Below are 55,486 nucleotides of genomic sequence, written 5' to 3' on the forward strand. Positions count from 1 at the left end.
CCAAGGCCCTCGAGGAGCTGAACTGACATGAGCAACCTCACTCCCCACACCGGCAAGTCGACCCTCGAGGACTTCGGCGACAGCGTCGGCCGTGCCGAGGCGCTCATCGGAGCCCCCGGTGCCATCGACGGATTCGACGCGAAGGAGGGTGCGGGCGTCCGCGGCGAAGGCCCGCTGCCGCGACGGAAGTTCAAGCGCTACTTCCGCGAGACGGGATGGCGGCACATCGTCGGCGTCGTCGTCGCGGCGTTCGCGATATTCCCGCTGCTGTACGTCTTCTCGGCCTCGCTCAACCCCGGCGGCACGCTGCTGACGGCCAACGGCCTGTTCGGCAACGTCAGCCTCGAGAGCTACCTCGCCCTGTTCCAGTCCGAGACGCACCCCTACGGTGCCTGGTTCGTGAACACCCTGGTGATCGGTCTCGTGACCGCCGCCGGCACGGTCATCCTCGGGGCGCTGGCCGCGTACTCCTTCTCGCGCATGCGCTTCACCGGTCGCCGCTTCGGCCTGACGACCCTGCTCGTGGTGCAGATGTTCCCTCAGATGCTCGCGATGGTCGCGATCTTCCTCCTCATGGTGCAGATCAGCGACATCTTCCCGGCCATCGGCCTGAACACCCAGATCGGTCTGATCATGGTGTACCTCGGCGGAGCCCTCGGAGTGAACACGTACCTCATGTACGGGTTCTTCAACACCATCCCGTCGTCCATCGATGAGGCGGCGAAGATCGACGGTGCCGGTCACGCGCGCATCTTCTTCACGATCATCCTGCGCCTGGTGGCACCGATCCTCGCAGTCGTGGGTCTGCTGTCGTTCATCGGCACCTCGAGCGAGTTCGTGCTGGCGAGCATCATCCTCATCGACCCGGAGAAGCAGACCCTCGCCGTCGGCCTGTACAAGTTCATCTCCGACGAGTTCTCCAAGAACTGGAGCCTGTTCGCCGCGGGGGCGGTACTGGCGGCGATCCTGCCGGTGGCGCTGTTCCTGGCGCTGCAGCGCTACATCGTGGGTGGTCTCACCGCGGGCAGCGTGAAGTAGTCGAATCGGCCGGGCGGCACTGAGGGCGCAGCATCCGTCGACCTCCGTGCCATGATCGGAACGGATACAACTGAACAACAACTCAAGGGCTCTGTCATGGCGTCGTCCGTGCAACCACGCCGCACTTCTCTCGCGGTGCAACGCCGCCTGTCCTGTGAAAGGCAACAGCATGACAACCCTGACTCCGCACCACGACGGCTCGTCCCTGTACGTATCGGACCCCGCGCCACAGCTCGGCGACGTCGTCACCGTACGCCTGCGGGTGCCGGTGGGCTACGGTCCGCTCACCGCGGTGCGCACACGCTCGAACCCCGATCACGAGCCGGAGTGGACGGATGCTCGCCTCCTCGGCACCGTGGACGGCTGGGACTGGTGGGAGGCCCCCGTCACGGTGCGCAACCCGCGTCACGGCTACCGCTGGGTGCTGGTGCACGAGGACCGCCGCGTGGAGTGGCTGAACCAGACGGGGCTGCACACGATCGAGACGCTCGACGCCGAGGACTTCGCACTGGTTTCCAGTCCGGCGCCGCCCGCGTGGCTCGCCGAGGCCGTGATGTACCAGGTGTTCCCCGACCGCTTCGCGCGCTCAGCGCAGGCGGACACCCACCCGACACCGGACTGGGCGATCGCCGCGACCTGGGACACCCCGGTCGACCCTCTGATGCCCGGACGCTCGCAGCAGTTCTACGGCGGCGACCTCGACGGGGTTGTCGAGAAGCTCGACCACCTGGTCTCGCTCGGCGTGAACCTCCTCTACCTCACGCCGATCTTCCCGGCGGCGTCCAACCACCGCTACGACGCGGCGAGCTTCGACCGCGTCGACCCGCTGCTGGGCGGCGATGACGCGTACATCAGGTTGATCGAGGCGGCGCATGCGCGCGGCATCCGTGTCATCGGCGATCTCACGAGCAACCACTCAGGCGATCGGCACGAGTGGTTCCAGGCGGCCCTCGGCAACCCCGGTGCGCCGGAAGAGCAGTACTACTACTTCACCGACGAGGCGAACACCGAATACGTGTCATGGCTCGGCACGCCGACGCTGCCGAAGTTCAACTGGGCGTCGCAGGAGCTGCGCGACCGCTTCATCGAGGGCACGGAGTCGGTGGTCGCGAAGTGGCTGAAGCCTCCGTACTCGACCGATGGCTGGCGCATCGACGTCGCCAACATGACCGGCCGCCTGGGCGACGTCGACCTCAACGCCGAGGTGCGTCAGCTGCTGCGCCAGACGATGATCGAAATCAACCCCGACACGATTCTGCTCGGCGAGTCGACGAACGACGCGGCCAGCGACCTGCAGGGGGACGGCTGGCACGGCGCCATGACGTACCCGTCGTTCACACGGCCGCTGTGGGGGTGGCTGTCTGAGCCGACCGGGACGCCGTTCCTGACGGCGGAGGGCGTGGAGCGCAGCGAGCCCTGGTTCTTCGGCCAGCCGATCGGCGGCATACCCCGCTACACCGCACGCCAGTTCGTCGATGCGATGGTGCGCTTCACCGCGGGCATCCCGTGGCGCGTGCGCCTGGCCAACATGCAGCCGCTCGACACCCACGACACCGGCCGGTTCGCCACGAACGCCGGACCGGGCACCGTCCCCGTCGCCGTCGGGCTCATGGTGACGCTGCCGGGCCTACCGGTGGTGTTCGCGGGCGACGAGTTCGGGCTCACCGGCGCCGAGGGCGAAGACAGCCGCACGCCGATCCCGTGGGGCACCGAAACCCACCCCGCCGTAGCCGAGCGCCTGGCCCTCTACCGCGAGCTCATCGCGCTGCGCCAGGCGCATCCGACCCTCTCGACGGGGGGCCTGCGATGGGTGCACGTCGACGACGACACCGTCGTGTTCGCACGCGAGTCGCAGGACGAGACGCTCCTCGTGCTGGCCTCGAAGGGTGACGCGGATGCCGAGATCGCGGCCGGCCAACTGCCCTGGGCGGCGGGGGCCGAGGCCGTGTTCGGCGACGCGACGCTCGCCGTCGCCTCGGACGGCTCGGTGGTGCTGTCGGCGGACGGCCCGGCGTTCGCGGTGTGGCGCCTCGCCGGCGTCCGGGTGCCCGCCCCGCTGCCGGCCACGTCCGAGCAGGCCGACGAGGTCTCCCGCGGCGTCGCCTCCGCGGAGACGATCACGCCCGCCGAGGAGGTGGCGTCGGCGTGACGGCACCCGACCGCTTCGAGGAACTGAGCGCCGGCCTCGCGACCGGCGTCCGGGAGCGTCAGGGGCTCGTGGGGCTCGTGCTCCTCGGCTCCGCTTCCGATGAGGCCCGCCACCGGCGCGACGAATGGTCGGACCACGACTTCTTCGCCGTCACGGCGGCCGGTCGGGGAGCTGAGATCCGTCCAGACCTGTCATGGCTGCCCGACCAGGATCGTCTCGTCCTCACGGCGCGCGAGGGGGAGATCGGCTTCGTCGCGGTCTATGACGACGCCCACGTGTTCGAGTTCGCCTTCTCCGACGCGGCCGAGCTCGCCGAGGCTCGCGCGGGCGACGCCACGGTGCTCGTCGACGACGAGTCCGGAACGACGGCGATGCTGCTCGCCCAGTCGCGGGCGCGGGCGGCCGAGGGTGACCGGTTCGATCCGGCGAACGACGCGCGGCTCGTGCTCGTGAAGCTGCTGATCGGCGTCGGCCGCGTCCGGCGCGGCGAGGTGCTCAACGGCAACGCCTTCATCCGGCATTGGGCCGTCCACTTGCTCGTCCGGGCGATCCGCGGACGCTTCGCCGCAGCATCCACGGCCCTTCGCGACGCGAACGATCCGATGCGGCGGTTCGAGCGGGACTTCCCCGGTTGGGGGGCGCACATCGCGGCGGCGGTGGACCTGCCGATCGAGGAGACCGCATACGAGCTGTATCGGATGACGCGCGAGATCCTCGAGCCCGGCTGGGACGAGTTCCCGTCCCGCGCGGCCGACGTCGTCGCTACCCGGCTCGGCTGGAGCTGACGCACCGGTTTTTGCGGGGACGACGGATGCTGCCGCCCCGCGCGCCGCGAACGCGCGGGGTGGCGGCATCCGTCGTCCTTCGTAGACTGGGCGGGCGAGGAGGTGCCATGCGCCCACTGACCGAAGACGAGTTGCGTTCCGCGTTCGTGAACGCCTCCGCCGACGAGCTGCGTCTCGTCACCCTGCCTCACGACTTCGTGCTCACCGACTGGGATCATCTCGACTTCCTGGCGTGGCGCGACCCGCGCACGCGCGGCCGGGGCTACCTGGTCGCCGAGATCGACGGGGAGCCCGCCGGTATCGTGCTCCGCGGCGCGGAGGGCTCGTCCCACGCGCGCGCGGCGCTCTGCAACCTGTGCCACACGATGCAGCCGGCCGACCAGGTCACCATGTACACGGCGCGCAAGGCCGGTGAGGCCGGCGTGCACGGCGACAGCGTCGGCACGTACATCTGCGCCGATCTGTCGTGCCACGAGAACGTGCGCCTGGCGCCGCCGCTCGCGCCGAACGAGGTGCGCGCGAGCGTCGACATGAAGATCGACGGCACGCGCCGGCGCACCGAGGCCTTCGTCGGCCGCGTGCTCGAGACCGCCGGAGTAAGGCGATGACCGTCGTCGTCGTGGGCGACGCGCTCATCGACGAGCTGCGCGACGACCACGGCGTGCGGGAGTTCGTCGGCGGGGCGGCGCTCAACGTCGCGGTCGGACTCGCGCGGCTCGGCGTGCCGGCCACCCTCGTCGCGATGCTGGGTGACGATGAGCCCGCATCGCGCGTGCGGCGCTACCTCGCCGACTTCGGTGTGGACCTGCTCGCGACCCCGTCGCTTCTGGGCACTGCGCGCGCCGTGAGCACCCGCTCCGGCGCGGGGGAGCCCGTGTACGAGTTCAACGAGGCGTCAGAGCGCCGCCGGATCCGTTTCGGCCAGGCCGAGCGCCAGGCCTTCGCGGACGCCGACCTCGTTGTCGTGAGCTGCTTCGCCTTCGACGACGCCGAGCAGGCCGCCGAGCTGGCGGAAGCGATCGCCGGGGCAGAGGCATCCGTCGCGGTCGACCCCAACCCGCGCACGGGCATGATGCACGACAAGGACGAGTTCGTGCGAGGCTTCGAGGCTCTTGCGGCCGGTGCCGCGCTCGTGAAGGTCGGCGAGGACGACGCCGCGCTGCTGTACGACCAGCGGCTCGACGCCCTGCGCGCCCGCCTGATCGACCTCGGTGCCCGTGCCGTGCTCGCGACCGAGGGCGCCGCGGGCGCCACGATCGAGGCCGGTGACACCGTGGTGACGCGGCCGATCTCGAACCTTCCGGGCCGCATCGTCGACACGATGGGCGCCGGCGACGCCGCCTTCGCCGCCACGATCGCCGCGCTCGTCGCGGGGAGGCCCGACACCGCGGAGGACTGGGACACGGTGCTGGTCTCGGCGATGGACGCAGCCGCCGCGACGTGCCGGTTCGAGGGGGCGCTGCTGCGCACGCCGAGCGCGCTCGAGAGCCTGGATCTCGACCGCATCGGCACGTGAGCACCCTCGATTTCTGACCTCAGGGATCTACGCGTAAGATGGTGGATCGCGCCTCCGGTCGTCTGGAAAAGTCGGACGGGTGCGCACCTGGCGAGTTACCCAAGCGGCCAAAGGGATCTGACTGTAAATCAGCCGTCTTAGACTTCGGGGGTTCGAATCCCTCACTCGCCACCATCAGAAAGCGCCCCGCACCGCGGGGCGCTTCGTGGTTTGCGGCGCTAGCCTGAGGCGATGATCTGGACGGCCACCGGCACCCTCACCGCGGAGGCCGCGACGCGGCATCCCGAGCTCGTCAGCCCGGTCGTCGCCGGCGGGCTCGCGCAGCTCGATCCCGCCGTTGCGGCGACCGTGGGCGTCGCCGCGATCGACCCGTCGCTCGCCGACACGGCAGCGTTCTGCGAGCGGTACGGCGTCGCGCCCGAGGCGTCGGCGAACTGCGTCGTCGTGAAGGGCAAACGTGGCGGCGCTGTGCGGTTCGCCGCGTGCATGGTGCTCGCGACGACCCGCGCCGATGTGAACGGCGTCGTGCGGCGGCGCCTCGACGTGCGCAGCGCCTCGTTCGCGCCGGCGGACGAAGCCGTCGCGCTCACCGGCATGGAGTACGGCGGTATCACCCCGATCGGGCTTCCCGCGGACTGGCCGATCCTCGTCGACGCCGCCGTCGCAGCGACGCCCGAGGTCGTCATCGGCGGGGGAGTGCGCGGCAGCAAGCTCTTCCTTCCGGGCAGCGCCCTGCTCACCCTCCCGGGTGCCGAGCTCGTCGAGGATCTCGGACGCGCCGTGGGCTGAGGCATCCGTTCGAATCCGGTCGGCCACCCGGGCTGCGATCACCTCCCACGCGCCGCGGGTCGGCGTGTCAGGATGGGCGGTGCAGGCACTCCGCCCGCGTCACGAGAGGAACGCCATGACCGCGCCCGACCCGTATGCGACGCCCGCTCCGAGAGGGGAAGCCGGGCGGACGGATGCCTCGCCCTCGCCGTTGCTGCGCGCCGCCATCTGGGTCGCGATCGGCGCCCTCATCGCCGCCGCGCTGGTCTGCGTCGTCTGGGTGCTGATCGGATCGCAGAACGGGCTCATCGGGCGGGCGTTCCTGACGATCCTGCTGCTCGCGGCGTTCGCCGGAGTGGCCATCCTCGACGCGCACCTGGCGCCCCGTCGGCCGGGCTGGTTCGCCCTGGCGAGCATGGCGTCGTGGATCGTCGCGCTCCTCATCGGCGCCATCATGATCTGGATGCCCGACCGCTTCCCGTGGCTGGGGGTTTCGCGGGTCATCCAGTTCCTGCTGATCGTGCTGATCCTGCAGCTCGTGCTGCTGCACGCGCGCCTGTACCTCAGGGCGTTCCAGCGCCACGACACCCCTTTCACCCGCACGGTGGTCGTCATCACCATCGCGCTGGTCGTAGGACTCGCGGCCCTGCTGATCATCCCGCTGGCGTTCTGGGAGTGGCTGTACTTCGCCGACATCTACTGGCGCATCGTCGTCGCGGTCGCGATCCTCGCCGCCGTGGGCACGGCGCTCGTCCCCCTCGTCAACGTGCTGTTCGCGCCCAAGAGGCCTCGTCCGTACGCCGTGCATCACGCCCCTGCCTCGCCGGCGGCGCCGGCCGCCATCGCGCCGGCGGCGCAGGACCTCCTGCCGTGGCCGACGTACGTCGACGCGGTCACGCCGCTCCCGATGCTCCCGGACGGCTCGCCGGACTGGAACGCGTACTACACGGGCTACCCGTCGCCGGGCGCGCACGTGTTCACGCGGGTCGAGCCGGCGCCCGCGGAGCTCGCCGCGCCGACTCCCGAGCCGGCGGCTTCCGAGTGGACGGGTTCCGAGCCGCCGAGGACGCAGCCCGGGTACGAGGGCTACCCGCCGCCTCCGCCGCTGCCGCCGCGTCCCTGAGCGCGGGACGGTCAGCGGGCGAGCAGCTCGAGCGCGGCCATGGCGGCGTTGTGTCCGCCGAGGCCGCTGACCGCGCCGCCGCGGCGCGCGCCCGAGCCGCACAGCAGCACGTCCGGATGCTCCGTCGCGACGCCCCACCGTCGAGCGGGCGTGTCGAGGGGCTCGTCGTCACCCGCCCATGGCCACGAGAGCGGCCCGTGGAAGATGTCGCCGCCGACCATACCGAGCGACTGCTCGAGATCGGCGGTGGTCCGCGCCTCGACGCACGGCGTGCCGTCAGGAGCCTCGTAGACGCAATGGGCGAGGGGCTCGCCCAGCACCGCGTCGAGTGAGCGCTGGGCCGCGTCGAGGAGCGCGGCGCGCGCAGCATCCGTGTCCCGTCCGTCGAGGAGGCGGTGCGGCACCTGCAGGCCGAAGAGCGTCAGGGTCTGCGCACCCGAGGCGCGCAGCTCGGGGCCGAGGATCGTCGGGTCGGTGAGGGAGTGGCAGTAGATCTCGGCCGGGAGGGGATCAGGGATGCCGCCGCCCGCGGCCGCCCGATACGCGTCGTCGAGCTGGGTCATGGTCTCGTTGACGTGGAACGTGCCGGCGAACGCGGCCTCGGGTGCGACGCGGTCGTCGCGAAGACGGGGGAGTCGCTTCAGCAGCATGTTCACCTTCAGCTGCGCGCCCTCGGGCGCGGGGGCGGCGCCGAGCGAGGCACCGGCGCCGCCCGCCGCGAGCAGCCGCGCGAGCACGGCGGGGCCGACGCCGCCCAGCACCAGTCGAGCATGGACGGCACCGCCGTCGGCGAGGGTGATCTCGCCGTCCGGCGTCACGGCGATCACCTCGGTCTCGGTGCGCACCTCGGCGCCCGCCTGGCTCGCGGCGCGCGACAGTTCTGTCGTCACGCGGCCCATGCCGCCGACGGGCACGTCCCAGTGCCCGGTGCCGCCGCCGATCACGTGGTAGAGGAAGCATCGGTTCTGGAGCAGGCTCTCGTCGTCAGCCGAGGCGAACGTGCCGATGAGCCCGTCGGTGAGGGCGATGCCACGGGCGATGTCCGTGTCGAACGACGACCGCAGCACGTCACCCAGGGGACGCTCGAAGAGGTCGGACCAGAGCCGGTCGTCTCCGAGCTCCGTCCGCACCGCTTGTTCGCGAGCAAGCGGCCGCGTCATCGAGGGGAAGAGGAATCGCGCGACCGGTTCGATCCGGTCGGAGAAGTCTGCGAACCGCTGTGCTTCTGCAGGGCTTCCGGTGACGCGGGTGAACGAGTCGGCGGTGGCCGCAGCATCCGCTGTATCGATCAGGATCCCGCGCGACGGGCTCGCCGGATCCGGCGTGTAGGACGAGTAGCGGCGGCGGAGGAGACGGATCTCGAGGCCGAGATCGTCGATGATGCCCTGCGGCAGCAGGCTGACGAGGTAGGAGTACCGCGAGAGCCGTGCGTCGACGCCGGCCCACGGCCGCTCGGACACCGCGGCGCCGCCGACGTGGTCCAGCCGTTCGAGGACGACGACCGAGCGTCCGGCCCGTGCCAGGTACGCGGCGGCGACGAGGGCGTTGTGACCGCCGCCGACGATGGCGACGTCGAAGCGGGAGGGACGGGCGGCAGCGACCATGCGCACCACGCTACCCAGCCGGTCGCCTGTACTCGCGATGTCGGGTGTCGTTCGCGCACCCGGCCCGTGGCGGGGCGTCGCCGCCGGTTCGTTACCGTGGAGGCATGAGCCTCGAGCACGACCTCGAATCCCTTGCCATCGACATCGCCCGCGAAGCCGGGGAGCTCGCGCGGACGCGCCGCGAAGCCGGCGTCGCGATCGCGGCGACCAAGACCGCCCTCGCCGACATCGTGACGGAGGCCGACCGCGAGGTCGAGGCGCTGATCCGCGCCCGACTGACGGCGGCCCGGCCCGACGACGGGTTCCTCGGCGAGGAGACCGGCGGAGCTCAGGGTGAGAGCGGCGTGACGTGGGTCGTCGACCCGATCGACGGCACCGTCAACTACGCGTACGGCATCCCGTCCTACGCGGTCAGCATCGCGGCCGTGCAGGGCGAGCCGACCCCCGGCGAGTGGGAGGCGCTGGCGGGCGTCGTCTACACCCCGGTGCTCGGCGAGATCTTCCACGCCGCCCGCGGGGAGGGCGCGTGGCTGGGCGTGAACCGGCTCGCCGTCAACCCCGAGGTCGGCGGTGCCGGCGCGCTCCTCGCGACCGGCTTCGGCTACGACCCGGCGACGCGACCCGGCGACATCGAGCTCATCGGCCGCGTCATGCCCGCGGTGCCCGCGCGCGACCTGCGCCGGGGCGGATCGGCGGCGAGCGACCTCGCGTACGTCGCGGCCGGGCGCCTCGACGGCTACTTCGAGCGCGGGCTCGCCCCGTGGGACCTCGCGGCGGGGTCCCTGCTCGTGACCGAGGCGGGTGGCCGGTTCGGCCGCGCGGAGCCCGACGGCGGTCCGCGCGCACCTCTCGTCGTGGCCGCCACTCCGGCTATCTTCGACCGCCTGGCGGAGGCGGCGGGGCTCGCGTGATGACGCCGTTCTCATCGAATCCTCACGAAACGCGCGTGGTGAAATCCAAGCCGTACATGGCATTCCCAGGGCGCCCGGGGTAGGGTTTACCCGATCGTTACCTTCGCCACCCGAACGGCGGAGGGGTCCTTTGCCCGAAGACCGCCTTGTCGCGAACACCCCCCTCGCGGCACGACCTGAGAGCCCGCTTCCGCTTTGCCTTTCGACGCCCCCCAGGCCGGATCTGCGCCCACGCGCCGCTCCAGCCGACCCTCCGCAGCGCCTGCTCAGGCGACGCCGGAGGCTCTCGGGGCAGGCCGTGCGACCGCACGGCGGCAGGCTGCGAGCATCGCTCCCGAGCGTCCCGCGGTCGTGTGGGGTCGTCCGGGCGATTCCAAGCGGACGGATGCTGCCGCCACCCCCGCGGCGAAGCCCGAGGCGACGACGTACCCGACTTCGGCCCCTGAAGCTCCGGCATCGCAGGCGGCCGCTCCGGCTGCCGTGGCTCCTGCGCCGGCGGCGGCGCCCGTTGCGCCGGTGGCCCCCGCCCCGTCGTCGGTCGAGCTCCCGGCCGGGGCCGGCCCGGTCGTCGAGCCCGCCGCGCCCCGCGCCCGCGCCCGTTCCTCGGCGACTGCCGCGTCCTCGGCCGCGCCCGGTGTCGAGCGGGTGAGCCGCCGCTCCCGCCGCACGCAGACAGGTGAGCTGCCCGTCGCGGTCGCGCCGTCGATCGCCCCCGTCGCCCCGGCCCAGCCGGAGCGACCGGCTGCGGCCTTCGAGGCCGAGCTGCCGACCCGCGAAGAGCCGGCGCCGCTGCTCGAGACCGTGCTCGCTCCCGCGGAGCCGTTCGAGCTCCTCGAGCCCGTCGCGGTCGCCGAGTCGCCCGCCTCCACCACTCCCGTCCCCGCCGCCGCTGCGAGTGCGTCGCCCGCCGAGGGAGCCTCCACGTGGATGGCCGACACCTTCGCGAGGCTCCTCGCCGCGGAGGCCGCCGCGACCGTCGCGACGACCGTCCCCGCCGTCGAGGCCGCCGCGCCGCAGCCGACCGCCGCGCCCGTGGAGTCACCGGCGTCGGCCCCGGAGCAGGTCGGGCCGCAGACGACGTCCGCGCCCAGGGCCGCAACACCGTCACAGACCGCCACCACCGCGCAGCCGACGGCGACCGCGGGGTCCGCTGCCGCCTCCGGGGCCTCGCAGCCTTCCGAGGCGCGCGCGTCGCTCCCGCGCACGGAGCGCCCTCGCACGGAGCGGATCGAGCCTCTGACCGGCCCGATCCCCGCGCCCGCAGCATCCGGAGTCGACGAGTTCGAAGCCGCATCCCGCCTGTTCGCCTTCACCGGCGAGACCCCCGTCCAGCAGCCCGCGCCCGAAGCGGAGACGCAGGCAGAGGCTGCGCCGCACGCGGCGCCTCGCCGTGCGCAGACCCGCCGTGGATCCGCCTTCAAGCGCGTCGCCACCGCGTCGTTCTCCGTGGGCGTCTTCGGCATCGTCGGCCTCATGGCCGTCGGCATGACGACTCCGGCCGAGGCGGTCGCGGCCGTCAACGGAACGGATGCCTCGCTCTCGGTGCTCGCGGTGGGCGATGACGCCGCCCCCGTCATCGATGAGGCAGAGATCCAGGCGTATGTCGCGCCAGGCGACGCGCAGAGCGACACGCTGCAGCGCACCGAGAACTACTCGACCACGACGACGGCTCAGCTCGCGTCGGAGGCCGGCATCCGCAACTTCTCGAACCTGTTCCACAACAACCCGAATTCGAACATCCAGTGGCCCTTCGCGGTCGGCGTGACGATGTCGTACGGGTTCGGAATGCGCTCCGGACGCATGCATGAGGGAATCGACTTCACGCCCGGCAACGGCGCACCGGTGCAGGCGATCGCCGACGGCACCGTCCGCGTCGCCTCCGAGGCCGGCGGCGCCTACGGCGTGCACGTCATCATCGACCACATCGTCGACGGGCAGATGGTCTCGAGCCACTACGCGCACATGCAGTACGGCTCGCTGCAGGTCAGCGCCGGTCAGCACGTCACCGTCGGCACCGTCATCGGCCGCACCGGCAACACGGGCCGTTCGTACGGCGCCCACACGCACTTCGAGATCCTGAAGAACGGCACCACCGCCATCGACCCGTGGCCGTGGCTCGAGGAGCACACCGACGGGACCCACACGGTGGGTTGAGTGGTTCGGAAGGATGCCGCCGCTCTGGTATCCTCTTCTAGTTGCCTGCTTGCGGGCAGCACGCCCCGATAGCTCAGTGGCAGAGCACTTCCATGGTAAGGAAGGGGTCGTCAGTTCAATCCTGACTCGGGGCTCGCAGCATCCATTTCGTGACCGTTGGATGTGCGTGGCAGGGTAGCTCAGTTGGTGAGAGCGCACGACTCATAATCGTGAGGTCGCGGGTTCAAGCCCCGCTCCTGCTACCGATCGAACCCCCCTGTAAATCGGGGGTTTTGTCGTTCGTTGGCCAAGTGTCTGAAGCCGTGAATCACAGCCGCGAATCTGCCGCTTGCCCACATCCTGCGCATGCTTGCGCGAGACGAGCACTCCGACCTCCTGATGCAGGGGATCGAGGTCGGGCTCTGGCCAGACCTTGGCGGTGAAGTGTGAGGCCCGCCTCCCGGTCGAGCGCGTCCGACACGGCATTGGGGCCCTCATCGAAGAGATCCGCATAGACGTCGAGGGTCATCGCCGCTGATGCATGCCCCAGCACTCGTTGTACGGGCTTCACGTTTCTGCTGGCCGAGACCGCGAGCTGGCTGCCGTATGGCGAAGATCGGGGGGCGTGACGATCTGGAACGAAGGGTGAATCTCCGTACGGGTGAGACCGAGGGCAGCACTGGTTTGATCCGTCTTGATCTGGCTCTCGTCGGTACACGATGCGGGCCTCGGCGTTCGCGAGCAGTGAAGAGGCGAGCGCGCATGGCGGAACCGGAGTCTGCGACGTTGTCGAGGTCGGACAGTTTGTGGAAGACGAGCATGTTGGCGATGCCGAAGTGGCGTGCCAGGCGCCACTGGGCGTCAATGCGGCGCAGCAGCGAGGGATAGGCCATCAGCCGCCATGCCTCGTCGTGGGACGACATCGGTCAGCGCGAGGTCGATTGCTGTGTGTTCCAGCGGCGTGAGCGAGCGCCCCAGCACCATCCCGTGGTGGCCCAACCTCCCCAACACTTCGGGCAGCGCGCCGCCTGTTCTTGATCCTCGAGATGCTACTGCGGCACCTCAGCCCGCGATGGCCTCGATGCTGAAGCGGGCTCGTAGTTGGGTGCTACCGAGGCTCGACGGCCCGACGCGCAACTCGAACTCGCCGGGCTCGACGTCGCGGCGACCATCGGCGTCGACGATGGTGAACGCCCCGGCCGCCAGCTCGAACTCGAGCTGGGCCTCCTCGCCTGGCGCCAGATCGATCTGTCGAAACGTCTTGAGCTCCTGATCGGCCCAGCTGACCGAGGTCAAGAGGTCGCTCGCGTACACCTGCACGGTCTCGCGCGTCGGCCGCGCGCCAGTGTTCCGTACAGTCACGTAGGCGCGGAGCATGTCGTCCTGCGCCACGCGGTCCTCCGCGATCCACAGGCCGCCGTACTCGACGTTCGTGTACGACAGGCCGTCGCCGAATGCGTAGGCGGGGCGCTGGGTCAAATCGGCGTAGCGGTCGCCGTGCTGCCCGCGGAGCTGGTTATAGTACGTCGGCTGCTGGCCGACGTGCCGGGGGAACGAGATCGGAAGGCGCCCGGACGGCTCGATGAGGCCCAGAAGCAGCTCCGCGATCGCCTGACCGCCGCGCATACCGGGGTTGGCGGCCCACACGACTGCGGCCGCATCGGTCACAGCGGGAGGCAGGACGAGCGGTTTGGAGGCGAGGATCACGACGATGAGCGGAGTGCCCGTCGCGGCGAGAGCTTCGAGCACCGCGCGCTGCGCGCCGACCAGGTTCAGGGTCGCCGTGGAGCGTCCCTCTCCAACGAGCTCGATGCGGTCTCCGACGACCGCGACGACGTAATCCGCGCGACGGGCGTCGGATACAGCGTCCGCGATCATCGCCTCGTCCGGTTGAGCGGGCGTGACGATCGGCGGACGCGGTTGCCCATCGGGGAAGAACTCTCCCTCGGGATCGGGCTGGAGAGCCAGGATGTCGGCTCCGGGCGCGAATGTCACGGTCCAGTCGGCCGGCGTCTGGGTGCGAAGTCCGTCGAGCACGGTTGTGATCATCTGACGGGGTTGCGCGTGGATCCAATCCGCCTGCCCAGATCCGCCGGCCCAGTCGCCCAGCTGCGTCTGCGCGTCGTCGGCGAGGGGGCCGACCACCGCGACGCGCCGGGAACCGGATGCTGCGGCCACCGCCCGCCCGGACTCATCAGCGGTCAGCCCGCCCGCGAGCGGCAGCGTGCCGTCGTTGCGCAGCAGCACCAGCGACCGGCGCGCGACCTCGAGATTCAGGTCGGCGTGCTCGGCGGTCCCGACGACAGCGTCGATGCGCTCGCGGTCGGGGAGGCGGGGATTCTCGAACAGGCCGTACTCGAACTTCAGCCGAAGGATGCGTGCGACGGCCCTGTCGAGGGCGTCCTCGGTCAGGAGTCCCCCCGCGATGGCGTCGAGGGCGCCCTGGAAGGGTCTCACGATGAGTGACGCCGGCCACGTCACCGCGCTCGAGGCGATCGCTCTCGCATCGGCCGTCGCCGCCGGGACGCCCGCACCGGCGCAAGGAACGCATCCCGCCCGGCCGCCCTCCGCGCGCGCATGTGCTCACCGACACCGGACAGCCCGTCTCGACCGTGATCAGCCTGGTCGCTTACGGGCAGGCCGCTCGTCAAGAGCGTGCCCTCGGCATCCACGAACTGAGTTCCTCGTGGCGTAGTCGTATTCCGCCGCGACGCGGGGGAGGGAAAGTGTCAGACGATCTCCCGACCTCGAATTCCAGGTTGCTCGGCTTCCCGACAACCAGCTCACTCGACATCCAGGAAATGCGGCTATCGGCCCGCGCCGTGATTCGAATCGTCTCGTCGTCGAACAGGGTCAACCAAAGCTGTACCCCGATTCTTCGACGATCACTCTGCCGGGTCAGGCGACCCAGGGCGTGCGATCATCAACGCTCCCACGTGCTCGCACCGCTGGATCTCCCCTTCGGACGGGATCAACGTCGGACCGGCGCTCGTCGAAGTGATTTCGATCGGTTCTTCTCTCGTCCCGATCCATGTGCAGTCATGGCCAGACAGCTCGATTTGGCGATTGTCGACGCTCAGTCGCACAGGTGCTTCGGAATGGTTGGCGACGAATCGTCGGCTTCCGCGGAGGACCGTCTCGATGCCCGTGACGGCGTGCTCGAAGGCTGCGGGGATATTGCTGTCGGCGAGCCAAGCGCTGACGAGCTTGTCCACCAGTGCTGTCGACGGTCGGGTGCCGACATACCAAGCTGCCCCGGCGCCGCCGACACCACGTTTGACCGTGATAGCGGGAGAACCCGCCGCGAAGCCGCTCGCAAACGACGACACCACCTCGACCTGCGCGTCGTCAACCCGGATCAGCTCCTGCCAGAAGTCCGACGCGCCCGCGTAGTCGCCCGTGACGTCGAAGGCGGTGCTGTCCGCGACCGGTGCGAACTCCTCCACTCTGACTCCCAGCGCGCTGCGCAGAGCCCCCTCGCCTCCCAGGTACCCTCCGAGCCTGACGTGGAGATTCTCGTCCACGACGCCGCTGAGATAGGTGACCACGAGCGTGCCACCGCGAGCGGGGACAGACGCGAGCGCGTGCACGGCATCGTCAGAAAGTACGTGTGCCGCGGGTGCGACCACGAGCGAGTATGCCGTCGAGTCCGCCTCGGGATGCAGGAAGTCCACCGTGACGCCTCGGCGCAGGAATCCCTCGTAGAACCGCAGAACGGTATCGAGATAGTCGACCGTAGCCGGGGTGCCGTCCTGCTCGATCGCCCGCCACGAATCCCAGTCGAAGCAGAGCGCGACCCTCGCGGGCACTCCTGCGCCGACCAGATCCCCCAGCTCGCGCAGCTCTGCGCCGAGGGCACGCACGCCCCGGTGTACGCGCGTGTCCTCGCCCGCGTGCGGAAGCATCGCGGAATGGAACTTCTCTGCGCCCGCGGCGGACTGACGCCACTGGAAATGGAGGACGCCGTCAGCGCCGCGTGCGACGGCTTGCAGCGAGTTCAGACGGTGCCGACCGTCCGCGAGCGGCACGTTGGGCGGCCGCCAGTTGACGGCGGAAGTCGCCTGCTCCATGAGCAGCCACGACTTTCCGGCGCCCAGCGACCTCATGAGGTCTCGTGTCGCTGCTGACAGCACATAGCTGCGCGGGTCGGCAGGATCCGGGTAGAGGTCGTCGGAGACCACGTCGACGTGCGGCGTCCACGACCAGTAGTCGACGTCCTTGAAGAAGGACATGAAGTTGGTCGTGATCGGGGTGTCCGGGGCGTAGGAGCGGATGATTTCCGCTTCGGCGCGATAGAGCTCGAGCAGCGCGTCGGAACTGAATCGGTCGAAGTCGAGCACCTGCGTCGGGTTGCGGATCATCGGGGCGGCGGAGGGCACACCCACCTCTGCGAAGCTCCGGTATGTCTGCGACCAGAATGCCGTGCCCCATGCTGCGTTCAGCGTGTCGATGTCGCCATAGCGGTTGTGCAGCCAGATGCGAAAAGCCTCCGCCGTCTCCGGGTCATAGCTGCGGGTCACGTGGTTGCCGTACTCGTTGCCGACGTGCCACGCCTCGAGGGCGGGGTGGTCGGCGTACCGGGCGGCGAGCTCGGTCACGAGGCGCAGCGCGTGGTGCCGGTACGCTGCAGAACTCGGGCTGAACTGCTGACGCGACCCGAAGGCGAGCCGCACGCCGTCGATCGTCACAGGCAGAGATTCGGGATGCCGGTGTGCAAGCCAGGCCGGCGGCGATGCCGTGGCGGTCGCCAGGATCACACGGATGCCAGCACGACTCAGACGGTCGAATACATCATCGAGCCAGCCGAAGTCGTACTGGCCAGGCGCCGGTTCGAGCTTCGCCCATGCGAAGACGGCGATGGTCGCCGTGGTGACGTGCGCCTGCTGCATGAGCCGGACGTCCTCGTCCCACACCGTGGTGGGCCATTGCTCCGGGTTGTAGTCGCCGCCGTACCGGATGCGACGAGCGATCTCACTCATCGATCGGTCCGAGGTCGAGCGAGGGGCGGAAGCTCAGCCGCGGCGACCGCGGCGCCTCCTGGGTGAACAGGACGACGGTGTTGCGCCCCGCACGTGTTGCGGGCAGCGGCACGTAGAGCGTCCGCTGCGGGCCGCGGGGCCGGAATCTGCCCAGACCGAACCCATTGATCCAGGCGATTCCCCATCCGATGTCGTCCGCGGCAATTGCCAGATCCCCAGGCTCGTCCAACTCGAAATGGGCGCGGATGAGGCCCGCGCGGAGCGGCAAGGTAGATTCCGGGGAGTCCTCCGCTATCGCCGGCAAGGCCTCCACCGGAACGGGGGCCGCCTCCCAGCCGCGGATCTCCGCTCCGCCGAGCGTGACGGGCCCGATCAGGCCCTTCGGCTCGCCGATTCGCGGCCCGTAGTTGACACGCCCCTCGTCCTCCACCAGGATCTCCAGCCGGCCGCCCCCCCGGGGGACGACGATCGAGCGCTCACCGGCGGAGCGCGAGAGGACGCCCACTGCGGCGCCGTCGAGATACACCCACGCACGGTCGCGCACCTCTGCCAACTGCAGCAGAGTGGGGTCGTCACCGCCCGAGAGGGACGCGCGGTAGCGGAGGAACCCGCCTGACAAGCCGAGGTCGTCCAGCGTCGGCGCACTTTCGAACGCCGACCACTGCCCAGGCAGCACCTCGTCGAGCAGGCCAGCGCCGACCAGGGGCACCGGCTCGGGAACGACGAAATCCGGAATGACGAGACCATCCGAAGGCAGCGACGGAACCGCCTCGTGCCGCGCGATCACCTCGCGGAACCGCCAGAACTTCTTGGTGGGGCGGCCCGCTTCGTCGAGCGGGGCATCGTAGTCGTACGAGGTCACTGTCGGCTGGTAGAGACCTTTGTCATTCGCCCCGTTGGTGAGCCCGAAGTTCGTGCCGCCGTGCAGCATGTAGATGTTCACCGAAGCGCCCGCTTCGAGGAGCTCGTCGAGGCTCCGCGCAGATTCCGCCGCGTCCGTCACGTGATGGAAACCGCCCCAATGGTCGAACCACCCGCACCAGAACTCCGAGCACATGAGCGGACCGCGCGGCTGGTGCGCGCGCAGGGCGGCGAGGCGCTCGGTCACGCGGGAACCGAACGATCCGGTCGCCAACACCTCAGGCAGGCTGCCGCGCTCGAGCATGCCGTCCCGCGGCTGGTCCACCGTCGTGAGCGGAACCGTGATGCCGTTGCATCGGTAGACCTCGGTCAGCGAGCGGAGGTAGTCGGCGTCCTCGCCGTAAGCGCCGTACTCGTTCTCCACTTGGAGCAGGATCACGGGGCCGCCGTTGTCGATCTGCCGCGGGGCTACCACGGCGAGCGCCGCCTCCAGGTACTCGGTGACGGCGGCGAGATAGCGAGGCTCGGAGGAGCGCAGGCCGATTCCAGGGGTTGTGGAAAGCCAGGCTGGAAGGCCGCCTCCGTCCCACTCAGCGCAGATGTAGGGACCGGGCCGGACGATCGCGTGCATTCCTGCCTCACCGACGAGGTCGAGGAATCGTCCCAGGTCGAGACCGCCATCCGTATCGAAGACCCCACGTGTTGGGCTGTGCGCGTTCCACGGGATGTAGGTCTCGATCGTGTTCAACCCCATCAGCCGCCCCATCGCGATTCGGCCGGCCCACTGGTCGGGGTGGATCCGGAAGTAATGGAGGGCGCCGGAGAGGACGCGCAGGGGCTCACCGTCGAGGAGGAACGTCTCGTCGTCGTACGCGAAACGGGAGGCGGTCATGCGTGGATACTCCTTATTAACCGATCAGGGTGCGAGTCGCTCTCGGAGGAACGACCCGCACCCCATCGGGTTCTACTCTCCGACAGTGAAGCCCTGCTCCTGGCCATAGCTGATGTTGGCGTCCTGCCATGCCGTCAGCCCGTCCGCGAGGTCGCCTTGGTCTGCATAGATCGGTCCCATCGCGTCACCGTAGATGCTGTTCGCATAGGCCTGCCACGGCAAGTACTGCCAGCCGGGGAGGACCGACTTGGCCGCCTCGACCAGGACCTGGTTGATCTGCTGGCCGCCGAAGAACCCCGGCTCGGCGTTCAGGAACTCAGACGACTCGAGCTGAGCCGTCGTGGCGGGGAAGCCGCCGGCACCCACGAAGATGTCGATCGACTCGTCGGACGAGTTCAGCCACTTCAGGAAGCCTGCAGCGAGCGCGGGGCTCTTGGACTGCTTCGTGACGGCCATCGTGCTGCCGCCGTTTTCCGCTGTGGCGGGCTCACCGCCGTCGTACGTCGGCATCGGCGCGACGCGCCAGTTGCCGGCGCCGTCCTCCGCGCCGGCCTCCAGGACGCCAGCCATCCAGGCGCCGGCAGGGAGCGTGGCGATCTTGCCGCTGGCGAGGCCCGCGAACCACTCGTCGCTCCAGCCGCCGATGCCGTCGAGCAGACCCTCGTCGACAAGCGTCCCCCACGTCTCGGCGTAACGCTGGGCGCCCTCGTCCTGCAGATCGATGGTGACCTCGTCACCCTCGGTCTGGAAGGCTTTCGAGCCCGCCTGCCAGAGCATTGCGGAGCCGAATCCGCCGTCGAGTCCGGAGTCGTTCGTGATGAAATACTCCGGGTCGGCGGCGTGGAGCTGGCGTGCCGCGTCGATGTACTCGTCCCATGTCGTGGGCACGGTGAGGCCGAACTTGTCGAAGGTGGCTTGGTTGTAGAAAAGAGCCATCGGCCCGGAGTCCTGGGGGAGACCCCAGATGCCGCCCTGACTGATGTTCTGCCACGACGAGGCCGTGTACAGATCCTCAAGGTCCGCGAAGCCGTAGTCGGTGAGATCGATGAATGCGTCGGCGAGCACGAACTGCGGGACCGACATGTATTCAAGCTGGACCACGTCGGGTGCGCCCTTGCCGGCGGCCAGCGCGTTCTGCAGCTTCAGGTTGCTGTCTCCCGCGCCGCCGGAGTTGACGAGATTGACCTTGACCTCCGGGTAGGCCTTCTCGAACGCCGCGACCTGGTCCTCGGATGTCGTGTTCCAGCTCCAGAAGGTGATCTCGCCACCTTCCTTCAACGCGTTCTCGACGGCGTCGGCCCCCTTCTCTCCCGATGACTCAGGCGTGCCGGTGCTGGCGCAAGCGGCGAGGGTGACGCCGACCAGGGCGGCAGCGACGCTCGCGGCGACGCTGCGCACGATCAGACGACGGTTCATGCTGTGTTCCTTTCGTTGGTGGTGATGTATGCCCCGGGCAGGGGATCGAGGTCATCAGCCGAAGCGGTCATGCCTTGACGCTTCCGGCCGCAAGACCGGACTGCCAGTACCGCTGCATGAGCAGGAATGCCCCGACGATCGGAATGATCGTGAGCAGCGCTCCGGTGATGACGAGGTTGTAGATCGGATCGGCGCCGATGCCCTGCCCCTGGACGTTCCAGAGGTTGAGTCCGATCGTCAGAGGGTAGAGTTCCGGGTCGCTGAGCATGATCAGCGGGAGGAAATAGTTGTTCCACGAAGCAACGATGGAGAAGAGTCCCACGGTCGCCACCGCGGGGGCGAGCAGCCGAAGGGAGATGGTGAGGAAGGTGCGGAGTTCTCCTGACCCGTCCACCCGCGCAGCCTCGAGCAGTTCCGTGGGAATCGCGTCTCGTGCGTAGACCCAGATCAGGTAGAGCCCGAACGGGGACACGAGCGATGGGATGATCACGGACCACACCGTGTTCGTGAGGCCCATCTGGCTGAAGAGGAGGAATGTCGGCACGGCAAGGGCTGTTCCCGGGATCGCGATCGCGGCCAGGATGAGGGTGAAGACGCCGCGCTTGCCGGGGAACTCGAACCGCGCCAGACCGTATCCGCCGAGGGTAGCCAGTAGCGTGGCGCCACCTGCACCGGCGATGACGTAGAGGACGGTGTTGCCCAACCATTGAACGAAGATGCCGTTGTCGAAGGTCAGTGTCTGCCAGATGTTGTCGAAAAGGGCGAACGGGCCCGAGAACCATAATCCGAATGACGTGAAGAGTTCCGGTTGCGTCTTGGTGGCGCTGATGATGAGCCACGCCAGTGGCACGAGCGAGTAGAGCACGAAGAAGGCCATGATCACAGTGAGGGTGACCGACTTGCGCGGGGTGGTGGGAAGGCGACGGCGACGCGTCATGGTGTGACTCATTGGATCTCCTGGCGGGTACCGCGAACCTGGACGATGTAGGCGACCACCGCTGTGGCGATGCCCATGATGATGGCCAACGTCGCCGCATAATTGGCCTGCTGCCCGATGAAGCTCAGGTTGTAGGCGTACATGTTCGGGGTGTAGTAGCTCGTGATCACGCCTGGCGCGTTCGGCCGCAGGATGTTCGGTTCGTTGAAGAGCTGGACGCTTCCGATAATCGAGAAGATCGTTGCGATGACGATGGCGCCGCGAAGGGCGGGGAGCTTGATGCTTGTCACGATTCGCCACGACCCCGCGCCGTCGATGGCGGCGGCCTCGTACAGCTCTTCGGGGATGGTTCGCAACGCCGCGTAGAAGATCACCATGTTGTAGCCCAGGAACTCCCACGTGACGATGTTCCCGATGGCGACGAGGATCCATTGCGCTGCGAACGGCGTGATCAGCTCGAAACCGACGAGCGAGTTGATGTTCCCGACCAGCCCGAGACGGCCGGAGTAGAGGAACCCCCACATCAGGACGCTGACGATCCCCGGGACCGCGTACGGCAGAAACATCGTGACGCGGTAGAAGGCTGGTCGCGCGAGACGGCGGGAGTCGATCGCCATGGCGGCGAGGAGCGCCAGCACCAGCATGATCGGCACCTGGATCACCAGGAACGCGCTCACACGTAGGAGGCCCTCGAGGAACTTGGGGTCGGTGAATGCGGCGAGGTAGTTGTCGAAGCCGACGAAGGAATTGCCCCCGATCAGTCGCTGACGGAACAGACTGAGGACGATCGCGTAGACGACCGGTGCGAGGATCGTCACGGCGAACACGCACAGGAAAGGTGCCAGGAATGCCAGCCCAGCCCATCCGTGGCGCGGTCGGCGGCGTGAGGGGTTGGGTGTCAGTGGACGCGCGGTGCGGGCCGCGGGCCGTGCCAAGGTCGACATCGATGTCCAATCCGGATCGTGCAAATGTTTACGTCATCATCTGCGAGGTTCATATTAGGTTGTTGACGTCATCAGTTGTCAAGTTCCCAGCAGAAAAAGGTCCCATGGCTTCGCAGGCTGATCGCGTCCGGTCCGTCTCGATGCGCGACGTCGCAGAGCATGCCGGCGTGTCCGGTCAGACCGTCTCCCGGGTAGCCAACGGCATGGGCAACGTCGCGAAGAAGACACAGGAGCGCGTCGAACAGGCCATGGCAGAGCTCGGCTACCGCCCGAACATCGCCGCCCGAGCCTTGCGATCGGGCGAGTTCCGCTCGATCGCGGTCGTTGCTTTCGACGCTGATTCCTTGGGGAACGTGCGCACGATCAGCGCGATCGGGAACGAGGCGGCTCGACGCAATTACGCCATCGAGCTCATTCAGATCCAATCCGCGGGTGGTGCATCCGGTGCTGCTGACTTCTCCTGGGCCATGCGGCGCCTCTGGCAAGAGGCCGTGGACGGCATCATCCTCATCCTGGAGACGACTGATGCCACAGCGGCAGCCCTACGGATGCCCGACAACGTTCCCGTCGTGATCGTCGACGCAGGCCCGGACCGCCGTTACCCCGCAGTCGACGCCCATCAGGAGCAGGGCGCTCTCCTCGCTGTCGACCACCTGCTTGAGCTCGGGCACCCCACCGTATGGCATGTGGCCGGCCCTGCAATCTCGAATGCGGCGGCGGCACGACGACGTGCGTGGCAGTCGCGCCTCGAGGGGCTGGGGCGAGTAGTGCCCCCGGTCGTTCTCGGCGATTGGACGCCGGAGTCAGGATACCGAGCCGGACTGACGTTGGCCGAGAATCCGGAGGCGACCGCGGTATTCGTCGCCAACGACCAGATGGCATTGGGCGTGCTGCGCGCCTTCCATGAGAAGGGCATTCCGGTCCCTGACAGGGTGAGCATCGTGGGCTTCGACGATATGGCCGAGTCCGCTCAGTTCTGGCCGCCCCTCACGACGGTGCGCCAGCAGTTCGCGCTTGCGGGCGCTACCGCCGTTGCGCTTCTCGTGGACGAGATCGAGGGCCGCGAGGTCGCAGCGGGGATCAGGAGAATAGGCACCGAACTCGTTGTCCGGGACTCCACCCAGCGCTGGAGCCACGACTCGCGCTGATCGAAGGGGCCGCAAACGCCCGTGTGTCGACCGCGTACCAACGATCTCGCCGGATGCGTGTGTTGTCCGCCGGAGTTGTTGACGTGAACAATCCCGGGCCCTACCATCATCCTGTTGACGTCAACAACCTGACGAGTGAGGAAGTTATGACGAAGAAGTCACCTTGGGCCGTTGCCGCGGCGTTGACCGCTGCCCTTCTGCTCGCGCCCTTCATCTCAGCCGCCCCCCCGGCTACCGCCGCAGAGGACGGATCCGTACACGTGTACCGGGACACCCCCGGCGATGTCCGTTCCGATCGGTTCGCGCTCTCGGCGAACGGCACCGACGTGTTCGTGGCGAAGTACGCAAACCGATTCAACAACCGGATGGCCGTCGCCCGATTCGCGTCGGATGACGCCACCCCCGCCCTCACCGTGACGGCGAACGCGCCGATCACCTCGTTCAAGATTTATCCGGAGCGTTACTACCCCAGTTCCGCGGTCACCATCTCCGGCAATACCCTGACCTTCGAGATGTCGGACGCGCTGCGCTACGCGATCGTCGAGGTCAACGGAACCCAGCCCGGCCTCGCCATCGTGAACGACCCCAAGGAGGACCCGGCCCAGATTCCCGACCCGGCGGCAGCGAACGTCGTCAACGTCGCGGACTTCGTCACGGACACCACCGGCGCCACGGATCAGTCGGCCCAGATTGGTGCCGCGATCGACGAGCTCTACTCGAACAGTGCCAAGGACACGCTGTACTTCCCGGATGGGTGGTACACCCACCGCGGTATCGATCTGCACGGCCGCACCAAGCCCGTGACGATCTACACCGAAGAAGGGGCTCTCCTGAAGAACCGCATCCAGCCGACCATGGAGGCGATGGAGCCGACGATCGGCATCTGGGACTCCGCGAACATCACGTTCTCGGGTCGTGGAGTGTACGACGGGAACGGGTTCGCGAATTACGACACCGGCGCGGGCGGATGGCGCCACGATGCCGCGACGTCGCAGCACCAGGGCGGTGTCATGATCGTGCGCTCGCAGAACATCGTCTTCAACGACACCCTCGCCCGCGATGCGAAGCAATGGAACTGGGAAACCCACACCGCGAAGAACGTGACGTTCAACAACATCAAGGGGCTCACGCCGTACGCCAACCCCTGGGTCGACGGGGTCAACCTGGCCAGCGGTCAGAACGTCACCGTCAACGGAGCGCTGACCCTCGGTAACGACGACACGTTCGCCAGCGGCCACTACAACCCCAACGACAAGTTCACGCCCGACCCCGACCGCCTGACGTGGGACACGGCGGACACCTTCGGTATCTCGGTGAAGAACCACCTCGGCTGGACCGTGGGCGCGGGCAACGGCGTCCGGATCGGCGGCGGCGCCGGATATCAGCAGCGCGACTTCACCTTCGAGAACGTCAACTACCTCGGCTTCGCGAACCTGGGCATCACGCACGGGAACTCTACGGAGGTCACGAGCCTGACATTCAAGGACAGTTCCTTCGACACCTCGAAGGTCGGGACGAACTTCGCCCTGTCCGGCAGGGGAAGCGCCACAGCCGATCGTCTTGGCTCGCTCGTCTTCGACAATGTGTGGTTCTCGAACAATCTCCCTTCGAGCGTCTCGAACACGAAGGATCTGCACATCAATGATCTGACGGTGGCCGGAACACCCGTCACGAGGGCGACGCAGATCAAACTCTCGTTGACCAACGTCACCAACGTCGACTTCGACTTCGTGCGGGACGTGGCACCGGTCTTCGGTGCGATCCCGGATTCAGAGGTGCAAGCCGGAACCGAACTCGTCCTCCCGATCCCCGTCAGTGACGGAGACGGAGACACCGTCGTGGTCTCGTCAAGTGCCCTCCCCGCCGGCGCCAGCATCACCGGCAACGTGCTGCGCTGGACGCCGACGGCTGCTCAGGCGGGCCCCCACGTCATCCCTCTCCTGGCTACGGATTCCCGCAGCGCGACGGCCACCGGCTCGGTGCGGGTCACAGTCATCGACCCGAATGCCGAAAGGATCGATATTCCGGTCTCCGCTGACGCGAGCGTGCAGAGCTGGAATACCGAACAGAGCCAGAACTACGGCGACAACGAGCTGCTGCGTCTGCTGAACTTCAACGATGCCACGCTCGGCGGGGTGCTCGGCGAGAAGTACGCGGGCAACCAGTCCAACCGCGACGCCAAGCTCGCACTCCTCTCGTTCGAGCTGGGAGATCTCGCCGAGCGGGTCCGTCAGGGCGAATTGCTCTCGGCCGAACTCACCATGACCTATGCGGGACCTGCGAAGGTCGCCTTGACCGGCAGCAATGCCTTGGTTGCCGCCCGAGCCACCCCTGGATGGATCGAAGGCAACGGCAAGACGACGCCCACGACGCGGACCAACACGGTCGCGGGAGCCGTCACGTGGCTGACGAAGCCGACGATCGACACGTCGGTCAAGGCAACCTCGGCGCCCTTCGACGTCACTTCGGCCAAGGTTGGTAGCGACGGGTCCTACAGCGCGACGCAGAAGCCGGTCGGGGTCAACGCGAAGGTGAACATCCTTCCGCTGCTGAACAACCTCCCGACCAGCACCTCCGTGCTCTCCCTCGCGGTCAACGAGACGAAGAAGCAGGACATCCTCTTCGTGTCGCGCGAAATGGCTGCACGCAACCCGAACGCGGCCGGCATGGCGCCGCGCCTCACGCTGACGTTCAAGGTCACTCCGCCGGTCGATACGGTGGCGCCGGTGGTGTCGGCGAGCACGACCCCGGCGACTGCGGATGGTCAGAATGGATGGTTCGTGTCGCCGGTGTCGGTGAGCGTGTCGGCGTCGGATGAGGGCTCGGGTGTGGCGAGTGTGGAGTATCGGCTGGGTGAGGGGGCGTGGAGTGGGTACTCCTCGCCGGTGTCGATCCCGGAGGGTACAACGACGTTCAGTTATCGTGCGACCGATGAGGCGGGCAATGTGTCGGAGGTCAAGCAGCTGCCGGTGAAGGTCGATGGCGTCGCGCCGGTGACTTCGGCGGTGGTGTCGCCCGGTTCGGGTGTGGTGCTGGCGGGGTCGACGGTTTCGGCGACGTTCGCCGCGTCGGATGAGACCTCGGGTGTCGCCGGCACGGAGTATTCGACCGATGGCGGGGCGACCTGGGTTGCGGCGACGGCGGCGGGTGTGTCGTTCACCGAAGTGGGCGCGCACGTTGTGACGTACCGGTCGGTGGACGCGGCGGGCAATGTCGAGGCGGCCAAGAAGGTCACCCTCACTGTCGTTCAGCCACGGACCTTCACGGGCTTCTACGCCCCGGTGGATATGGCGGGTGTGGTGAACGTGGTCAAGAGCGGTTCGACGGTTCCGTTGAAGTTCGAGTTGTTCTTCGGCGAGGAGGAGCTGACGTCGACGACCGCGATCGAGTCGTTGCGGACGGTGCAGCATTCGTGCGATCCGGCCGCCCCGACCGATGAGGTCGAGACGGTTGTCACGGGTGGTACGTCGTTGGTCTACGACGAGGAGGCGGGGCAGTTCCAGTACAACTGGAAGACCTCGAAGGGCACCACGGGGTGCGTCGACGTGATCGTGCGCAGCACGGACGGGGTCGAGCTGAAAGCCCAGTTCCGTCTGAAGTAGACCGCACCGGCACCGGGCGCGGGCCGGCCGGGACACCACCCCGGCCGGCCCGTCAACCAGCAAGGAGAATGAATAACTGACGCACGAATCGTGCTCGACCCCGCTCCCCTGTCGGACCCTCGACCGGAGGATGCTCGGCTCATTCGTGGAGCACCTCGGACGGTGCGTCTACGACGGGATCTACGAACCGGACATGCCGAAGCGGATGTGCAGGGCTTCCGTCGGGACGTGCTTGACCTGGTGAAGGAGCTCGGCGTGACGTTCGCGCGATACCCCGGAGGCAACTTCGTCCCAGAGGCTACAAGTGGGAGGGCGGCGTCGGTCCTCGAGAGGGTCGGCCGTGTCGCCCCGACGTGGCGTGGCATTCCCACGAGATGAACGAGTTGGGACCGCCACCGCGGGTCACATGAAGTCGGTGCTGCGCAGCGACAAGACCATCGACATTTCCCTCGACGAGTGGAACATCTGGTACGCAGAGTGCTGGGAGAAGCACGAGCGCATCACGGACATCGAGACGTGGCCGATTGCCCGTCGGCTGCTCGAGGACGTGTATTCGGTGACTGACGCCGTCGTCTTCGGCTGCCTGCTGATCTCGCTGCTCAAGCACGCCGACCGCGCGAACCGAGCCGGGCGGCGCGGCATGGCGGCACACCACTTTCGACCACGTCGCGCTCACGGCACGCGGGCCCAAAGGACCGTCCTCCGCCTCGAGATCGAGGCTGGGACGGGGTCGCCACGGCGGTGTACGGCGATGTCCCCGTGATCGACGCCGTCGCGACGCCGATCGTCGACGGCAGTGGGGCGCTGTTGGTCACTGACCGCCATCTGACGAACGTGACAGAGGTGAGCGCTGATCTCGGCCTTCTCGGCGATGTCGTCGTGACGGAATGCCTCACGCCCGGCGACGAGGATCAAGATGCCGCCGATACTCGTGAAGACCCCGATCGCGTCACCACGCACGCCAACGCTACCGCGTCCCTGAAGGACGGCGTGCTCACCGTGACCCTGCCTGTGGTCTCGTGGACGGCGATCTCGCTCACCCGCGTGACCCGCGGCTGAACCGCGCCGCGCACGGCGGATGAGCAGGCTCATCCGGCCGCTCATCCGCCGCAGGGGTTCACCGTGTTCGGGTGAGAGCACCTTGCGTGGCTCAGCCGTGAAGGAAGTCCTGTCGCGGGGCAACGACGGCGTCCTCGAGGAACAGTTTGATGACCGGTCCTCCGGCGAGAGGAGAGCGCGCCGGCAGAGTCACGATTAGTTCAGGAGACGTCTGCTCCCACGCCACGGGGCCGGCGGCCCCGAGCACGCTGACCTCGCGTATGCCGCGGTCGAGCAGGCCGGCGCCTGTGCCGAGGGCGCGGACGCGCGCGACCCCGTCCTCGGGCTCTGCGAGGAGGATCGCGTACAGATAGTCGCCCGTGACGTCGTGTCTCGTGGTGAAGCGGATGTCCGAAGACTCATAGGCGGGGGAGTCGGCGTCCACGAAGGAGCCGACGACCGGCTGTGTCGGACCCTCCTGCGCGACTCGCCAGGGCCGCGTGCCGTAGATCGCCTCGCCATTGCGGACCAGCCAGTCTCCGAGGCCCTCGAGGACCCGCTGCTCGGCATCCGGGATCGTCCCATCAGGCTTGGGGCCGACGTTGAGCAGGAGCAGGCCGTTCTTCGACACCGTGTCTGCGAGCTCGGCGACGAGGGTGTCGACCGTCTTGTACTCGTGGTCCTCGATCCAGCTCCACGACGTCTTCGAGACGGCGGTGTCGTTCTGCCACACAGCCGGTCGGATCCCGCCCATGGTCCCGCGCTCGATGTCGTAAACGGCGCTGCCCTCGGCGAAGGCGTCCCACTTGTAGTTGATCACGACCTCACGCCCCCACTCGACCGCGCGGTTGTAATAGTACGCAGCGAGCATGAGCCGGTACGGCTCGAACGCGGGCTGCTCGAGCCACCAGTCGAACCACAGCACCTGCGGTCGATACTTGTCGACGATCTCCACGGTGCGCAGCAACCAGTCCTCGAGGAAGCGCTCGTTGGGCGCCACCTCTTCACGCTGGGCGGGACCGTAGAAGTCTGCGTAGGCCGGGTCGCGTACGTCCGAGTCGAACCGCGAGCCTCCGTTCATGAAGAACCAGTGCTCCGCCCTGTGCGATGAGGCGCCGGGCACCATCCAAGCCTGGTCGACAGCGTCCGTGAGATCGCCGAAGACATCACGGCGGGGGCCGATCGCCGCGGCGTTCCATCGCGAGCGCTGAGTCTCGTACATCGCGAAGCCGTCGTGATGCTCAGCGACGGGAACGACGAACTGCGCCCCGGCGCGCTTGAACAGGGCCGCCCATTCGTGCGGATCGAAGTCATGCATGGTGAAGTGAGGGATGAAGTCCTTGTACCCGAAGTCGCGGTGCTCGCCGAACGTCTCGCGGTGGTGCGCGAAGTCGGGGGAGGCCTCGAGGTACATGTTGCGCGAGTACCACTCGTTGTGGAACGCGGGTACCGAGTAGACGCCCCAGTGGATGAAGATGCCGAGTTTGGCATCGACGTACCAGCGCGGCGGCTCGTAGTTGCGAAGGGACTCCCAGGTGGCGGAGTATGGGCCCGCTTCGATCACCGCACGTACTTCCGCTAACGCCGCCGAGTTGTCCGACACGTCGACGGGGGCGGGCAACGAGTTCGGGTCGAGCGGCGAGAAGGGTCCGGTCATTTGGAATCTTTCTCCTTGTTATCGTGGAACACTTTGCGGGGTCGCGGGCTGGCTGATCATGTGACGAGGACCGAATAGCGGCCGGGTTCGCCGCGCCAGGTCAGCCGTCGGCGATCCCTGAGGTCGAGCGTCTCCTTCACCACATCCACGAGGCCCTGAGGGCCGATCACGCGCGTCTTGAGGTGCGCGGCGAGTTCGATCGTCGTCTCGATGCCCGGTTGGTGGATCGTGGCCGATTCGAGCGTGTGGTCTGTCCACGTGATCCCGACGGTGTAGCCGCCGCGAGCACGCAGCCCTCGAACGGACCCTGCGGACCAACTCGGAGGCAGGGTCGGCAGAAGGCTGATGGCCCCGTCGTGGCTCTGCAGGAGCAGTTCCGCCATGCCGGCGCTACCACCGAGGTTCCCATCGATCTGGAACACTGGTGCGCGTGCTTCCAGGGGGTGCATATCGAGGAGTGATTCAGAACTGAGCTTTTCAACGAGCCCACGGATCGACTCCTCAGCGAGCGCGGCATCGCCCAAGCGGGCAGCAAGACACAGCGCCCATGCGGTGCTCCAGCCGGTGTGGCCTCCGCCGTTCGCGAGCCGGACCCGCAGCGCCCGTGCAGCAGCCTCGAGTAGCTCTGGATTGCGCCTCCGCGTGATGCGGGAGCCCGGAAACACCCCGTATAGATGGGACACATGACGATGACCGAGCTCCATGGGGATGCGCTCGGAGGCCCATTCGAGCAGGTCGCCGGCCTCGCCGACGAGCGGTGGGCGAACCCGAGCAAGGGCAGTGGCCACCTCGTCGATCAGGCCGGCGTTCGCGTCGCCCGCGATACGGCCCGCCACCAGGTAATTGTTGAATGCCTCGAGGACGAGCTCCTGATCCATTGCGGCGCCGCGGGAGACGGCGTGATAGGCGCCGTCGAGTTCGAAGGCGTGCTCCGGAGATGTCGAGGGGCTGAAGACGAGCCATCCGTCCTCGTCCTCTTCCAACATGTCGAGCGCGAAGCTGATCGCCGCCTCGAATACCGGCACCGCCTTTGCGGCCAGAGATACCGCGTCAGCAGGATCGGCGAAAGCAATGTGCTCGGCAAGATGCGCCGACAGCCAGAGCAGACCCGACGGCCAGTTCGCCCACTCTGGCTTGCCGCTGACGGCGGGCGTGAATCGCCACAGATCAGTGTTGTGATGGACCGTCGAACCGCGCGCGGCATAGACCGTTCGAGCGGTCTGGCGGCCAGCGACAGCAAGGTCGGAGAGCAGGTCCAGCAGCGGGAGATGCAGCTCGGCAAGGCCCGTCACCTCCGCCGGCCAGTAGTTCATCTGCGCGTTGATGTTCGTGGTGTAGTTGCAACTCCAGGATGGGCGGCGGGTGGTGTTCCAGATGCCCTGTAGATTCGCAGGCTGCGTGCCTTCTCGCGAACTCGCGATCAGCAAGTACCGCCCCAGAGCGAAGTAGCTCTCCGCTACAGCGGCGGATTCATTCTTGGACGGGGAGAGATCAAGCTCGACGCGGTCGAAAAGCGCTCTGTGATCAGAGACGTGCTCCCGCAGAAGCTGGTCGGTCGTGTGGTCAAGGGCCGCAGCCACGACAGAGCGCGCCTCCTCCGCGAGCGCCGGAAGGTCAGCCACCGGGCTTCTGCCCCATCCACGGAATCCGGTGACGGCGGAAGCGATCAAGCGTCGGCTCCCGCCCCGCTCCTCGCACGCGATCGCGATCGCCCAGCCCATCCCCGCGGCTACGGTGCCCTCGGGGCCAGGCGTCGATTCGTCGTAGATCAGATCCTGGCCAGCCGCCATCACGTACTCTGGCAGGGCGTGGCTCGGCGCGCGGCCCGTCGCCACCACCCAGCTCGTGCCTCCCACGACCCGCTCGATGACGCTGTGGGGGTGTTGGCTTTCGAACGTCACCGTGCCATCGCCGGCTTCTCCCGTCGCCTCGGCAACCAGGACGCCGTGTGGTGAAGTGACGAATGTGCTCAGCTCGGCTGGACCCGACTCACTCAGATAGCGGACCGCGGCCACGGCCGACGCAAGGTCCAGCTCCCGCGAGTAGGCGGCCGCATCTGCCTGCGCATCACTCAGCGCGGCTCCATACCGCCACGTGATCCGTCCCAGGGGCTGGTACGACTGTGTCCACCCATCGCTTTGGAGGCCAGTGGCGAGCCGGTCCGCGTCGGCGTAGCGGTGATGGCGGATCGCGGCGCGCACGTCCTCGATCGCGGTCGAGGGGGACACCGGGGCGACACCCTGCGGTCCGCCCGACCACAGGGTGTCGACGTTGACGTCGAAAGACTCTGCGACCGTCTGCCCTCCGACGGCTGCTCCGAGTGACCCGTTGCCGAGCAGGAAGCAGTCCAGGAACTGGCGGGCGGGGCTATCGAGCGTGATTCGCTTTGTCATCGGGGTTCCAAGTTCCGGGGGGGGGGGGGGGGGGGGGGGGGGGGGGGAAGCGCTCTGCCGCGGCGCCCCGGCTGATTCTGAAATGCGGAGGCGTCGCAGGGTTCTGCCAGATCTACACGTACCGGGTCGCCTTGACGGCTCTCGAGGCCGGTGAGAATCTGCGGATTCTGAAGCGCAACTTCGCCCTCAAGAGAGTTCGACCTGCCAGTCACCCGCCCAGCGGACACTGCTGGTGAATCGCTCGACGAGTTCGCCCGACTTTCATCGTGTTGCGCCAGCTTTGGGCGCCAGATGTGCTGTTCGGGGACATCTTCGTCTTTCGTGCTCGAGGTGCGTCAGGCTTCGGTCGCAACGCAAATGTTTACGTAATCATCCGATGTTTAGATTATGCTTTGAAGGTCAGCAAGTGTCAAGCTTCCGGAGCGGGAAGTCCACGTGGTGTCCCGGCGCATGACCGCGTCAGATGCCCCCGCTCGTCGCCCTCGACCCCGCACTACTTGAAGCGAATGGTCATCAGACCTAAGCTGGGCGCTCGCCGAAGGGGCCGGTCGATGCTCGGAGGATGAACTCCGTGTCGATCAAGCGTCTTCCAGCTGGGACCTCGCGCCGCTCGATCTGGTCCACGAGCAGCGTCACAGCGGTTGCGCCTGCGATCTCGAAATGCTGGCGTACCGTCGTGAGCGGGGGCCAGAATTGCGCCGACTCGGCCATGTCGTCGAACCCGACGACGCTGACGGCTGCGGGAACGGCGACTCCACGCTCGTGAAACGCGCGAAGCGCGCCGAGCGCCATCTGGTCATTTGCGGCGAAGACCGCGCTCACCCCGCCGCGAGCCACGAGTTCGAGACCGGCCGCGTAGCCCGAATCCGGTGTCCAATCGCCGATCACCGGGTCGGGGATGAGGCGATCAGCGTCCTCGAGGAGAGAACGCCACGCTCTGGCACGTGCAGCCGCGGCGTTCGACTCAGGTGGTCCAGCGATATGCCAGACCGTTGGGTGGCCGAGGGACAGGAGATGGTCGACGGCGAGTCGGGCCCCTTGCTCCTGATTCGCGTCCACCGACGGGTGGTCGAAGGCAGCCCCAGCATCGACGATCACCGCGGGGACCCCCGAGGGCAGCTCGAGCGCGGCAGTGGCGGACTTGCTCGTCTCCAGGATGAGGATGATGCCGTCGACGGCGTCCTGTCCGAGCCTCCGCATAGCCCAGGAGAAGTCGGCGGTGCCCGGTTCGTCGGGGGCGTGTTGTATTGAGATCAGTTCGACCGCGTAGCTCCTCCGCGCGGCTTCGTCGGCGATCGCGCTCACGGTTCGAATGTTGCCGAGGGTCTCGAGTCCGAATGCGACAACGGCGATAGAGCGGAACTCGCCGCTCCGAAGGGCCCTGGCAGCGATGTTCGGACGGTAGCCGAGTTCCTCCATCGCCAGTTCAACACGTCGGCGGGTTCGCTCGGCGACGTTCCCGATGTTGTTGGCGACCCGCGAGACGGTCTGACCGGACACGCCTGCGAGCTCGGCCACGTCGCGCATGGACACTGACCGAGAGCGCTCTGACGGCATCGGCACCCTTTCCAACCGGCTTGCTATCCGTTGACGTGAACAGGGTACCCGTCGGTACGTACATGTGGACTCTCCGTTCGGTTTTCGAAGAACTCCTCTAAGCGGATGAGCGGGCACGGAGCCACTCTGATCAATGCAGCTTGCAGTTCGGATCCTGTGGGCTCTGAATCGGCGCGACACGGGATCGCTGTGCGGCTCGTCCGTCACGCCTTCGATCGGGAAGCCTTCCCAATCGCCTAGATGTTCACTCGATGACGCCACTCATCTCGTCGCCGAACACGAGGGGCGAGACGCGAGCATGACATCTCCGCAAGTCGTCAGATGTATCGTATCGAACCGCCCAGGATGGGCGGGAAGTCAGGCGAACCAGAGGCCTATTGATATGATCTACTCCGTACACCGGGCCGGTTCGCGGGCCGGGGCTGTCTGCTGTGAGGAGGTTCGGATGTCTGTCGTGCATTCGCCTGGGTCGGTGAAGTCATTGGGTCCACTCGGATTCGGGGCGGCCCAGCTTGGCAATCTGGGGCGGGAGACCACGAATGAGGACGCGCGGGCCGCCGTTGATGCTGCGTGGGACGAGGGCATCCGATATTTCGACACTGCCCCGCACTATGGTCTCGGGCTTTCCGAGTGCCGTCTCGGCGCGGCGCTTGCGGATCGTCCGCGAGACCAATTCGTCCTGTCCACCAAAGTCGGCAGGCTCGTCGTGGACGACCCGGCAGGCGTCGTGCGTCCGGACGATGAAGGGTTTGTCGTGTCCGGCGTGCGAAGGCGTCGCTGGGATCTGAGCCGCGACGGCATCCGCCGCTCGATCGAGGAGAGCCTCACGCGCCTTTCTCTCGACACGGTGGACATCGCATACCTGCATGACCCGGATGCCTTGCGGACGCAGGCCCTCGATGAAGCGCTGCCCGCCCTTATCGAGCTTCGCGAGGAAGGAGTGGTGCGCGCCGTCGGCGCCGGAATGAATCAATCCGCGATGCTCGCCGAATTCGTTCGCGAGCTGCCGATCGACGTGGTGATGCTCGCGGGTCGCTTCACCTTGTTCGAGCAGACTGCGCTCGACGATCTCTTGCCGCTCGCCCTCCAGCGCGGAACAAGTGTCGTCGCGGCCGGCGTTTACAACTCCGGACTGCTCAGCAGAGCGGTCGTTCCCGACGACGCGTCCTACGACTACGGCCCCGCGCCCCGTCTGATCATCGAGCGAGTGCGCGAGATCGCTGCGATTTGTGCACGTTACGGTGCAGACCTGCCGACGGTCGCCGCCCAGTTCCCGCTTCGGCATCCGGCGATCTCCTCCGTCGTGATCGGAATGAGGACGGCATCCCACGTGCGCAGCAATATCCAGCGGCTCCACACTGCGATCGACCCGGAACTCTGGTCGGCGCTCGCCGACGCCGACGTGATCCCGGTCGATCTCGCCACACAGCCCATCGCGCCTTCGACCGAAGAGGCATCGCTATGACGACCATCACCTCCGTGCGCGTCCACGACGTTCGCTTCCCGACGTCCCTCAGCATGGACGGCTCCGACGCGATGAACAAAGACGGCGACTACTCAGCCGCGTACGTCGTCCTGGAGACGGACGAGCCGGGACTGGCCGGCTACGGCTTCACCTTCACGATCGGTCGCGGCAACGACCTCGCGGTGGAGGCCGCGCGCCAGCGTGCCCTCCCTCTCATCGGGCTCGACGTCGACGAAGCGGTCGGCGACCTCGGCGGGGTGTATCGCGGTCTCGCGAGTGACTCGCAGTTGCGCTGGCTGGGTCCGGAGAAGGGCGTGGTGCATCTCGGGATGGCGGCCGCGATGAACGCCATGTGGGATCTCGCTGCTCGTCGAGCCGGCAAGCCTTTGTGGCGCCTCCTCGTCGACATGACTCCCGCGCAGCTGGTCGACGCCGCGGATCTGCGTTATCTCTCCGACGCCCTGACGCGGGACGAGGCCATCGCGATCCTCTCCGAGATGGCCACGACGCGGGCCGAGCGGATCGCCGCGCTTGAGACACGCGGCGGTTATCCGTGCTATACGACGAGCGCTGGCTGGCTGGGCTACAGCGACGACAAGCTCCGCCGCTTGCTGCAGGAAGCGGTCGACGCGGGCTATCGGCACCTCAAGCTCAAGGTGGGCGCCGACCTGCAGGACGACATCCGTCGCCTTCGCATCGCGCGCGAGGTCATCGGGTGGGACACGCACCTGATGATCGATGCGAATCAGGTATGGGATGTGCCGGAGGCGATCGAATGGATCAGCGCTCTGGCGGAGTTCAAGCCGCTATGGATCGAGGAGCCGACGAGCCCCGATGACGTGCTCGGCCACGCTGCAGTCCGTAGGGCGGTGGCGCCGATCGGCGTCGCGACCGGAGAGCACGGCATGAATCGAGTGCTGTTCAAGCAGATGTTCCAGGCGGAGGCCATCGACTTCTGTCAGCTCGACTCCGCCCGCCTGGCAAGCGTAAACGAGATCCTCGCCGTGTATCTCATGGCGAAGAAGTTCGACGTACCGGTGTGCCCGCACGCAGGAGGAGTGGGGCTCTGCGAGCTCGTCCAGCATTTGTCGATCTTCGACTATGTGGCCATCTCCGGCTCGCTGGAGAATCGAGTCACCGAGTTCGTCGATCACCTGCATGAGCACTTCGTCGATCCGTGCATCGTCGAGAACGGGCACTATGTCCTGCCCTCCCGACCCGGATACAGCGCCCAGATGTTCGAGTCATCGGTGGCGGAGTGGGGCTTCCCCTCCGGCGGCTACTGGGCGTCAACGCGTGACGAGGAGTTGTCGGTCGCATGATCGACCGCGAATAGTTCGACTCCGAGGATGTGGGCCGCCATCCTGATGCGGGCGCCGTCGGGACTTCCCGCACGCAACTGATCGACGATGGCACGGTGCTCGGCCTGCGTCGCGGCAATGGAGCCCCCCTCACGCACAGCGCGCCCGATCCGGATGCGCATGGTGCGTCCGACCAGCGAGTCTATGAACGCGGCGAGTGTGGGGTTCTCAGCCGCTTGTGCGATGCGGGCGTGGAATTCCGAGTCGCCGTCAATGAACGCCTCGACGTCCATCGCGTCGAGATCGGCGGCCAATGCGTCCATCCGGTCGAGGATGGCCTCGAGCTCGGACAATCCAGACTCGTCGATGCACGTCGCCGCCAGGGCAGCGCTCTCGACCTCGAGAAATCGGCGCACCTGCAGCAACTGGCCGCTCGTGGAGGGATCTCGCAGGTCGGCCAGGAACGCCAGCGAACTCATGAGCACAGAGGGGTCCAACGAGGTCACGTACGTTCCGTCGCCCTGGCGTGTCTCAAGGACCCCAAGGATCACGAGCGCGCGCACACCTTCACGGAGCGGTCCGCGCGATACGCCGAGCGCTGCGGCGAGTTCCTTCTCGATGGGAAGGCGCGAGCCGGCCGAAAGGCTGCCGTCAACAATCATCGCCTTGATGCCATGGATGACAACGTCTGTCTGCGACCGGATCGGGTCGGGGGTGGTCATTTCCCCAGTGTACGAACGGAGTAGACGGGCACGCCGAGCGATTCGGCGAACACGGGGAGGGGAGAGAGCTTTCCGCGAGTCCCGTATCACCGCCCCGATCATCATCGTCTCGGCAGACGTCAAGGACAGCCAGCGAGGAGACCAGGTGCGCGGTCTCGATCATCTGGGTGCGGCTGGCGTGGATGCGGGATCAGGACCGTGTCTTCGCCGGAAGGGGGTGAGCGTGGAGCGGATCTGCTCGGCTGCACCCCGGTCGTCGTCGAACTGCGCGATGACGGCCAGGTGCTGACGCAGCTGAAGAATCGGCATCCGCTTTCGCCACTGGCCGTCGAGGTGGGTCAGTTCCGCGTAGCGGTCGAAGAAGGCCCGCGCCTCGGGCGGCGGCGCCGTCGTCCACAGATGCGCCAGATCTACCTCGGCCCACGTGTAGGAGACCGCGGGATCGATCAAGGCGGGCTGACCGTCGGCCGTGCTCAGGATGTTCTGCGCCCACAGATCGCCGTGCGTCAGACAGGGCGGCTTGTCGGGAAGTAACTCGGGCAGCCGGCTGCACAGGCGCTCGAGTGCCAGGCGATCTGCGTGGTCCAATGCGGCCAGGACGCGAGGCTCATCGAGCCACCGCAGCAGCCGATGCTCGGCGAAGAATTCGAATCCGTCGTCCTCCCACGTGTTCACCTGCCTGCGGCGACCCAGCCAGTTGTCGCGGTGCCAGCCGAACCGCGGGTGGGCCGTGCCCGTGTGCAATCGGGCGAGGACATGCGCAAGCTGTTCCCAGAATGCCGTGCAGTTCGGACGCGGGCGCATTACCGAGAGGATGAGCACGTCCTCGTCGGCCAGGATCACGTCAGGAGTCGCGACGCCGCCGAGTCTTCGCAGGGCTCCGAGACCCTCCACCTCGGTGACGAAGGCGTCGTCCGAAGGCGGCTCTGCGAATGCCTTGACGAAGATGACCTGACCGTCGCTGAGGTGTGCGAGCCCGGCCGTGGCCGCCAGCCCGCCCGTCACCGGTTCGATCGAGACGAGGTCGGTGACCCCTGCGGAGTGCAGCCGTTCGACGAGCAAGGACCTCGGGTCGAGCATCGCATGGTTCCTCTCAGTAGCCCCGTGCTTGACGCGCTGTAGTTGGCGGAAGAATCGGGGTCTTCTCGTGCTGGCGCTCCTCGGCGCGGCCACCGTTGTGAGCCAGGCGTCGACCGAGTTGCCCGGCCGCGACGCGATCTACGGGATCACCGCCTGGAATCTGCTGCACCTCGAGGCACTGGCATCCAGAGAAGACCCAGTTGTTCTGGCTCTGGAATCGTGACCACGTTTTCCACCATTTGACCCGTCATCAGCGTACCGACGCTCGTCTACCGGCCGTACTGCCTCTTCGATATCGCCAGCCCCTCCGGAGCGTTCCACGACAGCATGCCGCCGAACACGATGGTGCTCGCGTGGCGGCTCCTCATCGCCTGGCCGATGTAGGGAAGCGCCGCCACCGAGATTTCGAGGGTTGCGGCATTCGGTGCCATGATGCCGCACGTCACATTGCCCCCTGGTCGGTTCACGCTATCTATGTGGTGCGTCGACGACCGCTGCCGTGTGAACTTGGGGGATCATTCCGCAGCTTGTTCGCGAAGGTGGGAGACCGGCGTTGGATGGATTTGAGCTTCTCCGGCGGTTCTGCATCGGCGACCCCGCCCTCGCAGATGATTCCGGCGAGCTCTGGTCGCGATGTCTCGATCACCGCACGCGAGACCTCATCCGGATCGGTGCACTGATCGCGATGTCCGCACCGGACGTGTCGTTGCGGACCGCCATCGACGATGCGCTCTCGGCGGGGGTCGCGGCGGAGGAGGTCATCGCCGTGATGGATGGACTGGTGACCGTGGTCGGCCTGCCGAGGGCGGTTGCGGCGGCCCCGCGGATCGCCTCCGCGCTGGGCTACGACGAAGACCTGCAGGACTACCCCTGAGGCCGGCGCTATCGCCTGGGCCGCTATCCGCCGAGGAGGCCGATGGCGACGGCTCGCTCGACCGCGCCCCCTCGAGTCGTCACTGCGAGCTTGCGGTAGATCGAGCTGAGCTGAGAGCTGACGGTGTTGCGCGAGACATACAGACGCTGGCCGATCTCGGCGATCGTCAGGTGCGTCTGCAGATACGGCAACAGGCGCAGTTCGGCAGGCGTCAGCGGGACCGTTCCTTCGGCGTGGGGTTCGACCGCGAGCCCGGCCCGGAATCCCTCGATCTGCGTGGCGATGCCGCCGACATCGGGCCGCTTCTCGAGCAGGCGGTCGCACTCCGCGAGGAGATGGAACGCTGCCGAGCGGTCGCCGAGCATGACGTGCGCCTTGGCGAGCTGCAGGCGCACGCGGAGCGACAGCCAGGGGAGCAGATAAGTGCAGCCGATCCGAGCCCGCATGCCGCGAGCGAGCAGGCGCTCGCCGCGCTCGCGGTCGCCGCCGTGCACGGCGACGCGGGCGGCGACTGCGAGGGCGAGCGCCGTCGTCGGGTAACCCTCCATGTGGCTCGCGTCGATCGCGTCCACACCGCGCTGGGCGTGGACCGCGGCGCCGACCCAGTGGCCGTCGTCGATCGCGATCAGCGCCAGCTCGGGCTCGCTCAGGATGACGGTGTCGGGGTTCTGCATGACTGTCGCCATCTCGACCGCCTGTGCGAAGACGCCGCGCGCGGTGCCGGGATCCCCCGACAACAGGAGCGCTGAGCCCCAGAGGTGAAGGGCCTGATCCCGCCACGGGCTTTCCACGGGCTCATGCTCGAGGGCGTACGCGGCGTCGACGATCACCTGTTCGTACCCGTGGACGCACATCGCGGCGCGCACCATGGCACGTGCGGATTCGAACAGCACGCGGTCCTCGTCGGGGAAGCCGCTCGCGTCGACCTCGTCCAGCAGTCGCGCCCACTTCTCCCCTTCCCGCATCTCGCCGAGCAGGACTGCGGTCCACGTCCTCGATACCACGAGCGCGGGATTGGCGATGAGCACGTGGTCGCCGAGGTCGTCCAGCCACCGCCGTGTCGTCATGACCTGGCCCTGTCCGTACATGGCGAGGCCCAGGTCCGCGACGAGTGCGGCAGCGCGCGCGGACTCCTTCGCCTGGAGGAGGTGCTCGACCGCGAGCGCGGGCGCGCCTCGTTCCTCGTGCCAGGTCGCTGCGCGTCGATGCAGACCGGCTGCAGCCTCGGAGCCTTCGGACCGTTCCAGTTCCGCGAGGAGATACTCGCGGAACAGGGCGTGGAAGCGGAACCAGCTGCGTCTCCTGTCCATCGGGACGAGGAACAGGTTCGCCTCTTCGAGTTCGTAGAGCCGGTTGCGCGCGTCTTCGATCTGCAGCACGGCGTTGCAGGCCTCCGGTGAGACCTGTTCGAGCACGGCGCTGCGGCGCAGGAACCGCTGGGTCGGCTCGGGGAGCCGCGAGATGCACTCGCGGTAGAGGTAGTCGGCGACGTACCGTTCCTCGCCCGTGACGGTCGTGGCGTCGCCGCCTGCACGCGCGACGAGCGCGCACAGGTACAGGCCGGTGGGCCAGCCTTCGCACTTCTCGACGATGCCGGCGAGGTCGCTCGCGGCGACACCGGAGGCTCCGGCCTCGTCGAACAGCGTTCGGGCGTCGTCGACGTCGAGCGACAGATCCTCGGCCGAGATCTCCCAGACGACGCCCTGTGCCCGCAGCCGCGCGAGAAGCAGAGGTGCCTGCCGGCCCGCCAGGACCACCTGGGAACCGGGGGGCACCCGCGCCAGGATCACTTCGAGGGCGTCCTGGCACGCGGTCGAGGCGACCAGGTGCAGATCATCGATGAACAGGACGAAGTCGTCGGGTGCGGAGGCCACCGCTGCGGCGAGCAGCGGAGCGGAACGCCCGAGCGCCGTCGCCCCGATGCCGCGCATCTCGTCGACGACGGCCGCTGCGACCGTCGAGAAGGTCGAGCACGCGGATGCGAGGATCGGCAGCAGGGTCGCGGGGTCGTCGTCGGTGCGCTCGAGCGAGGCCCAGGCTGCCGCGCGAGTCTCGGACGCGGCCCACTCGGCGAGCATCGTGGACTTGCCGTATCCGGCGGGCGCGGCGATCGAGACGACGCGGGCGCTGCTCGCCCGGGCACGATCGATCTGACGACGTCTGCTGACAGCGTTGGTTCGCCAGGGTGGAACCCGGGTCTTGCTCTCGAGCAGCACCGCCTGCAGATCGCGTCCCCCCAGGAGCGAATCTCGGAGCATGTCCGGCACGGTCCGCATCCTATGGGGCCAGGTGAAACCACCACAAACCGGTCGACGACGGACGGTGGGGGGAACGTCAGTCCCGTGGCATGGCGAAGGGCCGCGCGCACGTCGAACGTGCGCGCGGCCCTTCGTTTCGTTGTGGGTCAGCGTCGGTCGTGACGATCGTCACGGCGGTCCTGCCGGCGATCCTGACGCCGGTCCACGCCGTTCGATACGACCTTCGCCGTGCCGACCACTGCCGCTGTGCGCGCGACGGGGGCGCCGATCACTCCGCGCCGTCCCACGCGTCCGATCCCGATGGGCATCGTCACTCTCCTTCACTCGTCAGTGCGGCGATCAGGGCCTGTGTCGGGATGCGTCCCGACGCGATCAGCTGACCGCCGTTGCGCCGGATCGCGGCGGCGAACGGCGCCGCCCACGCGTTCTCCCACACCAGGATCGCGGCGCTGCTGCCCGGCCCCATCGCGGCCGCGACGTCGAGGAGGTCCTGCTCGGCGAGCACCTCCGCAAAGCCGGCGGCCAGAGTGCCGAGGTCGCCCAGGTCGTCGTGATCCTCGATCTCGTCCACCTCGATCGATCCGTCCTCGCCCTTGTGGACGATGACCAGATCGAGGACCCGGATCGTGCCGTCGGCGGCGAGTGCCGCGAGCTCCGCCAGTGCGTCGCCGGTGATCCTGCGCGCGCCGGCCGGGAACTCCACGACGATGTAGTCGATCGGCCCCAGCTCGTCGTCGGCGTCGTACTCCACGCCGGTCGGGGTCGTATCGGTCATTCTTCGCTCTCCTGTCTGTGACGAATGCTCTTCACGGATGCCGCGGCTAGGCCGCGATCGCCTTGGCCTTCAGCGCGTCGAACTCGGCTTGCGAGATGGTGCCTGCGGCGAGAAGCTGCTGCGCCTTCTCGATCTCCGCGGTCGGCGACGCCGCACCGGCGACGTCACGGATGTACGCGGCATCCGCGGCCTGAGCCGCGCGCGTCTGCGCGACGCTGCGCTCGGCCATCCCCCGGCCGCGCGCGATGAGGTAGATGATCGCGGCGAGGAACGGCAGGAAGATCAGGAAGATCACCCAGAGCGCCTTGCCCCACCCGCCCAGCGAGTGGTCGCGGAACAGGTCCACCACGATAGAGATGAAGATCCAGACGCACGCGATCAGGACGTACACCCAGAACAGCCACACGAGAAAATCCCAGAAGGACAATGTCCGCACCTTTCCTTCGGAGGGACATGACGGCCGACACGGCCCCCTCCGTCGCAAGGACGATACGGCGGGCGCCGCCCGCGCCACATCATGCGAATCGCATGACATCTCCCGGCCCGGCCGTGGCGCGCGGACGACCTTCGACGCCGGGGTGCTCGCGATCTGGCGTGACAGCGACCACTGGGCGAAGCTCTGCTTCGAGTACTCGCCGCAGGGCGAGGCGATGGTGGTCAGCGTGGTCACGCGCGGTTCGTCGGATGACGTGAACTCCGCAGTGGTCACGCACCGCGCGGTGTGGCTGCGGATCGCTTTCCTGGGCGGGGACGCCTGGGCGTTCCACGCCTCACACGACGGCGTGCGATGGGATTTCGTGCGGCTGTTCTCGCTCGCCGAGGGCGGCTCGCCCGCCCGCGTGGGCTTCATGGCGCAGGCCCCGCTCGGCCAGGCGTGCACGGCGCGGTTCGACGAGATCGTCTTGCGGGAGGCCCTGGTCTCGAACCTCCGCGACGGATCGTAGACGGATGCTGCGCCTATGAGTGGGCGCGCGAGCCACCGCGTCGCGCGGCCAGGTACTCGGCGGGCATGCCGGGCCCGATCTCGATCGCGACCTCTTCCGCCGGCACCGCGCCGCACACGTCGCACGTCGCGGTGGCGTGGACGGGGTTGTCGCACACCGAGTGGCGGTAGAGGATCGGGGGATCGATCGGTGACGCCCAGTCGTCGCCCCACTCCGTGAGTGCGATCAGCGAAACAGCCAACGCTCGGCCCTTCGGCGTCAGCACGTAGTCGGCCGCGCCGTCCCGCTCCATGATGCCGGCGGCGACGAACGACTCCAGTCGCGAGGCGAGGACGTTCGTCGCGATGCCGAGGTTGTGCTGGAAGTCGCCGAACCGCGTCACCCGAGCGAACAGGGCGTCGCGGACGATGAGCAGGCTCCAGCGCTCCCCGACCATCTCGAGGGAGCGCGCGATCGAGCACACCTGTGTGTCGTACGTCTTGCCGAGCATGCGTCGAATCTATCACTTGCGTGATGCAAGCACCGAGGCTAGGGTCACTTGCATCACGCAAGTCATCGGCCCCCAACGGGTCGCCAACAAAGGAGCTGGATCCATGACCGCGAGCTTCACCACGACGATCACCGTGAACGCCTCGGCGCAGGACGCCTTCGACGCGATCAACGACGTCGCAGGCTGGTGGGGACGGACCACCGGATCGACCACGGAGGTGGGCGGCGAGTTCGTCTACGTCGTTCCGGGCCTGCACTACAGCGGATTCCGGGTCACGGAGCTGGAGCCCGGCCGCCGGGTGACGTGGCTGGTCACCGGCAGCCATCTCGACTTCGTCGCCGACAAGCAGGAGTGGAACGGCACGACCGTCCGGTTCGACATCCTCGAGGAGGACGACGGCACGCGCGTCGTCTTCACGCACGACGGGCTCACGACCGACGATGACTGCTACGACATCTGCACCAACGCGTGGGGCATGTTCGTCAACGGCAGCCTCAAGACGCGCATCGAGACCGGCGAGGGCGCGCCGTACGTGTTCCGCGGCGACGAGGAGCTGACCGCCGCGGACCACGATGAGCTCCACGACCAGGTAGCCGCTGCAGCCGAGGCGCGCGATCGCCGTTAGCCGTGGCGGGCCGTGTCGGGGGTGCGGTTTAGAGTGCGCCCATGCCGGAGCGGGTGGAACTGTGGTGGGCGAGGCGCCAGTTCTCGAAAGGCGTCGATGTGCCATATCCGGTGGGCACCTACCGGGAGCAGTGGGCGGCGTATCCCGCGCTCATCAGGCAGTACCACCCGGATCGGAACGCCGGCATCACCCTCACTCAGGTGCCTCCGGCCGCCGATGTTCTGCTGCTGTGGCAGTGCGAGGCAGGGCACACGTTCGCCGCCACTCCGTCGGAGCAGCGCGAGCGCCCCGGTGGCAAGCGGCGCCGGTCGGCCTGGTGTCCGGAGTGCGCGGCGCTGGCGAACCCACCCCGCATCGCGACGCGGCCGTCCGGCGCCGAGCGCATGCCGCGCCGCAAACCGACGCGCACGCTGTGCGCCAAGACCCCGGAACTGCCGGTGGGGGAGCCGTTCGTGAGCGTGTGCGCGCCGAAGCCGGCGTCGGCGGTCGAGGCGCGGATGCGCGCAGACGTGTTCGCGACCCTGGCGGTCACACCGGGCTTCACGGCGATCCGCACCTCGCGGCCGTTCTTCGACCACCTCGAGGTGTGGCCCGACATTCTCCTGCCGGAGCTCCGGATCGCGCTCGAGTACGACACCGTCGGCAAACACGGGCTGGAGCATGTCGGCAAGCGCGAGGAGGCGGATCGCCGCAAAGACCGCGTCATCCGCGCAGCCGGATGGGAGGTGGTCCGCGTGCGGACGGGGAGACTCGAGCCGATCGGTCCGCACGACATCGTGATGTCGTCCTGGACCACGCGCAGCAGTGGACTCGTCGTCGAGGCACTGCGCGGCATCCGTGGCGCGCTCTTCGTCGATGCGTACCTGAGGTGACTCCGCGCGTGCAGCGCGCGCGTGTCCGAGGTCGTCGTTACGGTGGTGGGTGGAGGGGACATGAAGACGAAGAGACTCGCCCGCACCGCGTCGCGCCTGCCACGCCGGGGCCATGTTCTGGTGACCGTGTCGGTTGTCGACGAGAACGGGTTCACGTCCCAGTACGAGACCGTCGAGGTGCCGGTCGGGGCCCTGCGCGACGGTGTCGCCGCGATCCATCTCGCGGCGGTGGATGCCGCGGCCGACGCAGACAGCCGAACCGCCTAGTCCGCCGCACTCGCTGTTGCGCGGGGGACTGTCGCGTCCTACTATCGAACATAGATTCGATGGAGGGGGCATCATGCGAATGGTTGCACGTGAGGATGTTCAGGTCTGGTGCGAGCAGGGGCGGCCGGTACGCCTCGTCGTCGACCATGAGCGGTGGCGCATCATCGACACGCCGACTCGAAGCGACGGCGGCCGGTTGTTCCAGAACTGGCGGTTCACCGCACGCAGCGACATCGACCACCGCACGCGCGTGATGGACGTCGAAGAGGTCGACGGTCACTGGATGCTCGTGGCCGCGTGGGACTGACAAGGGCCGCCGGTCAGGCGGCCCTCTGCCGAAACCGAGAAGATCTGCCGAATTTCACCTGCCTCGACCGCGTCAACCCCTTGAAACCTGAATCGTGCGTCAGGTAACGTCCCGCAGGGCGGTTCTCCCCGAGCCGCCACCGCGCTCTACAAGGAGGTACCAGCGCATGGCATCACCCCAGACACCCCCGGTCTCGATGAAGCAGTCGAGCCTGCGGCGGGTCGTCACGGCCTCGATGGCGGGCACCGTCGTCGAGTGGTATGAGTTCTTCCTCTACGCCACGGCCGCGACGCTCGTCTTCAACAAGATCATGTTCCCGCCGTCGGACGACCCGTACGCCCCCATCATCGCGGCGTTCGTCACTTACGCGGTCGGCTTCATCGCCCGGCCGCTCGGCGGTATCGTCTTCGGACATTTCGGCGACAAGTACGGGCGCAAGAAGCTGCTGCAGTTCGCGATCATCCTGGTGGGCGTGGCGACCTTCCTGATGGGATGCCTCCCCACGTTCGACATGATCGGCTACTGGGCTCCTGCCCTTCTGGTGGCACTGCGCTTCGCGCAGGGGTTCGCCGTCGGCGGTGAGTGGGGCGGCGCGGTCCTGCTCGTCGCGGAGCACTCGCCGAACAAGACGCGCGGCTTCTGGGCATCGTGGCCGCAAGCCGCCGTGCCCATCGGCAACCTGGTGGCGACGGTCGTCCTGCTCGTGCTCAGCCGCACGCTCACCGAGGAGCAGTTCCTCTCGTGGGGCTGGCGGATCGGCTTCTGGCTGTCGGTCGTCATCGTCGCGATCGGCTACTACGTCCGCACGCGCGTCACCGACGCACCGATCTTCCTCGAGGTGCAGAAGGAGGTCGAGCAGTCGAAGGCGCTGCGTTTCGGTGTGCTCGAGGTGCTCAAGCGCTACCCGCGCGGCGTGCTCACGGCGATGGGCCTCCGGTTCGCGGAGAACATCATGTACTACCTCGTCGTGACGTTCTCGATCACCTACCTGGCGGTCGCGCTCGAGGTCGACACCGCCGAGATCCTGGGTCTCCTCGTCATCGCGCACATCGTCCACATGATCGTCATCCCGCTCATCGGCGGCCTGACCGACAAGATCGGCCGCAAGCCCGTGTACCTGATCGGCACGCTCGGGGCGGCCGCCTGGGGCTTCATCGCCTTCCCGATGTTCGACACGCGCAACCCGGCGATCATCGTGGCCGCGATCAGCCTGGGTCTGTTCATCCACGCCTTCATGTACGCGCCGCAGCCGGCGATCATGTCCGAGATGTTCCCGACGCGCATGCGCTATTCGGGCGTCTCTCTCGGCTACCAGGTGACGTCGATCGTCGCGGGCTCGCTCGCGCCGATCATCGCGACGGCGCTCCTGGCCAGCACCGGCTCGTATATCCCGGTCGCCGTCTACCTCGCGATCGCCGCGGCGATCACGCTCATCGCGGTCATCTCCATGCGCGAGACGAAGGGGTCGTCGCTGCACGAGCTCGACCGTCTCGACGAGGAGAAGCTCGCGGCTGAGGAGGTGCCTGCCGGCGCCTGAGCCGCACCGGACCGCCCCGCCACCCGGTGGCGGGGCGGTCCGCGGTCGCGCGACCCGGCCGGTCGTCCGCTAAACGCCCGTGGCGTGCCGGTGTATGCCCGGCACCGGCTGCGGACGCAGCACCATGGCCGTCGTGATCCCGAGGACCACGATGCCGATCGACTCGACGATCACGGTCTGGGGTACGAGCGTGAAGTTCCACGTCTGGTGGATGCCGAACAGCCCCACGGTGAGTGCCAGGACGAGCGCACCGAGCGTCGCGATGAGGAACAGAAGGCTCAGCACCGTCACGAGCTGCAGGAGGCGACCGCGCAGGAGCAGCATCCCCGCCGCCAGGACGAGCCCCGCCACGCCGTTGAGGATGAACATCACCCCCAGGAAGCCGCCGACGCCGTTCAGCGCCAGATAGAAGTGGATGCCGCCTGCGGCGAGGAGGGCGATCGCGCTGAGGATGCGCATGGTCCAGAGCGCCCGCCCACTGGATTCGGTCATGGTCTACCTGCTCTCTTCCGGAGGTGAGGTGGTTGACGCCTTCTGGAGGGAAACGAGCCGGGCGCCCGCGAGGTTCACACGGATGAGCCACAGGACGTCGCGTCCGAAGGACTCGAGCACCAGCAGGAGCGCCGCCACAGCGACGAGAGCATTCACCGCGGCGGGCAGCAACTGGGACGCGACGATGGCCAGGGCGACGCCGCAGGCGGCCGTGACGACCTTGCGCCAATAGCGCGGCGGCAGCGTCCGCCTCATCCACGGCAGCCCCAGGCCCGCGATGACGAACGCGTACCTCAGGAGTCCGATCGTGAGCACCCACCAACCGACGTACCGTGCGTCATGCACGCACAGCACGAGCAGCAGGAAGGCGTCGACCTCCATGTCGAAACGCCCGCCCAGCTCGCTCTCGCTGCCGGTCCGGCGGGCGACGTACCCGTCGACGCCGTCCAGCGCGAGCGCCACGGCGACGAGCGTGACCAGCAGCGTCGTCGACACCGGGTCCGCGAAGGACGCCACGACCAGAGCTGTCACGAGCCCCACGAGCATCGATCGCGTCGCGGTGACCGCGTTCGCGGGTCCGAAGCGTTCGACCCGCCCGCGGCGGATCCCCCGGCTCAGCAGTGCCGTCGACACCACGAGGTACCCGATGCCCGCCGTCCACGCCGCCGCCGTCAGTGGCGTCACCATGGCGATCGCGACCATCCCGGCAGATCCGGCCGCGACCCACCACCAGGGCACCCACTGAACTTTTCCCATGCGCGCTCCGTGTACTCCTCATGGCGGTCACGGGGAACACGACGCAGGGACCCGCTGAGGTTCACCACGAGATTCCGGATGCCGCGACCGCTTGGTGGTCGATCGCCCCGGGGCGGGGCGAATACCGCAGTGAGCCGATGCCCCTTGTCTCCGACGGTGAGGCGTCGGTGCAGACGCTCTACACCGGCGTCAGCCGGGGCACCGAGTCGCTGGTCGCCCGCGGCGAGGTGCCGGAGTCGGAGCGCGAGCGCATGCGCGCGCCGTTCCAGGCGGGCGAGTTCCCGTTCCCGGTGAAGTACGGGTACCTCAACGTCGGAACGGTCGAACACGGACCCGCCGCGCTCCGCGGCCGCACCGTGTTCGCCCTGTTCCCGCACCAGTCCCGTTTCGTCGTGCCCGCCGACGCCCTTCATCCGGTGCCGGATGGTGTTCCCCCGCGCCGGGCGGTGCTCGCCGGGGCGGTCGAGACCGCGGTCAATGTGCTCTGGGATGCCGCCCCGGTCATCGGCGACCAGGTGGTCGTCGTCGGCGCGGGCATGATCGGGTGCGCGATCGCGCGCGTGGCGCGCGGCATCCCGGGTTCCGACGTCACTCTCGTCGATGTCGATCCCGCGCGCGCGATCATCGCCGAGGCGCTCGGGGTCGGCTTCGCCCTCGCGTCCGACGATGTCCCGCAGGCCGACGTCGTGATCGAGGCCAGCGGCGCCGGTGCCGGTCTGCAACTGGCGCTCGGCATCGCGCCCACCGACGGCGAGGTGATCGTCGCCAGCTGGTACGGCAGCCGCCCGGTCTCGCTCGAGCTCGGCGCGGACTTCCACTCTCGCCGCATCGCCCTGCGGCCGAATCAGGTCGGCGCGGTCGCCGCACGCCGGAGAGGCTCCCGCACGACGCGCAACCGTCTTGCGCTCGCCCTGCGACTGCTCGAGGATCCCGCATACGACGCGCTGCTCAGCGGCACCTCGTCGTGGCGGCAGCTGTCGGAGGTCACCGCCGCGCTCGCCGAGGGCACGGCCGGCGAACTGTGCCACACGATCGATTGGACTGCCGAATGAGCTTCAGCCTCACCGTCCGCGACCACCTCATGATCGCCCACAGCCTGCGCGGCGACGTCTTCGGACCCGCGCAGCAGCTGCACGGCGCGACGTTCCTCGTCGACGCGACGTTCCGTGCCGACGAGCTCGACGAGCACGGCGTCGTCGTCGACATCGGACGCGCGAGCGAGGTGCTTCGCGAGATCGTGGGCGCGCTGACCTACCGCAACCTCGACGACGAGCCCGACCTGCTGGGGCTGAACACCACGACCGAGCGCCTGTGCCAGATCATCGGCGACCGCCTCGCCACGCGCGTACGCGACGGCGACGTCGGCGAGGCGCGGCTGAGCGGGATCGTCGTCACGCTGCACGAATCGCACGTCGCGTGGGCGTCCTACGAGGTGGCGATGTGACGGATGCTCCGTCCCTCCGCTTCGTCGTCCCCGCGGGGATCGACGATCCTCGGCGCGTGAGCGGCGGCAACGTCTACGACCGCCACATCCGCGACGGGCTCCGCCGCCGCGGATGGGACGTCGACGTGTGCGAGGCGGCGGACGCGGAAGGCGCAGCATCCGTCCTCGGTGACGCTGCTGACGGATCGCGCGTGCTGGTCGACGGACTGGTGGCAGGGTGGGCGCCGGCAGCGGTGGAGGAGGCGGCACGGCGGCTGCGACTCACGGTGCTCGCCCACATGGTCGCGGCGGCGTTCCCGGATGCGACGGACGCCGCGATCGACGCCGAGAGGCGGGCCCTCGCGTCGGCGCACGGGGTGATCGTCACGAGCGCCTGGACGGCGGCCGAGCTGGCCCGACGGGAGCTCGCGGACCCCGATCGCATGGTCGTCGCCGTCCCGGGGACCCTTCCTGCGGAACCCGGCCCGCCGCCGCCGCGCGACGGGGAGCTGCTGTGCATCGGCGTGATCGCCCCGCACAAGGGGCAGGACACGCTCCTCTCCGCGCTCGGCCGGCTGCGCTCCGAGGACTGGCGCTGCACCATCGTCGGGTCGACCGACGCGTTTCCGGAGTTCGCCGCGGGCATCGCCCGGCAGGCGACCGCGCTCCACGGCAAGGTCCGGCTCACCGGAGTGCTCGAGGACCGAGCCCTCGACGACGCCTACCGCCGCTGTGCGCTGCTGATCGCGCCGTCCCGCGTCGAGAGCTCGGGCATGGCGATCGCCGATGCGCGGGCGCGGGGGATCCCGGTGCTGGGCGCCGAGACCGGGGGCATCCCGGACGCGCTCGCGGGCGGCGGAGGGATGCTGGTGAGACCCGGCGATCCCGCGGCGCTCGCCGCGGCGCTCGACGCATGGCTGGCGGATCCCGCGCTGCGGGCGCGCCTGCGCCGCGAAGCGCACGCCGCACGGGCGACCCTGCCGGCGTGGCAAGACACAGTGACCCGCGTGGCGGACGTGTTGGAGGCGGCATGACCTCGATCTCGACGGCGACGGCGGACTGGCTCGCGCTGAGGGCGCCCGCCGACGACGACGCGCGCTCGACCGACCTCGCACACGAGCTCGCGCGTCTGCTCGCTCGGGGCTCGGCGTCGGCGCCCCTCGTGCTGCACGACCTCGGCGCGGGCACCGGATCGATGACCCGCTGGCTCGCTCCGCGGCTCCCCGGCCCGCAGCGGTGGGTGCTCCGTGACGGCGACGCCGACATCGTCGAGCACCTCGATCTGCGGACCGTCGTCGACGCGTCGGGCCGCCCCATCGCCGCGGACATCGTCGTGGAGCACCTCGCCTCGCTGCCGATCGACGCCTTCCACGGTGCGGCGGCAGTGACCGCATCCGCTCTCCTCGACGTCATCACCGAAGCCGAAGCCGCCCATGTCGTCGCGGCCTGCGTCGCCGCGGGCACGCCGGCGCTGTTCAGCCTCTCGGTCACGGGCTCGGCGCGGCTTCGTCCCGCCGAGCGGCCCGACGATGTCGAGCGCGCGATCGAGTCCGCCTTCAACGCGCATCAGCGACGCGACGCGTCAGGGCGACGGATGTTGGGACCCGACGCGGTCGCCGTCGTCCGGGCCGTCTTCGCCGACGCCGGCTGGAACGTCCGCACCGCGGCGACCCCGTGGCGCCTCGCGCGCCGGGACTCCGCGCTGATCGGCGAATGGCTGGACGGCTGGATCGGCGCCGCCGTCGAGCAGCGTCCCGAGCTCGCGGCCGCCGCCGCAGACTACCGCGAGCGCCGCCTGGCGCAGGCTGCCGCCGGGCGACTGCACGTCACCGTCTCACATGAGGACCTCCTGGCATGGCCCCGCTGAGCAGGATCCCACCGCGCCTGCGATCCGTGCTGCGGATCGCGGCGGCGCTCGCGGTCGTCGCGGGAACGGTCGCCGTCGTCGGCATCGGGCCGTTCCTGCACGGGCTGACGTCCATCTCGCCCGCGACGATCCTCGCCGCCGTGGCGCTCGCCTCCGTCGCCACGGCGGCCGCCGCGTGGCGCTGGCGCATCGTCTCCGCGGGATTCGGGCTGCCGCTCCCCTGGAACGAGGCGTTCACCTCGTACTACCGCTCGCAGTTCCTCAACACTGTGCTGCCCGGCGGCGTCATGGGCGACGTCCACCGGGCATACCTGCACGGGCAGCACCACGAGCGCGTCGACCTCGCCGCCCGGGCGGTCGCCGCGGAACGCGTCGCCGGACAGCTCGTGCAGATCGTGGTCACGCTCGCGATCCTGCTGCCGCTGGGACTGGCGTCACCGCTCGCGCCGCTGGCCTGGATCAGCGGTGCGATCGCCGCGCTGGCGATCGTGGTCCTCGGCGTCGTCGCGGGCACCCCGCGCGGGCGCGCTGCGCTGCAACGGGAGTACCGGATGCTGCGACCCGTCCTCGCGCGGCCGGCCGCGCTGTTCGCGATCGCGGCCGCGTCGGTCGTCGTGATCGCGGCGCACGCGGCGACCTTCGTGATCGCGGGGCTGGCGGTCGGAGTGCACGCCGGTGCCGACGAGCTGGCCGTCGTGGCGCTGATCGTGCTCGGTGCGGCCGCAATTCCGGTCAACGTCGGCGGCTGGGGTCCGCGCGAGGCGGTCGCCGCCTCCGCGTTCGCACTCGCGGGGCTCGGGGCGGGCGCAGGGGTCGCGGTGTCGACCGGGTTCGGCGTGCTCACCGTGGTCGCGGTTCTCCCCGGCTGCCTCGCACTGCTCGCGGACCGCTTCCGATCGCTGCCCGCAGCGGGCATCATCGGGAAGAGGAGATCCGCATGAGCGAGCGACCGTATGTCACCCTCAGTTGCGCGATGTCGATCGACGGCTACCTCGACAGCCTCGAGCCCGCTCGGCTCGCGATGTCCAACGCCGCCGACCTCGACCGCGTCGACGACGTGCGCGCGCTGCACGACGCGATCATGGTCGGGGCGTCCACGGTGCGCCGCGACAACCCGCGCCTGCTGGTGCGGGATGCCGCGCGTCGCGCTCGGCGGCTGGCCTCGGGGCGTCAGGAATCGCCGGCGAAGGTGACGGTGACCGCGAGCGGCGACCTGTCACCGGATGCCGCGTTCTTCACGACGGGGGAGGGGCCCCGCATCGTCTACTGCCCGCGGGATCGCGCGGCGGACCTCGGCGTACGGCTGGGCCCACGCGCGGTGGTCGTCGGGATCGGCGACGACTGCGTCACGATGGACGCTCTGCTCGACGACCTCGGGGCGAATCACGGAGTGCGAAGCCTCATGGTCGAGGGCGGGGGCACGGTGCTGACCCAGTTCCTCGGCGCGGACCTCGTCGACGAGCTCCACCTCGTGGTCGCGCCGTTCTTCGTCGGTGAGACCGGCGCCCCGCGCGTCGTCGGACCGGGCGCCTTCCCGTGGACGGCATCTCGCCGGGCGCACCTCGCCGACACGCGCCAGATCGGCGACGTCGTGCTCCTGCGCTACGCCCTGTCGGACCGCTTCGGCATGCTCGACGCCGAGCCGACGGCAGCCGGACGGGCAGCCGTCGAGCGTCCGTGAGCACGATCGCCGGCGTGCGGGTCGTTCCGGTCTGGCGCCGGCGGCTCCTCCTCGGCGGCGCGATCGCAGCTCTGATCGCGCTTCCCCTCATACCCGGGGTGCTGGCGACAGGCTCGATCGCCGACCTCGTCCGCATCCCGGTCGAGTCGATCGTCGCGCTGCTGGTGCTCGCGCTGATCCCGTGGCGGATGCTGCGCCTCGCCGTCGCGACCGCGTTCGGGGCGTTCGTCGCCCTCGCCGTCCTCCTCGCGAGCATCGATCGCGGCTACCAGTCGGCGCTCGGCATCCACTTCGTGCCGCTGGATTGGCCCCAGCTGGGCGACGCGTACGGGGTCCTGGCCTCGGCGATCGGAGCGGCTCCGGCCACCGCGCTGTTCGCCGCAGCGGTCGCGCTGGTCGTCGCGATCGGGGTCGCGGGCGGATGGGGTTCGCTCCACGTCGACGCCGCGCTGCGACAGCGGGGCGACCGCGGGCGGGGTGCCCTCGCCGCCGTCACCGTGGCGTGGATCGTGATGGCGGCGGTGGCGCCGCCGCTGCGCATTCCGGATCCGGTCGCGGCCGCAGCATCCGCTACGTCCCTCGGCACCGCGGTGTCGCGAGCCGTGTCCGCGCTCGAGACGCGGGCCCGGGTCGCCCGCGAGGTCGCCGACGACCCGTTCAGGGACGTGCCGGCGACAGACCTGCTGAGCGCTCTCGCCGGCAAGGACGTGCTGTTCGTGTTCGTCGAGAGCTACGGCAGGGTCGCTCTCGAGGGCGACGGCATCTCGGACGGCGTGAACGACGTGCTGCGGCGTGGCGACCAGACGCTCGCGGCCGACGGCTTCACCACGCGGAGTGCCTGGCTGACGTCACCGACCTTCGGCGGCGTGAGCTGGCTCGCGCATGCGACCTTGCAGACCGGCGTGTGGGTCGACTCGCAGGCGGTGTACGACCTGGTGGTACGGACCGACCGCCTCACTCTCAGCGCGGCGTTCGGCCGTGCCGGCTGGCACCCCGTCAGCGACGTCCCGTCGAACCGGCATCCGTGGGATGTCGGCTCATCGTTCTACCGCTACGAAACGATGCTCGACGCGACGAACGTCGGCTATCGCGGGCCGTCGTTCGGGTACGCGCGCATCCCCGATCAGTACACGCTCAAGCACTTCGCCGACCACGTGCTCGCGTACTCGGACCGGCCGGTGATGGCGGAGATCGATCTGGTGTCGTCGCACACGCCGTGGGCGCCGCTGCCCGAGCTGGTGCCGTGGGACGACGTCGGCGACGGGTCGATCTACAACCCACAGCCGGGCCGTGGTGAGCAGGCGAGTGAGGTCTGGCAGGACCCGGAGGCGGTCCAGCGCTCCTATGGGAGATCGGTCGAGTACGCGCTGGGGTCGGTGCTCTCCTTCCTCGAGAACGTCGACGACCCGGGCCTGGTCGTCGTCATGCTCGGCGACCACCAGCCGGCGGCGATCGTGAGCGGCGACGAGGCCGGCCGGGACGTGCCGGTCAGCGTCATCGCGAGAGATCCGTCGGTGATCGACGCGATCGCCGACTGGAACTGGACGACGGGTCTGCGTCCGTCAGACGCGTCGCCGGTGTGGCGCATGGACGCCTTCCGCGACCGCTTCTTCGCGGCGTACGGCTCCGCCGGGTGACGCCGGCTCCTGCCTGTGGCGATCGTCGTGCACCTGTCAGGCCGCCGCACCCGCTGGCAGGATGACGGCATGACGTTCAGCCTGCGCGTGCCCGAGCCGCGCGATGCGGCCGAGATCGCCGCGCTGCACGTGGCGACGTGGCGGGAGACGTACACGCACCTCCTGCCCGCCGGATTCTTCGACGACGAGTTCGTGCAGGGGCGACGGAGCATGTGGACCCGCATCCTCGACAACCCCCGCGACGAATGGCGCGTCTGGATCGCAGAGAGCGACGGCCGCATCATCGGCTTCGCGACCTCCGGTCCGGGCCTCGAGTTCGAGGGCGCGGCGCCGCCCCGCGAGCGCCAGCTCTACATGCTCTACGTCGCCGCCGCCGATCACGGTGGAGGAGCCGGGCAGGCACTCCTCGACGCGGTGCTGGAGGAGGGGCCGGCCGTGCTGTGGGTGGCGAAGGAGAACCCGCGCGCCATCGCCTTCTACCGGCGCAACGGGTTCGATTTCGACGGCGCCGAGCAGACCGACCCGATGGTGCCGTCGATCGTCGATGTCCGCATGGTGAGGTGACCGGCCGGTCGCGAGGAGCTCAGCCCGCGAAATCCGAGTCGTCGGTCCAGGCGGCGATGTCGACGCCGTGGTTGTCGGGTGATGTCAGAGTCCACCAC

At 68.6% G+C, this 55,486-nt stretch carries 52 protein-coding genes, 3 tRNA genes and 3 pseudogenes (2 of these 58 only partly in view); 35 read left to right on the top strand and 23 right to left on the bottom strand.

Annotated features, from left to right (window positions below):
* From MRBLWH7_RS18650 to MRBLWH7_RS18690, 9 genes are all read left to right on the top strand, one after another.
* Positions 1-26 carry the 3' portion of an ABC transporter permease subunit gene (locus MRBLWH7_RS18650; protein ID WP_341997229.1) on the top strand. Its footprint begins 1,594 nt before the window's first position, so 26 of the gene's 1,620 nt are visible here — the last part of the coding sequence; the start codon falls outside the window, past its left edge; the stop codon is at positions 24-26.
* Between the two features lies 1 nt (position 27).
* Positions 28-1,038, top strand: coding sequence for a sugar ABC transporter permease (locus MRBLWH7_RS18655; protein ID WP_341997231.1), 1,011 nt, complete (start codon positions 28-30; stop codon positions 1,036-1,038).
* A gap of 169 nt (positions 1,039-1,207) precedes the next feature.
* Positions 1,208-3,187: a glycoside hydrolase family 13 protein gene (locus tag MRBLWH7_RS18660; RefSeq protein ID WP_341997233.1), complete on the top strand. Its 1,980-nt coding sequence runs from the start codon at positions 1,208-1,210 to the stop codon at positions 3,185-3,187.
* Complete coding sequence (locus tag MRBLWH7_RS18665) at positions 3,184-3,972, top strand: hypothetical protein (protein WP_341997235.1); 789 nt, start codon at positions 3,184-3,186, stop codon at positions 3,970-3,972. Before MRBLWH7_RS18660 ends, MRBLWH7_RS18665 begins: the two co-directional genes overlap by 4 nt.
* A gap of 107 nt (positions 3,973-4,079) precedes the next feature.
* Positions 4,080-4,580: an FBP domain-containing protein gene (locus MRBLWH7_RS18670; RefSeq protein ID WP_341997237.1), complete on the top strand. Its 501-nt coding sequence runs from the start codon at positions 4,080-4,082 to the stop codon at positions 4,578-4,580.
* A complete protein-coding gene (locus MRBLWH7_RS18675) occupies positions 4,577-5,488 on the top strand; it encodes a PfkB family carbohydrate kinase (protein WP_341997239.1) in 912 nt (303 codons plus the stop codon). The genes MRBLWH7_RS18670 and MRBLWH7_RS18675 overlap by 4 nt, the downstream gene beginning before the upstream one ends.
* Before the next feature lie 89 nt (positions 5,489-5,577).
* Positions 5,578-5,662: transfer RNA gene (locus MRBLWH7_RS18680), tRNA-Tyr, on the top strand.
* Positions 5,663-5,719: 57 nt separating this feature from the next.
* Positions 5,720-6,277, top strand: a complete 558-nt coding sequence (locus MRBLWH7_RS18685; protein WP_341997241.1) for a YbaK/EbsC family protein — start codon at positions 5,720-5,722, stop codon at positions 6,275-6,277.
* A gap of 115 nt (positions 6,278-6,392) precedes the next feature.
* Complete coding sequence (locus MRBLWH7_RS18690) at positions 6,393-7,379, top strand: hypothetical protein (protein WP_341997243.1); 987 nt, start codon at positions 6,393-6,395, stop codon at positions 7,377-7,379.
* Between the two features lie 11 nt (positions 7,380-7,390).
* Here MRBLWH7_RS18690 and MRBLWH7_RS18695 read toward each other — a convergent pair whose 3' ends face one another.
* Positions 7,391-8,983 carry an NAD(P)/FAD-dependent oxidoreductase gene (locus MRBLWH7_RS18695; protein ID WP_341997245.1) on the bottom strand — a complete coding sequence of 531 codons (1,593 nt, stop codon included), beginning with the start codon at positions 8,981-8,983 and terminating at the stop codon, positions 7,391-7,393.
* Positions 8,984-9,087: 104 nt separating this feature from the next.
* On the opposite strand from MRBLWH7_RS18695, the gene MRBLWH7_RS18700 reads away from it, so the two are divergent.
* From MRBLWH7_RS18700 to MRBLWH7_RS18715, 4 genes are all read left to right on the top strand, one after another.
* The gene (locus MRBLWH7_RS18700; RefSeq protein ID WP_341997246.1) at positions 9,088-9,894 is read left to right on the top strand and encodes an inositol monophosphatase family protein; all 807 of its coding nucleotides are present in this window, start codon (positions 9,088-9,090) and stop codon (positions 9,892-9,894) included.
* A gap of 351 nt (positions 9,895-10,245) precedes the next feature.
* A complete protein-coding gene (locus MRBLWH7_RS18705) occupies positions 10,246-12,048 on the top strand; it encodes a M23 family metallopeptidase (protein ID WP_341997247.1) in 1,803 nt (600 codons plus the stop codon).
* Between the two features lie 62 nt (positions 12,049-12,110).
* Positions 12,111-12,182, top strand: a tRNA-Thr gene (locus MRBLWH7_RS18710).
* Positions 12,183-12,216: 34 nt separating this feature from the next.
* Positions 12,217-12,290 (top strand) — tRNA-Met (locus MRBLWH7_RS18715).
* Positions 12,291-12,355: 65 nt separating this feature from the next.
* Here the strand turns inward: MRBLWH7_RS18715 and MRBLWH7_RS18720 are convergent.
* From MRBLWH7_RS18720 to MRBLWH7_RS18755, 8 genes and pseudogenes are all read right to left on the bottom strand, one after another.
* Positions 12,356-12,657: pseudogene (locus MRBLWH7_RS18720) on the bottom strand (hypothetical protein); the annotation flags it as partial.
* Positions 12,658-12,678: 21 nt separating this feature from the next.
* Positions 12,679-12,941, bottom strand: a pseudogene (locus MRBLWH7_RS18725) (ATP-binding protein); the annotation flags it as partial.
* Between the two features lie 148 nt (positions 12,942-13,089).
* Positions 13,090-14,481: pseudogene (locus MRBLWH7_RS18730) on the bottom strand (glycoside hydrolase family 3 C-terminal domain-containing protein); the annotation flags it as partial.
* 431 nt (positions 14,482-14,912) lie between these two features.
* Positions 14,913-17,006, bottom strand: coding sequence for a beta-galactosidase (locus MRBLWH7_RS18735; protein ID WP_341997249.1), 2,094 nt, complete (start codon positions 17,004-17,006; stop codon positions 14,913-14,915).
* A complete protein-coding gene (locus MRBLWH7_RS18740) occupies positions 16,999-18,759 on the bottom strand; it encodes a beta-galactosidase family protein (protein ID WP_341997250.1) in 1,761 nt (586 codons plus the stop codon). Before MRBLWH7_RS18740 ends, MRBLWH7_RS18735 begins: the two co-directional genes overlap by 8 nt.
* 72 nt (positions 18,760-18,831) lie before the next feature.
* Positions 18,832-20,175 carry a sugar ABC transporter substrate-binding protein gene (locus MRBLWH7_RS18745; RefSeq protein WP_341997252.1) on the bottom strand — a complete coding sequence of 448 codons (1,344 nt, stop codon included), beginning with the start codon at positions 20,173-20,175 and terminating at the stop codon, positions 18,832-18,834.
* Between the two features lie 67 nt (positions 20,176-20,242).
* Entirely contained in the window at positions 20,243-21,124 is an 882-nt protein-coding gene (locus MRBLWH7_RS18750) for a carbohydrate ABC transporter permease (protein ID WP_341997255.1), read from the bottom strand.
* Complete coding sequence (locus tag MRBLWH7_RS18755; protein ID WP_341997257.1) at positions 21,121-22,056, bottom strand: sugar ABC transporter permease; 936 nt, start codon at positions 22,054-22,056, stop codon at positions 21,121-21,123. The genes MRBLWH7_RS18750 and MRBLWH7_RS18755 overlap by 4 nt, the downstream gene beginning before the upstream one ends.
* A gap of 140 nt (positions 22,057-22,196) precedes the next feature.
* Here MRBLWH7_RS18755 and MRBLWH7_RS18760 point away from each other — a divergent pair, with 140 nt between their 5' ends.
* The 4 genes from MRBLWH7_RS18760 to MRBLWH7_RS18775 all read left to right on the top strand — a co-directional run bounded on the left by MRBLWH7_RS18760 (position 22,197) and on the right by MRBLWH7_RS18775 (position 27,865).
* Positions 22,197-23,204, top strand: coding sequence for a LacI family DNA-binding transcriptional regulator (locus MRBLWH7_RS18760; protein ID WP_341997259.1), 1,008 nt, complete (start codon positions 22,197-22,199; stop codon positions 23,202-23,204).
* 260 nt (positions 23,205-23,464) lie between these two features.
* Positions 23,465-26,806 carry a PxKF domain-containing protein gene (locus MRBLWH7_RS18765; RefSeq protein WP_341997261.1) on the top strand — a complete coding sequence of 1,114 codons (3,342 nt, stop codon included), beginning with the start codon at positions 23,465-23,467 and terminating at the stop codon, positions 26,804-26,806.
* Between the two features lie 406 nt (positions 26,807-27,212).
* Positions 27,213-27,569, top strand: coding sequence for an alpha-L-arabinofuranosidase C-terminal domain-containing protein (locus MRBLWH7_RS18770; RefSeq protein ID WP_341997263.1), 357 nt, complete (start codon positions 27,213-27,215; stop codon positions 27,567-27,569).
* Positions 27,566-27,865, top strand: coding sequence for a hypothetical protein (locus tag MRBLWH7_RS18775; RefSeq protein ID WP_341997265.1), 300 nt, complete (start codon positions 27,566-27,568; stop codon positions 27,863-27,865). The genes MRBLWH7_RS18770 and MRBLWH7_RS18775 overlap by 4 nt, the downstream gene beginning before the upstream one ends.
* Before the next feature lie 91 nt (positions 27,866-27,956).
* Here MRBLWH7_RS18775 and MRBLWH7_RS18780 read toward each other — a convergent pair whose 3' ends face one another.
* The 3 genes from MRBLWH7_RS18780 to MRBLWH7_RS18790 form a co-directional block, all read right to left on the bottom strand.
* Positions 27,957-29,501 carry an alpha-L-fucosidase gene (locus tag MRBLWH7_RS18780; protein ID WP_341997266.1) on the bottom strand — a complete coding sequence of 515 codons (1,545 nt, stop codon included), beginning with the start codon at positions 29,499-29,501 and terminating at the stop codon, positions 27,957-27,959.
* Positions 29,502-29,557: 56 nt separating this feature from the next.
* Positions 29,558-31,894 (bottom strand): glycoside hydrolase N-terminal domain-containing protein, encoded by a 2,337-nt coding sequence (locus MRBLWH7_RS18785; RefSeq protein ID WP_341997268.1) that lies wholly within the window; start codon positions 31,892-31,894, stop codon positions 29,558-29,560.
* Between the two features lie 519 nt (positions 31,895-32,413).
* Entirely contained in the window at positions 32,414-33,421 is a 1,008-nt protein-coding gene (locus MRBLWH7_RS18790; protein WP_341997270.1) for a LacI family DNA-binding transcriptional regulator, read from the bottom strand.
* Positions 33,422-33,896: 475 nt separating this feature from the next.
* On the opposite strand from MRBLWH7_RS18790, the gene MRBLWH7_RS18795 reads away from it, so the two are divergent.
* Both MRBLWH7_RS18795 and MRBLWH7_RS18800 read left to right on the top strand, forming a co-directional pair.
* Positions 33,897-34,916, top strand: coding sequence for an aldo/keto reductase (locus tag MRBLWH7_RS18795; RefSeq protein WP_341997271.1), 1,020 nt, complete (start codon positions 33,897-33,899; stop codon positions 34,914-34,916).
* Positions 34,913-36,238, top strand: a complete 1,326-nt coding sequence (locus tag MRBLWH7_RS18800; protein WP_341997273.1) for an L-fuconate dehydratase — start codon at positions 34,913-34,915, stop codon at positions 36,236-36,238. The genes MRBLWH7_RS18795 and MRBLWH7_RS18800 overlap by 4 nt, the downstream gene beginning before the upstream one ends.
* On the opposite strand, the gene MRBLWH7_RS18805 is transcribed toward MRBLWH7_RS18800, so the two are convergent.
* Positions 36,196-36,939: a FadR/GntR family transcriptional regulator gene (locus MRBLWH7_RS18805; protein ID WP_341997275.1), complete on the bottom strand. Its 744-nt coding sequence runs from the start codon at positions 36,937-36,939 to the stop codon at positions 36,196-36,198. The two genes, MRBLWH7_RS18800 and MRBLWH7_RS18805, sit on opposite strands and share 43 nt — an antisense overlap.
* A 159-nt stretch (positions 36,940-37,098) precedes the next feature.
* Positions 37,099-38,019: a fructosamine kinase family protein gene (locus MRBLWH7_RS18810; protein ID WP_341997277.1), complete on the bottom strand. Its 921-nt coding sequence runs from the start codon at positions 38,017-38,019 to the stop codon at positions 37,099-37,101.
* A gap of 67 nt (positions 38,020-38,086) precedes the next feature.
* Here MRBLWH7_RS18810 and MRBLWH7_RS18815 point away from each other — a divergent pair, with 67 nt between their 5' ends.
* Positions 38,087-38,242 carry a hypothetical protein gene (locus MRBLWH7_RS18815; protein ID WP_341997279.1) on the top strand — a complete coding sequence of 52 codons (156 nt, stop codon included), beginning with the start codon at positions 38,087-38,089 and terminating at the stop codon, positions 38,240-38,242.
* A 46-nt stretch (positions 38,243-38,288) separates the two neighbouring features.
* On the opposite strand, the gene MRBLWH7_RS18820 is transcribed toward MRBLWH7_RS18815, so the two are convergent.
* Complete coding sequence (locus MRBLWH7_RS18820; protein WP_341997281.1) at positions 38,289-38,450, bottom strand: hypothetical protein; 162 nt, start codon at positions 38,448-38,450, stop codon at positions 38,289-38,291.
* A gap of 122 nt (positions 38,451-38,572) precedes the next feature.
* On the opposite strand from MRBLWH7_RS18820, the gene MRBLWH7_RS18825 reads away from it, so the two are divergent.
* Positions 38,573-38,893 (top strand): carboxymuconolactone decarboxylase family protein, encoded by a 321-nt coding sequence (locus MRBLWH7_RS18825; protein ID WP_341997283.1) that lies wholly within the window; start codon positions 38,573-38,575, stop codon positions 38,891-38,893.
* Between the two features lie 23 nt (positions 38,894-38,916).
* On the opposite strand, the gene MRBLWH7_RS18830 is transcribed toward MRBLWH7_RS18825, so the two are convergent.
* From MRBLWH7_RS18830 to MRBLWH7_RS18845, 4 genes are all read right to left on the bottom strand, one after another.
* On the bottom strand, positions 38,917-41,151 hold the full coding sequence (locus tag MRBLWH7_RS18830) for a LuxR C-terminal-related transcriptional regulator (RefSeq protein WP_342002131.1): 2,235 nt from the start codon (positions 41,149-41,151) through the stop codon (positions 38,917-38,919).
* A 146-nt stretch (positions 41,152-41,297) separates the two neighbouring features.
* Positions 41,298-41,459 carry a hypothetical protein gene (locus MRBLWH7_RS18835; RefSeq protein ID WP_159842293.1) on the bottom strand — a complete coding sequence of 54 codons (162 nt, stop codon included), beginning with the start codon at positions 41,457-41,459 and terminating at the stop codon, positions 41,298-41,300.
* 2 nt (positions 41,460-41,461) lie between these two features.
* Entirely contained in the window at positions 41,462-41,926 is a 465-nt protein-coding gene (locus tag MRBLWH7_RS18840; RefSeq protein ID WP_341997286.1) for a DUF6325 family protein, read from the bottom strand.
* Between the two features lie 46 nt (positions 41,927-41,972).
* Complete coding sequence (locus MRBLWH7_RS18845) at positions 41,973-42,275, bottom strand: SHOCT domain-containing protein (protein ID WP_341997288.1); 303 nt, start codon at positions 42,273-42,275, stop codon at positions 41,973-41,975.
* Positions 42,276-42,282: 7 nt separating this feature from the next.
* Between MRBLWH7_RS18845 and MRBLWH7_RS18850 the strand changes: the two genes are divergently transcribed.
* Complete coding sequence (locus tag MRBLWH7_RS18850) at positions 42,283-42,870, top strand: DUF1349 domain-containing protein (protein ID WP_341997290.1); 588 nt, start codon at positions 42,283-42,285, stop codon at positions 42,868-42,870.
* 13 nt (positions 42,871-42,883) lie between these two features.
* Here MRBLWH7_RS18850 and MRBLWH7_RS18855 read toward each other — a convergent pair whose 3' ends face one another.
* Positions 42,884-43,360, bottom strand: a complete 477-nt coding sequence (locus MRBLWH7_RS18855; RefSeq protein ID WP_341997293.1) for a helix-turn-helix domain-containing protein — start codon at positions 43,358-43,360, stop codon at positions 42,884-42,886.
* 103 nt (positions 43,361-43,463) lie between these two features.
* Here MRBLWH7_RS18855 and MRBLWH7_RS18860 point away from each other — a divergent pair, with 103 nt between their 5' ends.
* The 5 genes from MRBLWH7_RS18860 (at position 43,464) to MRBLWH7_RS18880 (ending at position 46,968) form a co-directional block, all read left to right on the top strand.
* Positions 43,464-43,985, top strand: coding sequence for an SRPBCC domain-containing protein (locus MRBLWH7_RS18860; protein ID WP_341997294.1), 522 nt, complete (start codon positions 43,464-43,466; stop codon positions 43,983-43,985).
* Positions 43,986-44,026: 41 nt separating this feature from the next.
* On the top strand, positions 44,027-44,857 hold the full coding sequence (locus MRBLWH7_RS18865; RefSeq protein WP_341997296.1) for a zinc-ribbon domain-containing protein: 831 nt from the start codon (positions 44,027-44,029) through the stop codon (positions 44,855-44,857).
* Between the two features lie 60 nt (positions 44,858-44,917).
* Positions 44,918-45,124: a hypothetical protein gene (locus tag MRBLWH7_RS18870; RefSeq protein WP_341997298.1), complete on the top strand. Its 207-nt coding sequence runs from the start codon at positions 44,918-44,920 to the stop codon at positions 45,122-45,124.
* A 73-nt stretch (positions 45,125-45,197) separates the two neighbouring features.
* Positions 45,198-45,431: a hypothetical protein gene (locus tag MRBLWH7_RS18875; RefSeq protein WP_341997300.1), complete on the top strand. Its 234-nt coding sequence runs from the start codon at positions 45,198-45,200 to the stop codon at positions 45,429-45,431.
* Between the two features lie 166 nt (positions 45,432-45,597).
* On the top strand, positions 45,598-46,968 hold the full coding sequence (locus MRBLWH7_RS18880) for an MFS transporter (RefSeq protein ID WP_341997302.1): 1,371 nt from the start codon (positions 45,598-45,600) through the stop codon (positions 46,966-46,968).
* Between the two features lie 69 nt (positions 46,969-47,037).
* Here the strand turns inward: MRBLWH7_RS18880 and MRBLWH7_RS18885 are convergent, their stop codons facing one another.
* Together MRBLWH7_RS18885 and MRBLWH7_RS18890 are read right to left on the bottom strand one after the other, a co-directional pair.
* A complete protein-coding gene (locus tag MRBLWH7_RS18885; RefSeq protein ID WP_341997304.1) occupies positions 47,038-47,460 on the bottom strand; it encodes a hypothetical protein in 423 nt (140 codons plus the stop codon).
* 3 nt (positions 47,461-47,463) lie between these two features.
* Positions 47,464-48,216, bottom strand: a complete 753-nt coding sequence (locus tag MRBLWH7_RS18890; protein ID WP_341997306.1) for a CDP-alcohol phosphatidyltransferase family protein — start codon at positions 48,214-48,216, stop codon at positions 47,464-47,466.
* A 137-nt stretch (positions 48,217-48,353) separates the two neighbouring features.
* On the opposite strand from MRBLWH7_RS18890, the gene MRBLWH7_RS18895 reads away from it, so the two are divergent.
* The 8 genes from MRBLWH7_RS18895 (at position 48,354) to MRBLWH7_RS18930 (ending at position 55,388) form a co-directional block, all read left to right on the top strand.
* The gene (locus MRBLWH7_RS18895; protein WP_341997308.1) at positions 48,354-49,268 is read left to right on the top strand and encodes a zinc-binding alcohol dehydrogenase; all 915 of its coding nucleotides are present in this window, start codon (positions 48,354-48,356) and stop codon (positions 49,266-49,268) included.
* Positions 49,265-49,660: a 6-carboxytetrahydropterin synthase gene (locus MRBLWH7_RS18900; protein ID WP_341997310.1), complete on the top strand. Its 396-nt coding sequence runs from the start codon at positions 49,265-49,267 to the stop codon at positions 49,658-49,660. The genes MRBLWH7_RS18895 and MRBLWH7_RS18900 overlap by 4 nt, the downstream gene beginning before the upstream one ends.
* Positions 49,657-50,673, top strand: a complete 1,017-nt coding sequence (locus MRBLWH7_RS18905; protein WP_341997312.1) for a glycosyltransferase family 4 protein — start codon at positions 49,657-49,659, stop codon at positions 50,671-50,673. The genes MRBLWH7_RS18900 and MRBLWH7_RS18905 overlap by 4 nt, the downstream gene beginning before the upstream one ends.
* The gene (locus MRBLWH7_RS18910) at positions 50,670-51,506 is read left to right on the top strand and encodes an SAM-dependent methyltransferase (RefSeq protein ID WP_341997315.1); all 837 of its coding nucleotides are present in this window, start codon (positions 50,670-50,672) and stop codon (positions 51,504-51,506) included. The genes MRBLWH7_RS18905 and MRBLWH7_RS18910 overlap by 4 nt, the downstream gene beginning before the upstream one ends.
* Complete coding sequence (locus MRBLWH7_RS18915) at positions 51,494-52,447, top strand: lysylphosphatidylglycerol synthase domain-containing protein (RefSeq protein ID WP_341997317.1); 954 nt, start codon at positions 51,494-51,496, stop codon at positions 52,445-52,447. The genes MRBLWH7_RS18910 and MRBLWH7_RS18915 overlap by 13 nt, the downstream gene beginning before the upstream one ends.
* Positions 52,444-53,187, top strand: a complete 744-nt coding sequence (locus MRBLWH7_RS18920) for a dihydrofolate reductase family protein (protein WP_341997319.1) — start codon at positions 52,444-52,446, stop codon at positions 53,185-53,187. Before MRBLWH7_RS18915 ends, MRBLWH7_RS18920 begins: the two co-directional genes overlap by 4 nt.
* A complete protein-coding gene (locus MRBLWH7_RS18925) occupies positions 53,184-54,824 on the top strand; it encodes a CDP-alcohol phosphatidyltransferase (protein WP_341997321.1) in 1,641 nt (546 codons plus the stop codon). Before MRBLWH7_RS18920 ends, MRBLWH7_RS18925 begins: the two co-directional genes overlap by 4 nt.
* A 69-nt stretch (positions 54,825-54,893) precedes the next feature.
* Positions 54,894-55,388, top strand: coding sequence for a GNAT family N-acetyltransferase (locus tag MRBLWH7_RS18930; protein WP_341997323.1), 495 nt, complete (start codon positions 54,894-54,896; stop codon positions 55,386-55,388).
* Between the two features lie 19 nt (positions 55,389-55,407).
* Here the strand turns inward: MRBLWH7_RS18930 and MRBLWH7_RS18935 are convergent, their stop codons facing one another.
* Positions 55,408-55,486, bottom strand: partial view of an alpha/beta fold hydrolase gene (locus MRBLWH7_RS18935; RefSeq protein ID WP_341997325.1) — the 3' portion only. 1,304 nt of this gene lie beyond the right edge of the window; 79 of the gene's 1,383 nt are visible here — the last part of the coding sequence; its start codon lies beyond the right edge, outside the window — the gene reads right to left on this strand; the stop codon is at positions 55,408-55,410.

The sequence above is a fragment of the Microbacterium sp. LWH7-1.2 genome (genome assembly GCF_038397755.1).
Lineage (GTDB): Bacteria > Actinomycetota > Actinomycetes > Actinomycetales > Microbacteriaceae > Microbacterium.

Excerpts from the sequence above, each read along its gene's own strand:
- MRBLWH7_RS18805 (WP_341997275.1), bottom strand. The coding sequence starts at position 36,939 with ATGACCACCCCCGACCCGATCCGGTCGCAGACAGACGTTGTCATCCAT.
- MRBLWH7_RS18685 (WP_341997241.1), top strand. The coding sequence starts at position 5,720 with ATGATCTGGACGGCCACCGGCACCCTCACCGCGGAGGCCGCGACGCGG.
- MRBLWH7_RS18800 (WP_341997273.1), top strand. The coding sequence starts at position 34,913 with ATGACGACCATCACCTCCGTGCGCGTCCACGACGTTCGCTTCCCGACG.
- MRBLWH7_RS18675 (WP_341997239.1), top strand. The coding sequence starts at position 4,577 with ATGACCGTCGTCGTCGTGGGCGACGCGCTCATCGACGAGCTGCGCGAC.
- MRBLWH7_RS18895 (WP_341997308.1), top strand. The coding sequence starts at position 48,354 with ATGCCCCTTGTCTCCGACGGTGAGGCGTCGGTGCAGACGCTCTACACC.
- MRBLWH7_RS18770 (WP_341997263.1), top strand. The coding sequence starts at position 27,213 with ATGAAGTCGGTGCTGCGCAGCGACAAGACCATCGACATTTCCCTCGAC.
- MRBLWH7_RS18740 (WP_341997250.1), bottom strand. The coding sequence starts at position 18,759 with ATGACCGCCTCCCGTTTCGCGTACGACGACGAGACGTTCCTCCTCGAC.
- MRBLWH7_RS18655 (WP_341997231.1), top strand. The coding sequence starts at position 28 with ATGAGCAACCTCACTCCCCACACCGGCAAGTCGACCCTCGAGGACTTC.
- MRBLWH7_RS18795 (WP_341997271.1), top strand. The coding sequence starts at position 33,897 with ATGTCTGTCGTGCATTCGCCTGGGTCGGTGAAGTCATTGGGTCCACTC.
- MRBLWH7_RS18745 (WP_341997252.1), bottom strand. The coding sequence starts at position 20,175 with ATGAACCGTCGTCTGATCGTGCGCAGCGTCGCCGCGAGCGTCGCTGCC.
- MRBLWH7_RS18760 (WP_341997259.1), top strand. The coding sequence starts at position 22,197 with ATGCGCGACGTCGCAGAGCATGCCGGCGTGTCCGGTCAGACCGTCTCC.
- MRBLWH7_RS18865 (WP_341997296.1), top strand. The coding sequence starts at position 44,027 with ATGCCGGAGCGGGTGGAACTGTGGTGGGCGAGGCGCCAGTTCTCGAAA.
- MRBLWH7_RS18835 (WP_159842293.1), bottom strand. The coding sequence starts at position 41,459 with ATGCCCATCGGGATCGGACGCGTGGGACGGCGCGGAGTGATCGGCGCC.
- MRBLWH7_RS18790 (WP_341997270.1), bottom strand. The coding sequence starts at position 33,421 with ATGCGCGACGTGGCCGAGCTCGCAGGCGTGTCCGGTCAGACCGTCTCG.
- MRBLWH7_RS18785 (WP_341997268.1), bottom strand. The coding sequence starts at position 31,894 with ATGACAAAGCGAATCACGCTCGATAGCCCCGCCCGCCAGTTCCTGGAC.
- MRBLWH7_RS18850 (WP_341997290.1), top strand. The coding sequence starts at position 42,283 with ATGAAGATCCAGACGCACGCGATCAGGACGTACACCCAGAACAGCCAC.
- MRBLWH7_RS18910 (WP_341997315.1), top strand. The coding sequence starts at position 50,670 with ATGACCTCGATCTCGACGGCGACGGCGGACTGGCTCGCGCTGAGGGCG.
- MRBLWH7_RS18880 (WP_341997302.1), top strand. The coding sequence starts at position 45,598 with ATGGCATCACCCCAGACACCCCCGGTCTCGATGAAGCAGTCGAGCCTG.
- MRBLWH7_RS18840 (WP_341997286.1), bottom strand. The coding sequence starts at position 41,926 with ATGACCGATACGACCCCGACCGGCGTGGAGTACGACGCCGACGACGAG.
- MRBLWH7_RS18900 (WP_341997310.1), top strand. The coding sequence starts at position 49,265 with ATGAGCTTCAGCCTCACCGTCCGCGACCACCTCATGATCGCCCACAGC.
- MRBLWH7_RS18885 (WP_341997304.1), bottom strand. The coding sequence starts at position 47,460 with ATGACCGAATCCAGTGGGCGGGCGCTCTGGACCATGCGCATCCTCAGC.
- MRBLWH7_RS18870 (WP_341997298.1), top strand. The coding sequence starts at position 44,918 with ATGAAGACGAAGAGACTCGCCCGCACCGCGTCGCGCCTGCCACGCCGG.
- MRBLWH7_RS18700 (WP_341997246.1), top strand. The coding sequence starts at position 9,088 with ATGAGCCTCGAGCACGACCTCGAATCCCTTGCCATCGACATCGCCCGC.
- MRBLWH7_RS18875 (WP_341997300.1), top strand. The coding sequence starts at position 45,198 with ATGCGAATGGTTGCACGTGAGGATGTTCAGGTCTGGTGCGAGCAGGGG.
- MRBLWH7_RS18820 (WP_341997281.1), bottom strand. The coding sequence starts at position 38,450 with ATGGCACCGAATGCCGCAACCCTCGAAATCTCGGTGGCGGCGCTTCCC.
- MRBLWH7_RS18810 (WP_341997277.1), bottom strand. The coding sequence starts at position 38,019 with ATGCTCGACCCGAGGTCCTTGCTCGTCGAACGGCTGCACTCCGCAGGG.
- MRBLWH7_RS18755 (WP_341997257.1), bottom strand. The coding sequence starts at position 22,056 with ATGTCGACCTTGGCACGGCCCGCGGCCCGCACCGCGCGTCCACTGACA.
- MRBLWH7_RS18855 (WP_341997293.1), bottom strand. The coding sequence starts at position 43,360 with ATGCTCGGCAAGACGTACGACACACAGGTGTGCTCGATCGCGCGCTCC.
- MRBLWH7_RS18915 (WP_341997317.1), top strand. The coding sequence starts at position 51,494 with ATGGCCCCGCTGAGCAGGATCCCACCGCGCCTGCGATCCGTGCTGCGG.
- MRBLWH7_RS18780 (WP_341997266.1), bottom strand. The coding sequence starts at position 29,501 with ATGACCGGACCCTTCTCGCCGCTCGACCCGAACTCGTTGCCCGCCCCC.
- MRBLWH7_RS18695 (WP_341997245.1), bottom strand. The coding sequence starts at position 8,983 with ATGGTCGCTGCCGCCCGTCCCTCCCGCTTCGACGTCGCCATCGTCGGC.
- MRBLWH7_RS18690 (WP_341997243.1), top strand. The coding sequence starts at position 6,393 with ATGACCGCGCCCGACCCGTATGCGACGCCCGCTCCGAGAGGGGAAGCC.
- MRBLWH7_RS18920 (WP_341997319.1), top strand. The coding sequence starts at position 52,444 with ATGAGCGAGCGACCGTATGTCACCCTCAGTTGCGCGATGTCGATCGAC.
- MRBLWH7_RS18890 (WP_341997306.1), bottom strand. The coding sequence starts at position 48,216 with ATGGGAAAAGTTCAGTGGGTGCCCTGGTGGTGGGTCGCGGCCGGATCT.
- MRBLWH7_RS18670 (WP_341997237.1), top strand. The coding sequence starts at position 4,080 with ATGCGCCCACTGACCGAAGACGAGTTGCGTTCCGCGTTCGTGAACGCC.
- MRBLWH7_RS18860 (WP_341997294.1), top strand. The coding sequence starts at position 43,464 with ATGACCGCGAGCTTCACCACGACGATCACCGTGAACGCCTCGGCGCAG.
- MRBLWH7_RS18735 (WP_341997249.1), bottom strand. The coding sequence starts at position 17,006 with ATGAGTGAGATCGCTCGTCGCATCCGGTACGGCGGCGACTACAACCCG.
- MRBLWH7_RS18830 (WP_342002131.1), bottom strand. The coding sequence starts at position 41,151 with ATGCTCCGAGATTCGCTCCTGGGGGGACGCGATCTGCAGGCGGTGCTG.
- MRBLWH7_RS18750 (WP_341997255.1), bottom strand. The coding sequence starts at position 21,124 with ATGAGTCACACCATGACGCGTCGCCGTCGCCTTCCCACCACCCCGCGC.
- MRBLWH7_RS18930 (WP_341997323.1), top strand. The coding sequence starts at position 54,894 with ATGACGTTCAGCCTGCGCGTGCCCGAGCCGCGCGATGCGGCCGAGATC.
- MRBLWH7_RS18660 (WP_341997233.1), top strand. The coding sequence starts at position 1,208 with ATGACAACCCTGACTCCGCACCACGACGGCTCGTCCCTGTACGTATCG.